Origin of the sequence: Phytoactinopolyspora mesophila (assembly GCF_010122465.1) — a bacterium.
GTDB classification, from domain to species: domain Bacteria; phylum Actinomycetota; class Actinomycetes; order Jiangellales; family Jiangellaceae; genus Phytoactinopolyspora; species Phytoactinopolyspora mesophila.
In genome coordinates this window covers 115,343-173,013 of the sequence record NZ_WLZY01000001.1, presented here as the reverse complement: position 1 = coordinate 173,013, position 57,671 = coordinate 115,343, and the positions used below count along the sequence as shown (strand labels likewise).

51 protein-coding genes (2 of these 51 running past the window's edge) are annotated in these 57,671 nt (G+C 67.1%); 23 read left to right on the top strand and 28 right to left on the bottom strand.

The genetic code is table 11. The features are described 5' to 3' along the window. Window positions 1-518: the 3' portion of a DUF3137 domain-containing protein gene (locus F7O44_RS00710; RefSeq protein ID WP_162448285.1), read on the top strand. 172 nt of this gene lie to the left of the window's left edge; only the last 518 of its 690 coding nucleotides appear in the window; its start codon lies beyond the left edge, outside the window; its stop codon occupies window positions 516-518. On the opposite strand, the gene F7O44_RS00705 is transcribed toward F7O44_RS00710, so the two are convergent. After that, window positions 515-2,002: an outer membrane protein assembly factor BamB family protein gene (locus tag F7O44_RS00705; RefSeq protein ID WP_162448284.1), complete on the bottom strand. Its 1,488-nt coding sequence runs from the start codon at window positions 2,000-2,002 to the stop codon at window positions 515-517. The genes F7O44_RS00710 and F7O44_RS00705 overlap by 4 nt on opposite strands. 107 nt (window positions 2,003-2,109) lie before the next feature. Here F7O44_RS00705 and F7O44_RS00700 point away from each other — a divergent pair, with 107 nt between their 5' ends. The 11 genes from F7O44_RS00700 (at window position 2,110) to F7O44_RS00650 (ending at window position 12,410) form a co-directional block, all read left to right on the top strand. Next, on the top strand, window positions 2,110-3,036 hold the full coding sequence (locus F7O44_RS00700; RefSeq protein ID WP_162448283.1) for an ATP-binding cassette domain-containing protein: 927 nt from the start codon (window positions 2,110-2,112) through the stop codon (window positions 3,034-3,036). Window positions 3,037-3,077: 41 nt separating this feature from the next. After that, window positions 3,078-3,794: an ABC transporter permease gene (locus tag F7O44_RS00695; RefSeq protein ID WP_162449242.1), complete on the top strand. Its 717-nt coding sequence runs from the start codon at window positions 3,078-3,080 to the stop codon at window positions 3,792-3,794. A gap of 51 nt (window positions 3,795-3,845) precedes the next feature. Beyond that, entirely contained in the window at window positions 3,846-4,838 is a 993-nt protein-coding gene (locus F7O44_RS00690) for a COX15/CtaA family protein (RefSeq protein WP_162448282.1), read from the top strand. 31 nt (window positions 4,839-4,869) lie between these two features. Beyond that, complete coding sequence (locus F7O44_RS00685; RefSeq protein WP_222850925.1) at window positions 4,870-5,118, top strand: DUF6458 family protein; 249 nt, start codon at window positions 4,870-4,872, stop codon at window positions 5,116-5,118. A gap of 332 nt (window positions 5,119-5,450) precedes the next feature. Then, window positions 5,451-6,587, top strand: a complete 1,137-nt coding sequence (locus F7O44_RS00680; protein ID WP_162448280.1) for a TRAP transporter substrate-binding protein — start codon at window positions 5,451-5,453, stop codon at window positions 6,585-6,587. A gap of 32 nt (window positions 6,588-6,619) precedes the next feature. Next, on the top strand, window positions 6,620-7,201 hold the full coding sequence (locus tag F7O44_RS00675) for a TRAP transporter small permease subunit (RefSeq protein WP_162448279.1): 582 nt from the start codon (window positions 6,620-6,622) through the stop codon (window positions 7,199-7,201). Window position 7,202: 1 nt separating this feature from the next. Beyond that, a complete protein-coding gene (locus tag F7O44_RS00670; protein ID WP_162448278.1) occupies window positions 7,203-8,501 on the top strand; it encodes a TRAP transporter large permease in 1,299 nt (432 codons plus the stop codon). 40 nt (window positions 8,502-8,541) lie between these two features. After that, complete coding sequence (locus F7O44_RS00665) at window positions 8,542-9,423, top strand: SDR family NAD(P)-dependent oxidoreductase (protein WP_162448277.1); 882 nt, start codon at window positions 8,542-8,544, stop codon at window positions 9,421-9,423. A 43-nt stretch (window positions 9,424-9,466) separates the two neighbouring features. Beyond that, window positions 9,467-9,928: a MaoC family dehydratase gene (locus F7O44_RS00660; RefSeq protein WP_162448276.1), complete on the top strand. Its 462-nt coding sequence runs from the start codon at window positions 9,467-9,469 to the stop codon at window positions 9,926-9,928. Then, window positions 9,925-10,842, top strand: a complete 918-nt coding sequence (locus F7O44_RS00655) for an amidohydrolase family protein (protein WP_425501314.1) — start codon at window positions 9,925-9,927, stop codon at window positions 10,840-10,842. Before F7O44_RS00660 ends, F7O44_RS00655 begins: the two co-directional genes overlap by 4 nt. Window positions 10,843-10,886: 44 nt before the next feature. Continuing rightward, a complete protein-coding gene (locus F7O44_RS00650) occupies window positions 10,887-12,410 on the top strand; it encodes an acyl-CoA synthetase (RefSeq protein ID WP_187360992.1) in 1,524 nt (507 codons plus the stop codon). Window positions 12,411-12,484: 74 nt separating this feature from the next. Here the strand turns inward: F7O44_RS00650 and F7O44_RS00645 are convergent, their stop codons facing one another. Next, a complete protein-coding gene (locus F7O44_RS00645; RefSeq protein WP_162448275.1) occupies window positions 12,485-14,392 on the bottom strand; it encodes an HNH endonuclease signature motif containing protein in 1,908 nt (635 codons plus the stop codon). A gap of 169 nt (window positions 14,393-14,561) precedes the next feature. On the opposite strand from F7O44_RS00645, the gene F7O44_RS00640 reads away from it, so the two are divergent. After that, window positions 14,562-15,971, top strand: a complete 1,410-nt coding sequence (locus F7O44_RS00640; RefSeq protein WP_162448274.1) for a GNAT family N-acetyltransferase — start codon at window positions 14,562-14,564, stop codon at window positions 15,969-15,971. Between the two features lie 221 nt (window positions 15,972-16,192). Here F7O44_RS00640 and F7O44_RS00635 read toward each other — a convergent pair whose 3' ends face one another. The 6 genes from F7O44_RS00635 to F7O44_RS00610 all read right to left on the bottom strand — a co-directional run bounded on the left by F7O44_RS00635 (window position 16,193) and on the right by F7O44_RS00610 (window position 23,529). Further along, window positions 16,193-17,086 (bottom strand): PaaX family transcriptional regulator, encoded by an 894-nt coding sequence (locus F7O44_RS00635; protein WP_162448273.1) that lies wholly within the window; start codon window positions 17,084-17,086, stop codon window positions 16,193-16,195. 110 nt (window positions 17,087-17,196) lie between these two features. Next, window positions 17,197-19,398: a DUF6351 family protein gene (locus F7O44_RS00630; RefSeq protein ID WP_162448272.1), complete on the bottom strand. Its 2,202-nt coding sequence runs from the start codon at window positions 19,396-19,398 to the stop codon at window positions 17,197-17,199. 171 nt (window positions 19,399-19,569) lie between these two features. After that, complete coding sequence (locus F7O44_RS00625) at window positions 19,570-20,322, bottom strand: hypothetical protein (RefSeq protein WP_162448271.1); 753 nt, start codon at window positions 20,320-20,322, stop codon at window positions 19,570-19,572. Window positions 20,323-20,416: 94 nt separating this feature from the next. Continuing rightward, the gene (locus F7O44_RS31445; protein WP_162449239.1) at window positions 20,417-20,860 is read right to left on the bottom strand and encodes a hypothetical protein; all 444 of its coding nucleotides are present in this window, start codon (window positions 20,858-20,860) and stop codon (window positions 20,417-20,419) included. A gap of 359 nt (window positions 20,861-21,219) precedes the next feature. Further along, complete coding sequence (locus F7O44_RS00615; RefSeq protein ID WP_222850923.1) at window positions 21,220-22,338, bottom strand: RNA polymerase subunit sigma-70; 1,119 nt, start codon at window positions 22,336-22,338, stop codon at window positions 21,220-21,222. Window positions 22,339-22,383: 45 nt separating this feature from the next. Beyond that, window positions 22,384-23,529, bottom strand: a complete 1,146-nt coding sequence (locus F7O44_RS00610; protein ID WP_162448269.1) for an FAD-dependent oxidoreductase — start codon at window positions 23,527-23,529, stop codon at window positions 22,384-22,386. 100 nt (window positions 23,530-23,629) lie between these two features. Between F7O44_RS00610 and F7O44_RS00605 the strand changes: the two genes are divergently transcribed. Together F7O44_RS00605 and F7O44_RS00600 are read left to right on the top strand one after the other, a co-directional pair. Continuing rightward, window positions 23,630-24,805: an ROK family protein gene (locus F7O44_RS00605; RefSeq protein ID WP_162448268.1), complete on the top strand. Its 1,176-nt coding sequence runs from the start codon at window positions 23,630-23,632 to the stop codon at window positions 24,803-24,805. A gap of 38 nt (window positions 24,806-24,843) precedes the next feature. Then, entirely contained in the window at window positions 24,844-26,088 is a 1,245-nt protein-coding gene (locus F7O44_RS00600) for a Gfo/Idh/MocA family protein (protein ID WP_162448267.1), read from the top strand. Window positions 26,089-26,190: 102 nt separating this feature from the next. Here the strand turns inward: F7O44_RS00600 and F7O44_RS00595 are convergent, their stop codons facing one another. Further along, window positions 26,191-27,132, bottom strand: coding sequence for a heme o synthase (locus F7O44_RS00595; protein ID WP_162448266.1), 942 nt, complete (start codon window positions 27,130-27,132; stop codon window positions 26,191-26,193). A gap of 273 nt (window positions 27,133-27,405) precedes the next feature. On the opposite strand from F7O44_RS00595, the gene tkt reads away from it, so the two are divergent. The 7 genes from tkt to F7O44_RS29285 all read left to right on the top strand — a co-directional run bounded on the left by tkt (window position 27,406) and on the right by F7O44_RS29285 (window position 35,952). After that, the gene (gene tkt / locus F7O44_RS00590) at window positions 27,406-29,505 is read left to right on the top strand and encodes a transketolase (RefSeq protein WP_343073798.1); all 2,100 of its coding nucleotides are present in this window, start codon (window positions 27,406-27,408) and stop codon (window positions 29,503-29,505) included. An 83-nt stretch (window positions 29,506-29,588) separates the two neighbouring features. Then, on the top strand, window positions 29,589-30,707 hold the full coding sequence (gene tal, locus F7O44_RS00585; protein ID WP_162448264.1) for a transaldolase: 1,119 nt from the start codon (window positions 29,589-29,591) through the stop codon (window positions 30,705-30,707). Between the two features lie 91 nt (window positions 30,708-30,798). Further along, window positions 30,799-32,400 (top strand): glucose-6-phosphate isomerase, encoded by a 1,602-nt coding sequence (locus F7O44_RS00580; protein ID WP_162448263.1) that lies wholly within the window; start codon window positions 30,799-30,801, stop codon window positions 32,398-32,400. After that, entirely contained in the window at window positions 32,397-33,926 is a 1,530-nt protein-coding gene (zwf, locus tag F7O44_RS00575) for a glucose-6-phosphate dehydrogenase (protein WP_162448262.1), read from the top strand. Before F7O44_RS00580 ends, zwf begins: the two co-directional genes overlap by 4 nt. Beyond that, complete coding sequence (gene opcA / locus F7O44_RS00570; RefSeq protein WP_162448261.1) at window positions 33,923-34,873, top strand: glucose-6-phosphate dehydrogenase assembly protein OpcA; 951 nt, start codon at window positions 33,923-33,925, stop codon at window positions 34,871-34,873. Before zwf ends, opcA begins: the two co-directional genes overlap by 4 nt. Then, a complete protein-coding gene (gene pgl, locus F7O44_RS00565) occupies window positions 34,870-35,649 on the top strand; it encodes a 6-phosphogluconolactonase (protein ID WP_162448260.1) in 780 nt (259 codons plus the stop codon). The genes opcA and pgl overlap by 4 nt, the downstream gene beginning before the upstream one ends. 135 nt (window positions 35,650-35,784) lie before the next feature. Continuing rightward, entirely contained in the window at window positions 35,785-35,952 is a 168-nt protein-coding gene (locus F7O44_RS29285; protein WP_174255862.1) for a hypothetical protein, read from the top strand. A 56-nt stretch (window positions 35,953-36,008) separates the two neighbouring features. Here the strand turns inward: F7O44_RS29285 and F7O44_RS00560 are convergent, their stop codons facing one another. The 14 genes from F7O44_RS00560 to F7O44_RS00495 all read right to left on the bottom strand — a co-directional run bounded on the left by F7O44_RS00560 (window position 36,009) and on the right by F7O44_RS00495 (window position 52,562). Continuing rightward, window positions 36,009-38,249, bottom strand: a complete 2,241-nt coding sequence (locus F7O44_RS00560; RefSeq protein ID WP_162448259.1) for a phosphodiester glycosidase family protein — start codon at window positions 38,247-38,249, stop codon at window positions 36,009-36,011. A gap of 23 nt (window positions 38,250-38,272) precedes the next feature. After that, a complete protein-coding gene (locus F7O44_RS00555) occupies window positions 38,273-39,079 on the bottom strand; it encodes a phosphatase (protein WP_162448258.1) in 807 nt (268 codons plus the stop codon). An 11-nt stretch (window positions 39,080-39,090) separates the two neighbouring features. Further along, the gene (locus tag F7O44_RS00550) at window positions 39,091-40,236 is read right to left on the bottom strand and encodes an ABC transporter ATP-binding protein (RefSeq protein ID WP_162448257.1); all 1,146 of its coding nucleotides are present in this window, start codon (window positions 40,234-40,236) and stop codon (window positions 39,091-39,093) included. Between the two features lie 71 nt (window positions 40,237-40,307). Next, window positions 40,308-42,014, bottom strand: a complete 1,707-nt coding sequence (locus F7O44_RS00545) for an ABC transporter permease (protein WP_162448256.1) — start codon at window positions 42,012-42,014, stop codon at window positions 40,308-40,310. A gap of 5 nt (window positions 42,015-42,019) precedes the next feature. Then, a complete protein-coding gene (locus tag F7O44_RS00540) occupies window positions 42,020-43,066 on the bottom strand; it encodes an extracellular solute-binding protein (protein ID WP_162448255.1) in 1,047 nt (348 codons plus the stop codon). A 232-nt stretch (window positions 43,067-43,298) separates the two neighbouring features. Further along, a complete protein-coding gene (locus F7O44_RS00535) occupies window positions 43,299-44,042 on the bottom strand; it encodes a GntR family transcriptional regulator (RefSeq protein WP_162448254.1) in 744 nt (247 codons plus the stop codon). A gap of 195 nt (window positions 44,043-44,237) precedes the next feature. Next, window positions 44,238-45,257: an endonuclease/exonuclease/phosphatase family protein gene (locus tag F7O44_RS00530; protein ID WP_162448253.1), complete on the bottom strand. Its 1,020-nt coding sequence runs from the start codon at window positions 45,255-45,257 to the stop codon at window positions 44,238-44,240. Between the two features lie 113 nt (window positions 45,258-45,370). Continuing rightward, entirely contained in the window at window positions 45,371-46,312 is a 942-nt protein-coding gene (locus F7O44_RS00525) for an endonuclease/exonuclease/phosphatase family protein (protein ID WP_162448252.1), read from the bottom strand. A gap of 174 nt (window positions 46,313-46,486) precedes the next feature. Next, window positions 46,487-47,437, bottom strand: coding sequence for an endonuclease/exonuclease/phosphatase family protein (locus tag F7O44_RS00520; RefSeq protein ID WP_162448251.1), 951 nt, complete (start codon window positions 47,435-47,437; stop codon window positions 46,487-46,489). 70 nt (window positions 47,438-47,507) lie between these two features. Then, window positions 47,508-48,323, bottom strand: coding sequence for an HAD-IA family hydrolase (locus F7O44_RS00515; RefSeq protein WP_162448250.1), 816 nt, complete (start codon window positions 48,321-48,323; stop codon window positions 47,508-47,510). Beyond that, window positions 48,320-49,210, bottom strand: a complete 891-nt coding sequence (locus F7O44_RS00510) for a carbohydrate ABC transporter permease (protein WP_222850922.1) — start codon at window positions 49,208-49,210, stop codon at window positions 48,320-48,322. The genes F7O44_RS00515 and F7O44_RS00510 overlap by 4 nt, the downstream gene beginning before the upstream one ends. 7 nt (window positions 49,211-49,217) lie before the next feature. Then, window positions 49,218-50,198 carry a carbohydrate ABC transporter permease gene (locus tag F7O44_RS00505; RefSeq protein WP_222850921.1) on the bottom strand — a complete coding sequence of 327 codons (981 nt, stop codon included), beginning with the start codon at window positions 50,196-50,198 and terminating at the stop codon, window positions 49,218-49,220. A 9-nt stretch (window positions 50,199-50,207) separates the two neighbouring features. Beyond that, window positions 50,208-51,518, bottom strand: coding sequence for an ABC transporter substrate-binding protein (locus tag F7O44_RS00500; protein WP_162448249.1), 1,311 nt, complete (start codon window positions 51,516-51,518; stop codon window positions 50,208-50,210). A gap of 162 nt (window positions 51,519-51,680) precedes the next feature. Next, window positions 51,681-52,562, bottom strand: a complete 882-nt coding sequence (locus F7O44_RS00495) for a MurR/RpiR family transcriptional regulator (protein WP_162448248.1) — start codon at window positions 52,560-52,562, stop codon at window positions 51,681-51,683. 189 nt (window positions 52,563-52,751) lie between these two features. Between F7O44_RS00495 and F7O44_RS00490 the strand changes: the two genes are divergently transcribed. Beyond that, the gene (locus F7O44_RS00490; RefSeq protein ID WP_162448247.1) at window positions 52,752-54,311 is read left to right on the top strand and encodes a SulP family inorganic anion transporter; all 1,560 of its coding nucleotides are present in this window, start codon (window positions 52,752-52,754) and stop codon (window positions 54,309-54,311) included. A 207-nt stretch (window positions 54,312-54,518) separates the two neighbouring features. Here F7O44_RS00490 and F7O44_RS00485 read toward each other — a convergent pair whose 3' ends face one another. The 5 genes from F7O44_RS00485 to gap all read right to left on the bottom strand — a co-directional run. Next, complete coding sequence (locus F7O44_RS00485; protein ID WP_162448246.1) at window positions 54,519-54,860, bottom strand: RNA polymerase-binding protein RbpA; 342 nt, start codon at window positions 54,858-54,860, stop codon at window positions 54,519-54,521. Between the two features lie 73 nt (window positions 54,861-54,933). After that, entirely contained in the window at window positions 54,934-55,158 is a 225-nt protein-coding gene (gene secG / locus F7O44_RS00480; protein ID WP_162448245.1) for a preprotein translocase subunit SecG, read from the bottom strand. A gap of 64 nt (window positions 55,159-55,222) precedes the next feature. Then, the gene (gene tpiA / locus F7O44_RS00475) at window positions 55,223-55,978 is read right to left on the bottom strand and encodes a triose-phosphate isomerase (protein WP_162449236.1); all 756 of its coding nucleotides are present in this window, start codon (window positions 55,976-55,978) and stop codon (window positions 55,223-55,225) included. 30 nt (window positions 55,979-56,008) lie between these two features. Beyond that, complete coding sequence (locus F7O44_RS00470; RefSeq protein ID WP_162449235.1) at window positions 56,009-57,199, bottom strand: phosphoglycerate kinase; 1,191 nt, start codon at window positions 57,197-57,199, stop codon at window positions 56,009-56,011. A 21-nt stretch (window positions 57,200-57,220) separates the two neighbouring features. Next, window positions 57,221-57,671, bottom strand: partial view of a type I glyceraldehyde-3-phosphate dehydrogenase gene (gene gap / locus F7O44_RS00465; protein WP_162448244.1) — the 3' portion only. The gene runs 551 nt beyond the window's last position; only the last 451 of its 1,002 coding nucleotides appear in the window; the start codon falls outside the window, past its right edge; it ends in the stop codon at window positions 57,221-57,223.

Here is a 57,671-nt window from a genome sequence, read left to right as displayed (position 1 = left end):
GCCCACCGTTTCGCGGGCACCCTCGCCGCTCACGTGGCCGCAATGCTGTAGCGGGCTCGCACCAGGGCCGCGACTTCGTAGCCTTCGAGTACTCCTACACGACCACCACGAGCACCGGCCAGACCACCAGCACCACGACGCATCACTACAGCGTGTGGGTGATCGACCTGCCTGCCGCGGTGCCGTCGATCTCGCTGGGCGCCGAGGGCGCACTGGGCGGCAAGGTGGCCCGCGCCTTCGGTTTCGCCGGCCTGGAGATCGGCGACCCGGAGTTCGACCGCCGTTACAAGGTGAAGTGCGACGATGCCGACTTCGGCCGTCGAGTACTGCACCACGCCATGGTGCATGAGCTCATGAGCACCGACGTCTGGGCCTGGCGGTTCGAGGGCGACGCGATGATCTCCTACCGGAAGGGCCGCTTACAGGCCGGATCCGTGGTGCCCCGCCTGGATGCCATGTGCGCGGTACTGGATCGCGTGCCACCCGAACTCTGGGACCGTTACGGCCACAGACACTAACCGAGGGCCGCCACGCTGTCTGTCCCGGACGCTGCCACGAGGACACCGCGGCTTGTCCACAGCCGGCTCACGCACAGCCGCCGGACTTCGTCACCCTCCACGCGATAGTCCTGGTCCGGATCACCGATCACCTCACCGTCTATTGCGGAGACCGCCCGGAAACCGCATCTGTCTCCGGTCGTGTACACCGTGTGCTCATCGACGGCGAGGTCCTCGCTCACTGTCGTGGCCCACTCGCCGACCTCGGCCAGCCAGATCACACTGAGATCGTCAGGATCGAGTCGGCGTATCTCCTGCGTTGTCGCCCCCGGCGTGCCCGGCTCCGGATCCGGGCAGGTGCGCACCGCGACCACGCCGGAATTCACCCTGAGGTTCAGGCAATCGGTTGTCTCCGTCGCGGATACCCGGGTCGACCGGCGGTCGGCTCCGGTATCCGCCTGGTACGAGAACACGGCCGGGCCGTCGTCGCAGAACGCCGCCACGAATATTCGATCACCGCCGATGCCGATCTTGCCGTCGGGCCACAGTTGTCCGGTATCGCACCCACCGGGAAGCTCGGCATCCCACTGTCGATCACCGTTGTCGCCGAAAACCTCGAGACTGGTCCGGTCTCGACCCACGACGACGAGCTGCCCGTCTCCAGCTGCCACCGGAACGGGCAGGTCGAGCCATTCCTCGATCCGGCCGGTCAACGCGTCGAACACCACGAGCCCGCCGGTGGCCTCCCAATAGACCCTCGTTCCGTCCGGATCCGCCGTGACCCGTGACGGCCCTGCGGGGTCGCCGGCCGCATCGGAGTAGCTCCACCGGCGCTCGCCGGTCACGGGGTCGTAGGCCACCAATTCCCGCGTCGAGCCGATGAACACGCCCGCATCGGAACTGGCGACGTTCGAGCGCCCATCAACGTTCCAGAGCACCTCGGGCGGCCACGAGACCTCGTGCGGCTCGCTGAGCACGACCTCGGTGGTGACCGAGTCGATGTTGATGGCATCTCGCCAAGCGCCTGCCGGCACGAGCACGGCCACCGTGGCGGCCGCCGCCATAGCCATCACAAGAACGGGGCGCCGTCTCGGAACCACGCCGGCGCGAGCGGCGGACCACCGCAGGAGGCCGGCGCCGAGCACCCCCGCGGCCACAGATCCGACGACGATCGGCCAGCGAATACCAGCCGGGAGCGGCGTGTTTCCGGTCAGCGCGGCCCACCCGCACAGCACGCCGATCACGGCTGGGACCGCGCCCACCATGAACGCATCGGACTGGGGACGACGCCCCGGCCGGTCAACGAGCATGGCGAGAACGAGCAACCCGTGCACACCGGTCAGCAGCACCAGCCAGCCCGTGTTTTCGAGCCAGCGTGCGTCAGCACTGCGTCCCCAGTCGTGAAACCACGACACCACCAGCCCGATGAGCCCCGCCAAGACCAGCCCGACAGCTACCTCGGCGCGCCGGGATCTGGACGCCGTTCTGGAGTCTTCACGTGTCACGAGGCGCAATCCTATGGAAGCGCTCTGGCCGGCGGCCGCTGAATCGGCGTCTCCTGGCGATGACGGTCGTGCGTCTCCATCTGGCCGGGCCGTGCGAGACTCGGCAAGTGAGTTCCTCCGCCGCCGTCGAGATCGCCTCGCTCGTCAAACACTACGGCCGCACCACCGCCGTCGACGGCATCTCACTGACCGTCCGCACCGGCACCATCACCTCCGTGCTGGGGCCGAACGGCGCCGGCAAGACCACCACGATCGAATGCTGCGAAGGCTTCCGCACCCCTGACTCCGGAACCGTCCGGGTACTGGGGCTCGACCCCCGCCGCGACGGCGCTCAGCTCAGGCCGCGCATCGGGGTGATGCTCCAGGAGGGCGCCGGCCTGTACCCGGGTGCCCGCGCCCCCGAACTATTGACGCATCTGGCCCGGTTGCACGCACACCCACTTGCGGTTGCGCCCTTGATCGAACGCCTCGAACTCGGTGAGTCCGGACGAACGCCGGTCCGGCGCCTGTCAGGCGGGCAACGCCAACGAGTCGCGCTCGCCGCGGCCTTGGTGGGACGCCCCGAAGTGGTGTTCCTCGATGAGCCCACCGCCGGCGTCGACCCACGAATGCGCCGATCGGTATGGGATCTGCTGACTCAATTGCGCGACGACGGCGTCACCGTGGTGCTGACGACACACCTGATCGACGAGGCAGAGCGGCTGTCCGATCACGTGATCATCATCGACGACGGCGGCCTGGTCACCGAGGGCAGTCCGCAAGAACTCACCCGCGACGCCGATTCCTCGATCCGTTTCACCGGCCCACCTCGCCTCGACCTTTCCGGGCTGGTCGACGCCCTACCCGAAGGCGCCGCGGCCGACGAGGCGGCACCCGGCCGGTACGTCATCCGGGCAACGGTCAATCCGCAACTGCTGGCTACGGTGACCTCGTGGTGCGCCACCCACGACATCATGCCCGAAGGTTTGCAAGTGGGGCGGAAGACACTCGAGGACGTGGTGCTCGAGCGCACAGGACGGAAGCTGACGCCGTGACGACTTACCAGCCGGCGCCCGGCGCGGCTCCGGTCACCAGGATGCTGCTCACCCAGACCGCTTTCGAGACGCGTCTGCTTTTGCGCAACGGTGAACAGCTGCTCCTGACCGCCGTGATCCCGGTCCTGCTGCTCGCGCTCCTGGTGGCGGTGCCGGTCTTCGACACGGCCGGGTACGAGCGCGTCGATTTCCTCGTACCGGGCATTCTCGCGCTGTCGGTTATGTCGACGGCGTTCACCTCGCTGGCGATCGCGACGGGTTACGAACGACGCTACGGCGTCCTCAAGCGCCTTGCCGTGTCGCCGCTTCCGCGCTGGGCGCTACTGCTGGCCAAAGCGCTGACCGTGTTCATCGTCCAGGTGTTCCAGGTGGTTCTGGTTGGTGGACTCGGGCTTGCCCTCGGCTGGCGGCCTGCTGGCTCGGCACTGGCCATGGTGGTGCTGTTCGTCGCCGGGACCCTGGCATTCGCCGGCCTCGGCCTGCTCATGGCCGGAACTCTGCGTGCCGAGGCAACGCTGGCGGCGGCGAACCTGGTGTACCTGCTGCTCCTGGTTCTGGGCGGCATCGTCATCCCGATCGAGCAGTTTCCCGATGCGGTTCAGCCGATCCTGACCGCCACTCCCGCGGGCGCCCTCGCCGAAGGGCTGCGGTCCGTGCTCGCCGACGGCGCAACACTTCCGTGGAGCAACGTCGCTGTCCTGGCCGGCTGGAGCGTCGCCGGCTTCGCCGCCGCTGCCCGCTGGTTCCGGTGGGAATGACCACACAGAGGTGTCTCATGCCGCGCGAAGCGCCCCACGTACGATGACATGGTGACGACGACGCAGCGTCGGCCGGCGGCGCCGCCTGCACGGCTTCGGGGCGTGCAGCGGCTGCCCTTGGCGTCCGAAGCCACCCTCCGCAAGCTCGCCTACGCCTCACTGGCCACCCAGGCCGGGATCATCGTGACCGGAGGCGCGGTCCGGCTCACCGATTCCGGTCTCGGCTGCCCCGAGTGGCCGAGATGTACCGCCCAGTCCTGGACGTCCACCCCCGAGATGGGCATTCACGGCGCGGTCGAGTTCGGCAACCGGCTGCTCACCTTCGTCCTCGGGTTCGTGGCCCTGGCCATGCTGCTGGCCGTCATCCGGACCTTCACTTCCGACCGCCCGCGTCGCGACCTGCTGTATCCCTCGATCTTCCTGTTCGGCGTCATCCCCGCTCAGGCGTTCATCGGCGGAATCACCGTGTGGACCAACCTGAATCCCTGGGTGGTGATGTTCCATTTCCTGGTGTCGGCCGTGCTGGTGGGTGTCGCCACCGTCCTGGTACGACGCGCCCAGCGTCCCGCGCTCGCGGTCCCGCGACGCATCGGCGTCCCGTGGCTGGAGCGCCTGGGTGTGGTCACGCTCGTCGCCACGGCGATCACGATCTATCTCGGTACTGTCGTCACCGGGAGCGGGCCGCACGCGGGCGATCCAGACGCCCCTCGCACCGGTTTCGACCTCGGGCTCGTCGCCGGATTCCATGCCCATGCCGCCGCTGTGATGCTCGGGCTGACCATCGGGTTGTATTTCGCGGCCCGGGTGGCCGGCTCGCCCGGGCGCACGGCACGCACCGCCGCTTTCCTGCTCGGCGCACTGCTGGCGCAGGGAATCGTCGGCGCGGTGCAGTACCGGTTGGAGCTACCGGAACTGCTGGTCGCCATCCACCTGGCCGGCGCGGCTGTGATGGTCTTCGCCGCGGTCGATGCCTGGTACGCGACACGCTGGCACCCGGTCCGGGTCACCGGCGGTGCCCGCTCGGAGGCGGTTCGCGCGGCATAACCGTTTGCCGGGTGAGCATCGGGGTACTCAGTTGTCGAACCCCGACCGGGACGGAGGCATCGAGATGAGCATCGGCCTCGGAGTGTTCTTGATCGCCGTAGGGCTGATCTTGTCCTTCGGCGTGCGTGACCGGCTAACCGACTTCGACTTGAGCGCGATCGGATGGATTCTCACCGGAGTCGGCGCCTTGGCCATCATTTTGTCCATGATCGTCGCCAGTATGCGTGGACGGCGAACCCGGGAGATCATCGACCGGCCGGACGACATCGACCGGCCGTAACGGCAGCCTGAACTCGGCCCACGGCGGCCGATCTTCCCGCCGAGCACACCGACCACGGCGCCCACGGTGACGTCGCTCACCAGGCGATCCTGACGCCCACCACTGGGCACCGCCTGCTCAGTGGCGTCCCCGGCTGCCTTCATTTCACGCGTCCTACGAGCTGTGAACCGGCTCGCCCGTTGTTGCGCGCATCCAACGCCAGCGCCCAGCCGGGCAACAATAGATGACAAACTATTGACACGTAGACGTGATACTGCATTGAATTGAGTCTGCCGAGGGCGGAGATCATCCGCCGTCGACGCCACTTGCGTCGAGCGAAAGGGAGAACTCACATGGGAGGCGCTACCAGGACGTGGGTGCCGCGCGCCCTCGCCGCCCCGCTAACACTCGGCCTCGTCTTGGCCGGCTGTGCGGCAGACGACACCAACGAACCAACCACCGATCAGCAAGCCGGGGCCGACGTCGACGCGGAACCCGGCGACGAGCCCGCCGACGATGCCCCTGATCAGCCAGAAGACTTCGGCCCCGAGGTCACGTTGACGTTCGGGCACCCGTTCCCGCCCACCGATCCGATTCAGACGACAGTGTGGGAGCCCTGGGTGGAAGAAGTCCGGGATGCCACCGGTGGAACCGTCAACATCGAGATCCACGCCGGTGGAGCGCTGGCCCCGGCGCCGCAGGTGTACGAGAACACTGCCGTCGGCGCGCAGGACCTGGGATGGACTATGCCCGGCTACACGCCTGGACGGTTCCCGATCTCCCAGATCATCGAGGCCCCGTTCATGTTCCCGGACGCGCAGGTGGCCACCGAGGCCGCGTGGGAACTGTGGGAGGAGTTTCCCGCCTTCCAGGAAGAGTTCAGCGACGTCCACGTGCTGTCGATGTGGGCCATGGACACCGGAGACCTGTTCACCCGGGACCAACCGGTGCAAACCCTTGAAGACCTCGCTGGCCTGACCATCCGGAGTCCAGCTCCGTTGCAGAGCCAGGCCCTGGAGGCCATGGGCGCCTCGGCGGTCAGCCAGCCCGGCCCGGAGATCCACGACGCGGTCGAACGAGGCGTGATCGACGGCTACAAGCTCGCCAACTCCGCCACCCGGGTGTTCGACCTGGGGCCCAGCACCGGCTACCGGACGGCATGCAACTGCTACACCGGTGCGTTCGTGTTCGTGATGAGCCAACTCGCGTGGGACTCCTTGTCGCCGGCACAACAAGAGGCGCTGGCCGAGCTTTCCGGTCCTGACCTGGGAATGCGCCTGGCCGAACGCCACCAGTCCGCCGCGGACGAGGTCGAGGCCGAGTACTGGCCGGAGCACGGTGTCGAGACCATCGAGTTGCCGGACGAGGAGTTCACTCGCTGGCGCGACGCGGTCGGCCCGGTCTTCGACCAATGGATCGACGAGCGGGAGGCCGAAGGGGTGCCCGGGCAGCAGATGGCTGACTTGCTCTTCGACCTTGCCGGGTTCTGAGCTGCCGGCGGCAGCGGAAGAGCGAGTCAACCGTGACTGAGCCGACACCTGGGTATCCGGGCGACGAGGAGCCGGCCGAGCCGGTCAGAGCAGTAACCGCCGAGCAGCTCCGCGAGCGGCACGGTGGTCCGCTGACCCGAGCGCTGGTCCGGGTGAATACGGTGCTTCACCTGGTCGCGGGCGTCGTGATGGTGGCCTTGCTGCTCTGGACCGTCGGCGACATCGTTGGCCGGGCCGTCTTCTCGCACCCGCTGCGCGGGACCATCGAGATGACCGAACTCGCCGTGGTTGTCCTGGTCTACCTGGGGCTCGCCCTGACCGAGGACCGGGACCGGCACATCACCGTCGACCTGCTCTATGTCCGTCTCGGCGCGACCGGACAGCTCGTGTTGCGGGTGTTCGCCGGGGTCGTCGCGTTCGTCGTCGTATCGGTGATGACGTGGCGGCTCTGGCAGTACGCGGAGCAGCTGGACGCTGGCGGTTTCACCACCGGCATCCTCCGGATCCCGCTCTATCCGGTCGCCCTGCTGGCGGTCCTGGGTAGCAGCGCGTTCGCGCTGGCGATCCTGTCGAAGACGATCCTCGCCGTCAAGGCGCTGGCGGAGAGGAACTGATATGGCATTCGAGCTGGTCGGCCTCCTCGGCATCGCCGTCATGCTGCTCCTGATCGCGTTGCGCGTTCCGGTCGCGATAGCCATGATCGTTGTCGCGGTATGCGGCTACAGCTTCATCGTCACCCCCGACGCGGCTTTGGCGCGCCTCGGCGCCGACGCGTTCCGCGGCGCGTCGATGTACAGCTTGTCGGTGATCCCGTTCTTCATCTTCATGGGGATGCTGCTCGCGAACGCGGGGCTGGGCCGCGACGCGTACTTGTCGCTGGACCGGTTCCTGTGGCGGGTCAAGGGCGGGCTCGCCGTCGCCACCATCGGGGCGTCGACCATGTTCGCCGCCGTCAGCGGCTCGAGTGTCGCCTCGGCCTCGACCATGTCACGGGTCGCGGTTCCGCAGATGCGACGGCACGGCTACGACGACGGGCTGTCCGCGGCCTCCGCTGCCGTCGGTGGCACCCTCGGGGCGCTGATCCCCCCGAGTGCGCTGTTGGTCCTCTATGGCGTGTTGACTCAGGAACCCATCGGCCAAGTGCTGATCGCCGGGTTTGTCCCCGGCGTGTTGACCGCGATGCTGCTCATGACCACGGCCTACCTGTTGGTGCGCCGCCGCCCAGGGCTGGCGCCCGCGAACACCGAGCGGCCGGGTGTCACCGTGATTGGGGCGATCCGCCGGGTCTGGCCGGTTCCCGTCATCTTCGCGATCAGTATGGGCGGGCTCTACTTCGGCTTCTTCACCCCGACCGAGTCAGGTGTGGCCGGCGCGTTTCTCGCGCTGATGTACGGGCTGCTCACCCGCCGGCTCAACCGGTCCGCCCTGGGCGCCAGCGTGAACGAGACGATCACCGTCACCGCGCAGATCTTCCTGCTGATGATCGCCGGCCAGATGTTCGGATTCTTCCTGGCCGTCACCCGCATCCCCATGTGGCTCGGCCAGACCGTCGGCGAGATCGATCTGACACCCTGGCTGATCGTCGGCATCATCTTCCTGATCTACCTCGCGCTCGGCGCCATCATGGACGAGATCGCGATTCTGGTGATCATGACTCCGATGATGTATCCGATCATCATCGACCTCGGCTACGACGGCGTGTGGTTCGGCGTGGTCACCATCATGATGCTGCTGACCGGCCTGCTCACCCCGCCGATCGGCCTGATCACCTTCGTCGTCTCCGGGCTGACCGGCATTTCGCTGGGCAAGGTCTTTCGTGGGCTGGTGCCCTTCTGGCTGACGTTGTGCGTGGCCATTGCCGTAGTGATTGCCTTTCCCGCCCTCGCCACCTGGCTTCCGAGCGCGATGCGGTGACCCATCCGTGTCGGCATACCACTCATCAAGGAGGACCTCTGTGCCAGAAATAGGACTCGCCGGCCGCGTCGTCATCGTCACCGGCGCTGGAGGCGCCCTGGGCCGCAGCTACGCGATGCTGCTGGCGCGGCGCGGCGCCAGCGTGGTTGTCAACGACGTCGGCACTGGTGACAACGGTCCCTCGGCGGACGTCGTCGCCGCCGAGATCACCGCTGCCGGTGGGAGGGCCGTCGCCAACCGGTCTTCGGTGGACAATCCGGCGGACGCAGCTGCCATCGTGGCCTCAGCGCTGGACGCATTCGGCCAGGTCGACGCCGTCGTCAACAACGCCGGCATCCTCCGGGACCGGTCATTCGCGAAGATGACCGAGCAGGAGGTCCGCGACGTACTCGAGGTACACGTGCTCGGGGCCTTCCACGTCACGATGGCGGCGTGGCCGCACCTGAAGGAGCAGGGATACGGCCGCGTCGTGAACACCACGTCGCCGGCCGGTCTCTACGGCAACTTCGGCCAGGCCAACTATGCGGCGGCCAAGATGGCGCTGGTCGGTCTGACTCGGACCCTGGCCATCGAAGGCCGTAAAGCCGGCATCGCGGTCAACGCCGTCGCACCGGTGGCGGCGTCGCCGATGACCGAGACCATCCTGCCGCCGGAAGCGCTGGCCAAGATCGACCCCGACCTCGTCGCGCCGGTGGTCGCGCTCTTGTGCTCGGCCGCCTGCCCCACCAGCGGCTCGATCCTCGCCGCCGGCGGAGGGCACGTCGCCCGGGTCGCAGTGACACAAGGGCCCGGGGTGCATTTCGGGGCCTCGATCAGCCCGGAAACCCTGGCGAAACGCTGGGACGACGTCGCCAGCTTGAACGGCGGACTCGAGTTCGACGGCGCCGCTGCTCACGGCGACTGGCTGCTGTCGCAGCTGTGAGCGCGGCCGATTTCAGGTAACGAAACACACGAGAGGAAGAACGATGAGCACACCACGGGTGGTCGACGGTGTCGACGGTCTCAAGGCACTGGTCGGCCAGCACCTCGGCCCTACTGACTGGCTGCCGGTGCCCCAGGAGCAGGTCGACCAATTCGCCGCGGCGACCGGAGACAACCAGTGGATCCACGTCGACGCCGAGCGCGCCGCCGGCGGCCCGTTCGGCGGCACCATCGCCCACGGCTTCCTCACGCTGGCCTCGATCCCGGTGGTGCTGACCGAACTACTGCAGGTCAAGGGCTTCTCGATGGGGGTGAACTACGGCCTCGACAAGGTACGGTTCCCGGCGCCGGTCCCGGTCGGCAGTAAGGTCCGCGCCAGTGTCGTCGTCGACGACGTCAGCGAGGTCAGCGGCGGGGTGCAGACCGCCTACACCATCACCTTCGAGGTGGAAGGCGGCACCAAGCCGGCCTGCGTGGCCCGCTTCCTCGAACGTTGGTTCATGTGAGCGCGCCCGATTCGGGCCGAGCAGGGACGTCGCCGGCACCATCCATCGATGTCTCCGGGCTCGTCGCCATCGATGTGCACGTCCACGCGGAGATCTCCGCGTGCGGGCACCCCTCGCTGCCGCCCGCACTGGAAGCTGGGAAGGCGGCCTACTTCAAAGCCGGTGCGCCGCAGGCCGCGATTGGGGACATCGCCGCGTACTACCGGGAACGGCGGATCGCGGCCGTGGTGTTCACCGTCGACGCTGAGTCGGCCACCGGACACCCGCCGATCAGCAATGAGGAGATAGCCGCCGACTGCGCCCAGCACGCGGACATCCTGCTCCCGTTCGCCAGTATCGACCCACATCGTGGACGGGCCGCCGCGCGCGATGCCCGGCGCCTGGTCGAGGACTACGGTGTGCGGGGGTTCAAGTTCCATCCGTCCCTGCAGGCGTTCTTCCCGAGCGATCGGCTGGCCTACCCCCTGTATGACGCCATCCAAGAACTGGGGGTCCCGGCCCTGTTCCACTCCGGCCAGACCGGCATCGGTGCCGGCCTGCGCGGCGGACGAGGAATCCGGCTGAAGTACTCCAACCCGATGGAACTCGACGATGTCGCCGTGGACTTCCCCGACCTGACGATCATCTGTGCACATCCATCGGTGCCGTGGCAGGATGAGGCCCTGTCGGTGGCGACCCACAAGCCGAACGTGTTCATCGACCTGTCTGGCTGGTCCCCGAAGTACTTTCCCCCGCAGCTCGTGCGCCAGGCGAACTCCTTGCTCAAGCACAAGGTGCTGTTCGGGTCGGACTATCCGGTGATCACCCCGGACCGATGGCTGGCAGACTTCGGCCAGCTCGATCTCAAACCCGAAGTACGACCACTCATTCTCAAGGACAATGCGGTCCGAGCACTCGGACTGGCGTTGAACTGACGTCGATCTGGCCGGGAAGACAACGCCGGCCGGAGGGAGTGCCAATGGTGGAGAACTGGGGTCTCGGATCCTGGCCGCGGCGCCGGGCGCGGATCGCGCCGGGCGATCCGGCCATCGTGTACGAAGGCCAGACGTGGACCTACGGGCAGCTCGACGAGCGAGTGAACCGGCTGGCCAACGCGTTGATCGGCCTGGGGGTCGGAGCACGAGACCGGGTTGGATTCCTCGGTCCGAACCACCCGGCGTTTGTGGAGACCATGTTCGCCACCTGCGCTGCCGGCGGCGTCTTCGTGCCGTTGAACGTGCGGCTGGCCGCGGCCGAACTGGCGGAGGTGGTCGGCGAAGCCGAGGTTGCCGTGCTGGTCGTCACCCCCGGCTTGGCTCCGCTCGCGGCCGACCTCGTCGAGCGCGCGCCGGTGCGGCACGTCGTTGTGGCCGGCAGCGAACCGGTTGGTGATTACGCTCCGCTCGAAAGGCTGGTGGCCGGCGGCTCGGCACATCCCCCGCACGTGCCCATCGGGTTCGACGACATCGCAATGATCATGTATACGTCGGGGACAACCGGGCAACTCAAGGGTGTGACGTTGAGCCATGCGAACCTGGCGTGGAACGTCTATAACGTCATGATCGACGTCGACATCGCACGTGACGAGGTCTCACTCATCAACGCTCCGATGTTTCACACCGCGGCGTTGAACCAGACCTTCCTGCCGACCTTCATCAAAGGCGGCACGGCTGTGCTCATGTCGGCTTTCGATCCACAGCAGACTTTGAAGCTGATCGCCGAATACCGGGTGACGTGGATGTTCGGCGTTCCGACGATGTTCCAGGCGTTGACCCAAGCGCCCGGCTGGGAGAGCGCGGACCTCTCCTCGATCCGAGCGCTCACCGCCGGTGGCGCTCCCGTCCCAGACACGCTGATCCGCACGTATCAAGCCCGCGGGCTGACATTCATGCAGGGTTACGGCATGACCGAGGCCTCCCCCGGGGTGCTTTTCCTGCAGGCACGGGAGAGCCAGCGCAAGGCCGGCACGGCAGGGACCCCTTGTTTCTTCACCGATGCCGAGGTGGTCGACCACACCGGAAAGCCGGTGCCACCCGGTGAACGTGGCGAAATACGCTGCCGCGGGCCACACGTCATGCAGGGTTACTGGAACAAACCTGACTTGACTCGTTCGGTCCTCGGCGAGGACGGCTGGCTGCGCTCCGGGGACGTCGCCATCCAGGATGAGGACGGCTTCTTCACCATCGTCGACCGGGTCAAAGACATGTTTATCTCAGGCGGAGAGAACGTGTACCCGGCTGAGATCGAGAACGCGCTGTCGGGACATCCGGCCGTCGCCGACTGCGCCGTCATCGGCGTACCTGACCAGCGGTGGGGCGAGGTCGGCCAGGTGTTCGTCGTCCTGCTGCCGGGCCGGTCGCTGACGTTCGACGATATGGTCCAGTACCTGCAGGACCGGCTGGCCCGGTACAAGATCCCGAAGTCGCTCACACTCGTCGACGGACTGCCGCGAAGCGCCGCCGGAAAACTCCTGAAGAAGCAGCTCAAGAACCCGCGCGTGTGAGCCTGTCGAGGCTGTGTGCGCTCGTCGAAGCACGTGTGTTCCGACGTTCCGCGATGGTCACCTACCGGTGTCGGTCAGAAAGGCGGATCATCTGGCTGCCGCGTCGTGGCCCGCCGCGACGGATGTCGGTCACCGCCTGTGGGGGTGTTCGATCTAGGCGCGTCTGGTGCGATTCGGGGGATGGTGACGATGCAGGCGTGTCCGGTGGGGCTGGTCCAGCGTTGGCGGCCGTCGCCGAGATGCTCGACTATCCACCCGGCGCGGTGTTTTTGCACGTGACAGGGTTTGCATAGGGCGGAGCAGTTGCAGGCTGAGGTGGGGCCATAGGGCCACGGGCGGCGGTGGTCGATTTCGCAGCGTTGGGCTGGTTGGTGGCAGCCGGGCATGAGGCATTCGCGGTCGCGCAGCAGGACGAAGTCGACGAGTTCTTGTGGTGGGGTGTAGCGGGTGGTGCCGTAGTCGAGGGCGTGTCCGCCGGCGGGTGCGGTGCCGACCCACGTCCAGAATCCAGCCGCGGCGAGTGTGCGGGCGGCGTCGGCGTCGATGGGGCCGTAGCCGTCCAGGTGGGCGGGGTGTTCATCGAGGCCCAGCAATGTGGACATGGGCACGGTAACGTTCACGGTGACTGCCCGGCCATGTGCCTGGGACAGCCGGGTGCCGGCTGGTGCGCCACAACTGGCGCATTCGCGGCCGCCTAGGTGCCCGGTGCTCAGCGACATCCACCCGAACGACGCCAGCGCATCCGCGCGCCGCTGCCCCCGGGTACGCGGATCACGTGTCGGCGGCCGCCGCCCGGCGTCGCCCGATCCGGCAGCACCCGGCGTCGCGTCTCCCGACCCAGCATCACCCGGCGTCGCGTCGCTCGGGGTGGCGTCTCCCGGCCCAGCGTCGCCCGGGCTGCTGGCTGCCGAAGTGGCGGCTCCGGCGTCGCTGGTGGCTCGGGTGTCGGCGGCGGCGTTGAGGGCGGCCATGACTGCGGTGGCTTCTTCTGCGGGGAGGTAGGCGATGAGCCAGGACATGCCGTCTTCGCCGGGTTGCAGCCACACGTCACGGCGATCACGAGCCTCACGGCGGCGGCGCTTCGACCCGGCGGCGTCGAGTTCATGCAGCATCTCGTTGACCACGCGGGACAGCTTCACCTCGGTCCAGTCGTGCACGAACGGCAACACGGCCTTCTCAATCAGCGCGGCCACCTCGGCATCACACTTGTCCAACGCGCGGGTCAGGATCCGCGCCTTGGACACATCCAAGCAGCCCTCAGCCAACGCCTGATGGACCTTCGGGTAGGTCTGCACCAGGGTGACGGCGTGGTCGACGAGTTTCTCCGCTTGTGGTTTCGTCCACGGCCGCACAGCGCACAACGCCGACGCCGTGACCGGCACCGGATGCAGCGCGGCGAACTGCCCGCCCCCATCATCGGGGCGTAGCTCCGGGCGACGGGTCAACTCGGTGGCGGCTTCGGCCTGCTTGGCCGCGCACCAAGCGATCAACCGTTCCCACGCGGCCACCGCGTCGGCGAGCTCATGAACCCCCGCCGCCGAGGTCTCAACCGAGTCCAGCACGGCCGCCAGCGGCACACCCGGGAGCATCTGCGCGATCGGCGACTGCTCCACACCGGGCACATCCCGCAAAGCCGCACCACTGGGCGGCACGTCACCCGCAGCCCCACCACTGGGCGGTGTGTCCCCTGCAGTCACACCATGAGGCGGGACCTCCCCCGCAGCCCCACTGCTGGGCGCTGGTGAATGCGGTATAGCGGCGAACGACGCTTCGATGGTGGCATCCACCTCGGGCGGGTGCCATCCCCACAGATCACCCCAGGCCGGGTCCGGCGCATCGGAAAACGGCCCAGGTGTGGGCTCGTATCCGGCCAGCTCGGCCTCGATCAGCCGTGCCCATTCCGCGTCGACATCACCCACACCAGCGCCTTCTCCGGGCACGTCCTGCCCCGAAGCGGTGGGGGTGCTGCTCCTCGCGTCCATCCTTTAAGGTTAATCGAACACGCGTTCCCACTCAACTGGTTTACCAGAATTGACGTTGAGACTCCGTGGACCTTCCAGTCCCCGGCCACCGACCTGCTTTGATCTCAGTGGGCTAAGACGGACCCGGCCGGTGGCCACCTTCGGCCGTGCCGGTGGCCACCTTCGGCCCATGCTGCCGCCTTCGGTCCGCAGGGGCGACGTCGACGACCACCTCAGCTCCCGCATCGGCACCGGCGCCGAAATTACGTCGCCGGACTCCCCAAGCATCTATAAAGTCGTCGGCGTGGCTACCGAGATACGCGCGTTCAAAAGGTCCGAGGCCATTGACTACCTCAAGGTGTTGCCCTACGCGAACGGTTTGCCGCATTGGGAACCCGCGCCCGCGGCCTGGTACGGCGGCTCTGCCGCGTGGCCGCCGCGGCAGCCGATGACTCAAGACCAACTGGAGGCTGCCGCCGAGAAGCTCATGGCGAGCGAGAGGTTTCACCCGCAGGCCGCCTTTGTCGACGGCCGGCTGGTGGGCGCCTCCGCCATGTTGTCGTTCGAAATCACTGTGCCCGGGCTCAATCAGCTACCGATGGGCGGTGTGACGGCCACCGGCGTGGTCGCTACCCACCGTCGCCGCGGACTGTTACGGGGCATGATCCAGGCGATGTTCGACGAAGCCCTCGATCGTGGGGAGCCCGTCGCCGCCCTCAGCGCGAGTGAAGGCAGCATCTACGGGCGCTTTGGCTTCTCTCCGGCTACCGTGCGCACTCGCTGGGAGATCGAGCGGCCCGAGGCCACGCTACGAGAAGCCGAACAGCCCCCTGGCTCCCTCGAGCTCGTCGACGCAGCAATGGCTCGCGAGGCATGGCCGGCGGTCCATGACATCGCCCGCAAGGACCGGGTTGGCGAGTTGTCAGCACGGGCAGGTCAATGGGCCGGTCTTTCCGACGAAGCCGACGGTACTGACGACGGTCCGCTGCGATACCTCATCCACCGGACCCCGGAGGGCGACATCGACGGTATCGCCAACTTCCGGTTGCCATGGTCACCACGGCTCGAGGACACCGGCACGCTGATCGTCGAGGCGCTGCAGGCCACCAACAACAACGCCTATCGTGCCCTGTGGCAGTTACTGCTCGACTTCGATCTGACCAAGCGGATCGTCGCTGCCCCACGACCAGCTGATGAACCCCTGCGCTGGATGCTCCACAATCCGCGCGCGCTGCGCGTCACGAGGCAATCCGACAACCTGTGGGTCCGGCTGCTCGAGGTGCCGACAGCACTCGAGTCCCGCTCCTACGACGTCGCCGGCGGCATCACGCTGACCATCGACGACGACGCCATGTGTCCGGCCAACACCGGCACCTGGCGGCTCGACGCCGGCCCGGACGGAGCCACGTGCGCACGAACGAACGCGCAGCCGGATCTCACCCTGGACATCCAGGCCCTCAGTTCCCTCTACCTCGGCGGGGTCTCGGCTGCGCTGCTCGCCTCAGCGGACCGCATCCGCCCGCACCGCCCCGAAGCCGTGACGACCCTTTCCCGGCTGTTCCGCGTTGACCCGGAACCATTCAACTCGTTCGCCTTCTAACGAGGCTTCGCCTGGGAACGCCTAGCTGATAGCCCACCCGGGATAAACGTTCCCCCAAGTCCGGTGATCGTCAGTGCGTTGTGGTCGCTATCCCGCGACCACGGCGTACTGATGATCACCCCACAGTGACCACAACGCACTGACGATCACCGGACTTGGGGGAAGTGGATGCATCGCAAGGTGCCGGAGGAGGCCGATGTGGCTGCTCCACACAAGGCAGCTCAAGCCTCGCGTGTGAGTTCGTCGAATCGGGCGCGTGCCGGGCGCTCCAGGGCCCGGTAGGTAGTGAGAAACAGATCGCGAGCCCGCGCCCGGGGGAAACCGGCTGGGAGGAAAACATCAGGAAGATCGGGGTCGTCGCGGACCAGCCGCCGCCACTCGTCCACCAGCTCTCCCCGGCCGACCAGGGCCTCCGTTGGCGTCACCGCCCGCGCGGCCACGAGCTCGGCCAATGGTTCGAAGCGATTGAGGTAGTCGCGGTAGGCATCGGCAAGATGACCGAGCTGCCAAGCGTCTTCGAGGCGAGCCCGCCCCTGGGCCAGCAACCGGACGTCCGTGGTCCGCAGGACGACGGCATCGGTGATATTCAACTCGGCCAGCTGCTCACAGGCCGCGTCGAGCCGATCGTGCGGGGTAACCCAGGTGGCGTCGTAGATGGGCCAGAACGTCAGCCAGCGAAGACGTGCACGTAACAGGCGGCGAAGGTCGCCGGCCTCAAGCGGCAGCGAAAAGGCGATCAGGGTCCAGGTCCCGTCCCATTCCGCCCCGTTGCCACTCGCGAAGATGCGATGCGCGCCCCTCTCCAGCTGCCTCAGCGTGGACTCAGTGGGTGCGTAGCTGGTCCGCCGCCCGTCCTTGGTGCGTGCCAGCGCTCCCCGCTGGGTCATCCGGCTCAACGCCGCACGCGCGTTGGCCGGAGCGATGCCGAACTCCTCGAGAACACGCACCAGTCCAGCCGACGGGATGGGACCACGCGCGCGGTCCCAGTAGTCGCCGAACAAAGTGACCAGCAACCGCTGAGACCGGGCGCGCGCCAGCGGTTTGGACATGTGCTCCGCGGTGCCGGTGCTCGGCTGCGCCACCGGCACCGGCGCCGCAGTCGAGGTCTTCGGCATACATCACGCTCCCACAGATATTCTTACCGTCCTCGGCGCCTGATCATCGTCGCGAGCCCTAGCAGAAGCATGACAGATCGAACACGGCATCTTCGACAAGGTTCATGTGATCAGAACCGGGTCCACGTACCGCTCAACTCAACCTGTCCAGCACCAGGAAGCGACCAGTCACAAACTCCGTCCGGGAAGACCGCGTTCAGCCGCTGCCACTCGCTGCCGGTGAACACCGCGCCGTAGCCGGACCGATCCAGCGGCTCAAGCTGGCAGGCCAGCACATCGGCGGCCAGCGGGCCACCGGCTGCCGCGCGTGGCGTGGCGTGGAACGGGAACAGCTGATTGCACCGCGCCGACGGATCGAGGGTCAACTCCTCGTCGATCCGTTGGCCGTCCTCGTCGACACAGCCGTCAGTGAGATCCCCCGGCTTGGCCCGACGGGTCAGTTCGACCGGATCGAGGTCTGGCTCCTGGGCAGCCAGCTCCATGCGGGTCGTCAGCCAGTCGTCCATGGCGGCCAGTGCCTCTTCTCGATCCCGGGTGTCCAGCGGCCCCTCCGGGCTAGTCCAGCTGACATGGTTGTCGGCATGTCCGTTGGCCGACAACAGGCGCTCCCGCATCGACCACGACCGGATCCGGTCGTGGAAATCCGCCCGAAGGTCCGCATATCCGCGGGTCTCGATGATGGGAGTCCACCGCAGGCCGCCATCGAACTGATTGATCCGGCCGGTGGCGTAGGCCACCTCCAACGCCTCCGGATCTGCGGCCGACCGCTGGGTGATCCGTTGACCGTCACGGTCGACCCCGCCGATCCGCTCGTTGAGGTCGACGAACTGCTCGGCGCTGATCATCCCCGCCTCCAGAGCCTCCAGACCATACTGGACACCTACGGTGTCCGGGACGATCGGCCGCCCGAAACCTGTCCCCGGATCGGTTCCGTAGACGGTCGAGACGAAGTCCGCGATGGCGCACCTGATCCCGTCCGGATTGGTCACCGGGTGGTACCGGTCGGCAGGTGGGATGTGGCCAGGACAGTCTGCCGGATAGTCCACCCCGGGGAAGAACATGTATCCGGCACACGTGCTGGTCCCGAATTCACCGGATAGTGAGAAGCGGGCGAAGCCGGTCACCGCTTTTCCTTGCTCGGCAGTCCAGTCGAGTTCGCTGGATGAGATTGCCTCCGTCACAAAACGGCACTCATGGCCACTGATGGTGGTGGAACGCTCGTCGGGATAACCGATGTGCCCGATGACCCCGTCCAGGATCCCGGGGTAGGCGTTGGAAATCAGCAGTTGTTGCATCGTGCCGGCAGACGAACCCCATCCCATCGTGAAGTCCGGGACGCCGTAGGTTTCGGTGAACCGCTCCTTGACCATCATGGCTGTCTCCGCCGACGTCACGTCGTTGCAGTTCTGCTGGTAGACGTTGAACGTCGAACTGGCTGTGGCATATCCGGCGCCGAGCAGGGTGTCGTCGAGGACACCTCCGGTCTCCGTCGCCTGGGTGTGCCCGATTCCGCAGCCTCCGCCGAAGGTGTAGACGAGCCGGCCGTTCCATCCGGGTGTTGACGTCCACGGGTCCGGCACGGGTGTTCCTGGCTCGTGCAAGATCGCGGTCTCGTACACGGATCGGTTGATGGTCCCCTGCTCGACCCGCACGACGTAAGGCACGGTCTCACCAGTGCTGGTGACGGTTGTTGCCACGTCCTCCGGCATCTCGTCGTCGGGCAGAGCGGCCCATGACCCCGCCGTCGTCCGGTATTGGTAAGTGACCACCGGCGCCTCGACATGGCAATGCTCGTCCACCAGGCCGAGATTCCACGGCGACGCATCCGCGGTGCAGTACAGCGGGATGTGCGGCCCGGAGAACACCGGACCGTGCAGTGGATGGTTGACCAGCGTCAGCGACTCGGCCGGCCGGGATTTCCCCCGCCCGTTAGCCCGGACCTCCAGCGTGTTCGCGCCCTCCGTGAGCCCGTCGACATGGCCGAGCAGCACCCGCTCGCTCCCGTACGGCTGGAAGGCATCGCGCACATCACGGCCGTTGAGCGTGATCCGGACCTGGTGGGCCGGGACCGACCGCGGCACATCGATCCGGACCAGGGCACTTCCCCCGGTGACCAAGTCGGCAGGGCCTGACACGGTATCCACCTGGAAGCTACGCAACATGTGGTTGTCCGGCGGCGACGCCACGCTGTTCGGCGCGCCACCCGCGCCGGCCAGCGATCCTGGAATGGCAAGCGTTCCGGCGACGGCGAACGCCAACCCAGCGTGTAGCCCGTGCCGCAACACCCGCGCATGTGCCCGATGAGATCGCATCCCGTTCACCTCTCCTGCCGCCGACAGACCATGGCAAACCGATCTTCGGAAACGTAATGCATTTCTCGAACACATGTCAATGACATTGCAATATATTTGCCGCAACGGGTACGTGAGCAGCCAAGATGGCCAGAGTCATCTGCCGGCCAGAGACATCGACCGACCTTGTACCTAGAGAAGCAGTCCCTTGTGGACCCGGTTCACGGCCTCGGCGCCGGCCAATTCACGACGGTCCGCCGGATTCTCCAGGTAATACCGGAGCGTGTGGTAGGCGACCAGCGGGCTCATGATCATGCGGTTGTCGGCGACGGCGACCACGCTCTTGCCTTTCAGCCTGCGGGCCAGCCGCGCCGCGGCCTCGTGTCCGGCCGAGGCCAGCACCGCGTGCGGGTCGCGGGCATCGATGCTCAGCCAGTTGTGCCATGGCATCGGAAACAGGACACGGAAGCCGTATCTGATCATGTACAGGCGGAAGCCCGCGACGTCGTTCCAGGACATCGCCAGCCGGTCGACACTGCCGTCGAAGATCAAGCGGCTCGGCGAGAGCAGCAGACCAGCGACGGCTTCTTTGCGGCTCCTGAGTCCGGCGAGCCCACCAAGGCCGAAGACGGTCCCGGCACCGCCGATGACCAGCACGCCCACGATCCCGGTCCACGTCTGAGTCGCCACGGAGACGACGCCGATCAAGACGGCCGTGGCGAGCAAACCAACGCCGGCTACGGTGAAGACAATGCCTTGCCAGCGCGGCACCGAGCGCATCGGCAGCAGCAGCGCCGGCTCCCGCGCCCCCTCGAACTCCACCTCCACCGTCCGGACACCCGTGGCGGCCTTGGCCTGGTAATCCCGATCCCGGCGCGGTGTCCAGCGCCAGCCGTCGGGCCAGGGCAGCGTCGAGAGATCGCCATGGGTGTTCTGCTCGCTCACGCCGCACATCGTGCCACACCCCACACGCGCCGACCGTGTGCTCGGCTCGGGGCCGTGCACACGGTCGGCGCAGGGGTGGCCTGGCGACTGAGGACTACTCGACGCGGGTGGCGGTTGAGGTGTACCCACCACCCGGCCATACCCACCCGCCGGTCAGCGTGTTGCCGTCCGCGCTGAACTCACCCTTGAAATACGCCGCCGAGCCCTTCTCCCCGCCCCAGATGGTGAGCGTGTCACCGTCGAGCTCGTATACGTAGTCCAGGGTGTCACCGGTATTGCTGTAGAACCTCGACGTGATCTCCGTGCTGGGTTGCTCCGCCCCGAACGGCTTCTCCCGGCCGATGATCTCGCTTCCCATGACATGCATGCCGAACTGTTCGAGGTCGACATCCTGCTTCAGGAAGAACCCGCCAGGGAGCCAGCCGAAACTGATGGTCCCCTCCGCCTCACCCGAGACCTTCCACGTCCCCACCAGACGGTCGAGAGCTCGCACGTCCGCGTCGGGGGTCGGCTGCTGGTTGTCAGCGTCTGCGTTCATCTCTTGTGTTCCTTTCCGGTCGTTGTACCCGTATGACGCCGGCCGCGCCGGAAAGGAATCGGTCGCGCCGGACCCGCGTCGGCGCGTGACAGCGACGACGACGGCCGCCGTGCCTCCAACGTTGCGCAACCGGCTCGCCGACGCGTCGTCGAGCCAGAGAACGCCGCCACGACGGAAGCCGCACACCTGCCCGTTGCCTGTTTCAAGCTCGATCTCGCCACGTTCCACGACGACGATCACCCCTCGCGAGCGAAGCCGGTCGAAGCGCCGCACACTTCCCGGGGCGACCACGAGCACGGTCCGTTCGAATGACGGCGGCAAGCGCGTCCGCAGAAGCGACACGCGGTCGTCGTCGGCACTCATGCCAGGACCAGCGGCAGGCCGAACGCCGCGAAACGGCGCGGCTCGAACGACGTGATCCCAGTGATCGCGCCGTTCTCGATCCGTAGCACGTCGAGCACCTGTGCCCGGTACTCCCCGGCCAGACTCCTGGTCTCCGCTGCCGATGGGCGCTGGACGTACTGGGCGACGGCCGGCTGCCGGTTCGCCCAGGTGAGCACCGAACGCCAGCGCCCGTGGTAGGCGGCGGAGCCGGGGTCGAACACGTCGGCCGCGAACGTCAGCGCCGCCTCACATCCGACAAGCCAGGCCGGATATGGTGGCATCGTCTGCACCACGTCGTCGGCCAGCAGTTGAGCGAGCAAGGCGACATCTGCCCGCTCGTGAGCATCGATGTAGCGCTCCAAGACCCTGCGTTCGTCCTCCGTGCGAGAGACACTGCGGTCCCACTCCTCCCGCCGTGGTGGCCGCCGTTGCTGAACGGTGGCCCGCGCTCGCTGCAACGCGCTCTTGACCGATGCGACGCTGGTCTCCAGGAGCGCTGCGGTCTCCGCGGCCGACCACCCCAGCACGTCGCGCATGATCAGCACGGCCCGCTGCCGCGGTGGAAGCTGCTGGATGATCATCAGGTACGCGAGCTCGATCGTCTCCTTCGCGACCACGACGGCGTCCGGTTCCTCGGCGCCCGGTGCGGCCGCGTCGAGCTGGCTGTCCGGATACGGCTGTAACCAGGACACGTCGATGGGCGGCTGCACGGCGGCTCGGGGCACGGCCAGCGGTGGCTCCTGATACGGCCGGGCACGCCGGGAAGAGCTGCGTAAGAAGTCCAGGCACGCGTTGGTGGCGATCTGATAGAGCCACGCCCGCACGGTGGAACGCCCGGCGTAGCTGTGCCGCTTGTTCCACGCCCGCAGGAACGTCTCCTGGACGATGTCCTCGGCGTCGTCGTACGACGCGAGCATCCGGTAACAATGCACGTGCAGCTCACGCCGGTGGCGTTCGACGAGTTGACCGAACGCCGCCTCATCGCCGGCCAGTGCCGCGGCTGCCACGACGTCGTTGCCTATCCGTTCCGTGCCCTCGTCGTGTGCCATCTGCGCCTCCCGCGGATCGTCAGGCAGGGTCGCCAGACCCAGCATCTCCTGCCGTCAAGACGAACGGCAGGCGGGAAAGGAATCGAAATCTCAGGCAGCGGCGAGGCGTGCGGCCGACAGGATCTCCGGGATCTCCGTCTTCTCCCCCATGATCGCCTCGGCCAGCAGGCGGCCCGAGTAGGGCGCCAAGGTCAGGCCCTGCGGCCCGAATCCGGTGGCCAGCCAGAGGCCGTCGATCCCCGGTGCCGGGCCCAGAAGCGGCTCGCCGTCTCTGCTCGCGGGCCGGATCCCGACCCTGACCTCGAGCCATTCCGCGCGCTGGAGACTCGGCACGACACCGAGCGCCTTCCTGATGAGCATGTCGACGCCACCGGCCGTGGCGTGGGTCGCGAAGCCGCTGTCGTCCTCACGGGTGGCGCCGATCACGACACGATCTCCCGGAAAGGACAGCAGGTAGATCCCACGGAAGACGCTGATGACCGGGAGCGTGGACCCGCCCGGGATCCGCAGATGGAGGATCTGCCCACGCTGCGGATACACCGGCAGGTCGAGCCCGGTGGTCTCGACGAGCGCCTCGGACCACGCCCCCGCGGCCAGGACCACGTGATCGCCCTCGAGGAACTCGCCCGGGACACGCACACCGCTCACCCGGGAGCCGTCGAACACGAGCTCGGCCCGGCCCTGGAGCACCTGAGCGCCCAGTTGAGCGGCCAGCGTCATCAGATGGTCGCGGATGATCCGCCCGTCTACTCGTGCCACGTCCGGCAGCCACACCCCACCGAGCACGCCCGGCAGCAGCGGGAACCGCTCATGGACGTCCTGGCGGCTGAACAGCTTCGGCACGCCGACGCCCGCTGTGCCGTACCTTCCCGTCCTGGCCTCGGCTCGCTCCGCAACCTCGGACAGGCGGCGCAGCTCGTCGTTGTCGAACGCGGCGATCAGCTCACCGGTCACGCCGTACGAGTGGTCGCTCAGGCCGCTTTCCTCGAAACGCCGCACCAGGTCGAGGTAGTGCTCCACCGCGGCGAACATGATCCGGCTCTTCGCCTCACCTACCGGCCGGGCACTGACCGGGGTGATGATCCCGGCTCCGGCCGAGGTGGCCCGCCCAGGCTGCGCGTCATCCACGACGACGACGTCCGCACCCGCCGCGGCCAGCGGGTAGGCGACGCTCGCGCCGGCGATACCGGCCCCGATGACGATCACTCGCACTACGACGGTCCGCCTTTCACTCACGTGCCGTGGACCATCCTGGCAGAGCGGCACAGCGAGCAGGCAGGGGCCACCCCTCGCCATATTTCTTGACTCGATTAACAAATAGCGGCAGGCTGTGCTCGTGCAGCACGCGGGTGACGTCTCCCTCCGATCGCTCGGGCCGTCCGCCCGGGCGGTCGTTCGCGAGCTGCTGGTAGCCGGGCCGCTGCCACGCGCAGAGCTCGCGCGCCGACTACATCTCTCTCCGGCCAGCCTGACCAAGACCACCAGACCCCTACTGGAATCCGGGGTGATTCTGCAGGCCGACGCGCCACAAACGGAGGCCCGCGGGCGCCCTGGAACACCCTTGGGGGTCAATGCGGAGCGGCACCAGTTCATCGGACTAAAGGTGACGTCCGACGAACTGTTCGGCGTCCGTACCGACGCACTGGGGCAGGTGCGGCAGACCGGGCATCGAACCATGTCCGGCAACGACGTCGAGTCGGCCGTCGATTCAATTGTTGATCTCGTTAATGAACTGGCCTCACACCGTCCCATCCAGGCTGTCGGCGTGGGCCTGGCCGGGCTCATGCACCGATTCGACGACACCGTGCGGCACAACGCCTTCCTCGGCTGGAACGATGTCCCGCTGGCGGCCATGCTGCGACGCAGGATTGGTGCACCCACCGTCATCAGCGGCGACGTCCGTGCGCTTGCCGCTGGTGTCCAATGGTCAGGTCCCGGCCGTGGGCTCGACCATTTCGCCGTCGTGACGGTCGGCGTCGGCATCGGGCTCGGCGCCGTGCTCGAGGGGCGGATCCTGACCGGTGCGGCCGGCAACGCCGGTCTGATCGGTCACCTGCGCATCAGCGACTCCGGACCGCTCTGCCAGCTCGGACATCGAGGCTGCGCCTCGAGTTTCCTGACCACCAGCGCGATCACCCGTGGCATCGGCGTCCCGCTCGGCATCGCCGACCTCGACCTCACCGCCGCCTGCGCACTCGCCGCCCAGGGCAACGACGTCGCGCGGAGAGTGTTCGACGACGCCGGCCGCGCCCTTGGTGTCCTGATCGCCGAGGTGGTCAATATGTACGGAGTGCCGACGGTAGTCCTCGCCGGCGATGGTCTCGGCATGCTGGAGCACGCCGACCCGGCCATGAACGAGTCCTTGGCCGGACACCTCAACCACTGGGCCACACCGCCCAAGGTCGAGGTCTTCTCATCCGATTTCGACGAGTGGGCCCGCGGAGCCGCCGTGGTGGCCTGTCAGTGGCTGCTCGTCGACCCACCCCGAAACAGTCCGAGCAACGCGGGCTGAGCCGCACCTGTCAGAAGAAGCCGCACCGAGAGGAACCGATGTCTGCTATGCCCCTCGACCCCACCAGCCCACTCGACCCCGCAGCTGGAGCTTTCAGTATCGGCATTGTCGGCGCCGGTCAGTTCTCGAAGAGCTTCGCCACACTGTGGGACCTGCACCCGAACGTCAGCCGGCTCGTCGTGACCGATCTCAAGCCGGAGCGCGCCGAGCAACTCGCCGGCCACTACGAGAACGCAGCCACCTCACCCAGCTTCGAGGATCTGCTTGAATCCGACGTCGACGCGGTGGCGATCTTCACTCAACGCTGGACCCACGCACCGCTCGTGCTCGCCGCGCTGGAGGCCGGCAAACACGTGTACTCGGCGGTGCCGATGGCCACTGAGCTGACCGACATCGAAGCGATCATCGCCGCGGTCGAGCGGACCGGCCTGACCTACATGATGGGAGAGACGAGCTACTACAACCCGGCCACGGTGTTCATGCGAGACAAGATCCGCGAAGGCGCGCTCGGTCAGGTCTTCTACTCCGAGGGCGACTACGTCCACGACATGGATCTCGGCTTCTACGCTGCCTATCAGTACAGCGGCGGCGAGAACTGGAAGGCCACCGCCAGCTATCCGCCGATGCTCTACCCCACCCACGCCATCGGCGGTGTCTTGGGTGCGGTCCCGGCCCGCGCGGTCAGCGTCAGCTGCCTGGGCGTCGAAGACCAGCGGGGCGACGGAGTGTTCGACCGGGAGATCAGCCAATTCGGGAACAGCTTCTCCAACGCCACGGCGCTGTTCGAACTCTCCGACGGCGGGGCGATGCGGACCAACGAGATGCGCCGCGTGGGCTACCCCTCGTTTATCCGGGAGTCGCGTTTCCGGTTTTTCGGCACCGAGGCCAGCTTCGAGCAACTCGCCCATCAGAGCGTGTGGAACGACAAATCCGAGTCCCACGACATCTCCGACAAGTTCGTGCCGATCCGGCACACGGTCGACGAATCGGAGCTGGCCAACGTCGATCCCGCCCTGCGGGAGGCCTTCACCTCCGGCTCGGCGCCCGTCCACGACCGCTCCCGTCTCCCCCACGAATACGCCGAGGCGCCGAACGGCCACGAGGGCTCCCACCATTTCCTGGCCGACGACTTCGTCCGCGCCGTGGTCACTGGCGAGCAGCCTCCGGTGAACGCCTGGCGCTCGGCGATATTCACCGCGCCGGGGATCGTCGCGCACGCCTCCGCGCTGGCCGGAGGGGAGCGTATGCCAATCCCCGACTTCGGAAGCGGGCCGCGGGCGTAACGGCGAGAGGCGGCCTTCGATACCAAGAACTGCACGCAGCCAACGATTGAACCGGTTCACGTGACGTTCTTGGTATCGAAGTGGCCACGGCCCGTCCGTGGCTCAGCCCAGGATGAGCACGTCGGCCATCACAGCCACGAACACCACTGTCAGATAGGTGATCGAGCCGTGGAAAAGGCGCATCGCCTTCAGGCCCGCGCCGGTGGAATCCCGCCCGGCCAGCACATGTAACCGGTGCGCCTCACTGAGGAACCACGCCCCGCCCAGCACAGCGCCGAGCCCGTAGATCCAGCTCAGCGACGCAACCGGCCACAACACCAGCGACGTGAGAACCATGGCCCACGAATACGCGAGGATCTGGGTGGCCACGGTTCTCGCGGACGCGACCACCGGCAGCATCGGCACGCCCGCGCGCTCGTAGTCCTCCCGGTAGCGCATCGCCAGCGGCCAGTAGTGCGGCGGCGTCCAGAAGAACACGATCAGGAAAAGCAGCACCGGCGGCCAGTCGAGACTGCCCGTCACCGCCGACCAGCCGATCAGGGTCGGCAGGCATCCTGCGACTCCGCCCCACACGATGTTCTGCGTGGTACGCCGCTTCAGCAGCACCGTATACACGAGAACGTAGAACAGATTCGCCGCGGCGGTCAGCCCGGCCGCCAGCGGATTGACCCAGATCACCATGATGGTCACCGCCACCACCAGCAGCACGGCGGCGAACGTGAAGCCGGCCTGCGCCGAGACCCTCGCCATCGCCATGGGCCGGCGCCTGGTCCGGTGCATGACGGCGTCGATGTCGCGTTCGAGGACCTGATTGAACGCGTGTGCGCTGCCGGCCGCGAGCGTGCCGCCGAGCAAGGTCACCAATGCGAGCCACAGCGGTGGAAGACCACGCTGCGCCAGCACCATGGCCGGCACGGTGGTCACCAGCAGGAGCTCGACAACCCGCAGCTTCATCAGCGAGATGTAGGCCCGGACGGTGTCCCATCTGCGGATCGGCAGTTCCGTCCCGCGCGCGGAATCGACGCGTTGTTCGACGGCCGTCACGGATCATCCTCAATGTGGTCAGGCATACAGGCGGTGCGGGAAACAACCGCCACCATTGGCCTGTTGAGTCTACCGGGATGCGCGATTCGGGCGATCGGCCGGTCGCCCGTGTCGCTTCGCACTCCTGCCGACACGCCGCTACAGGTGTCGCGCGCCACACCCGTGTCCTGTTCCGGTACCCGAATACAGGACACTAAGCTCGTAATCACGGCCCGCGCCGACAGCCGGCGAGCTGACGTGACTGATCGCATCTGCGAAAGGGGCAAGCCGCTAGTGAACACGACACCTGCCCAGAACAGCGACCTCCAGTGGTCCGAACTCGACGACCGCGCGGTCGACACGGTCAGGCTCCTGGCGATGGACGCGGTGGAGAAGACCGGCAACGGGCATCCGGGAACCGCGATGAGCCTTGCGCCCGTCGCCTACACGCTCTACCAGCGTGTGCTCCGCCACGACCCGTCCGATCCGGCCTGGCTCGGACGGGACCGATTCGTTCTCTCCGCCGGGCACAGCAGCCTCACTCAGTACATCCAGCTCTACCTCGCGGGTTACAACGTGACCCTGGACGACCTCAAGTCGTTCCGGACGTGGGGCTCCAACACCCCCGGTCACCCTGAGTACGGCCACACGGATGGGGTCGAGGTCACCACCGGCCCCCTCGGCTCCGGCTTCGGCACCGCCGTCGGCATGGCCTTCGCCGCCCGCCGCGTGCGTGGATTGCTTGATCCTGACGCCGCACCCGGCGAGAGCGTCTTCGATCACCATGTGTACGTCATCGCCTCCGACGGCGACCTCCAGGAGGGGGTCTCCAGTGAGGCCAGTTCCGTCGCGGGCACCCAGGAGCTCGGCAATTTGATCGTCCTCTGGGACGACAACAAGATCTCGATCGAAGACGACACCAACATCGCCTTCACCGAAGACACCGTCGCGCGCTACGAGGCCTACGGCTGGCACACCCAGGTGGTGGACTTCACCGCCGGAGCGGAGTACCAGGAAAACCCGAAAGCGATCTTCGAGGCGCTGCAGGAGGCCAGGGCGGTCACCGACCGGCCGTCGTTCATCGCCGTACGCACCACCATCGGCTGGCCCGCGCCGAACAAGAAGAACACCGGCGCGATCCACGGCTCCGCGCTAGGCGCCGACGAGGTCGCCGCCACCAAACGCGTCCTGGGAGCCGACCCGGAGAAGCAGTTCGACGTGGCCCCCGAGGTCGTGGCTCACACCCAGCAGGCACTCGAGCGTGGCAAGCGGCTGCGCGCGGAGTGGGAGGAGCGCTTCCGCGGCTGGCGGGCAGCCAATCCGCAGCGAGCCGAGCTGCTGGACCGGCTGAGCAAGCGCGAACTCCCCGCCGGCTGGGCCGACGCCCTGCCCGAGTTCGAGCCTTCAGAGAAAGGACTGGCCACCCGGGCGGCGTCGGGCAAGGTCATCAATGCCGTGGCGCCGGTGCTGCCGGAGCTGTGGGGTGGCTCGGCGGATCTCGCCGGGTCGAACAACACCACCATCACCAGCGAGCCGAGTTTCCTGCCGGAGAAGCGTTCCAGCGCGATGTTCCCCGGAACCCCGTACGGGCGCACCCTGCACTTCGGAGTTCGCGAGTTCGCCGCGGGGCTGATCGCGAACGGCATCGCGCTCAACGGGCTCACCCGCCCCTATGCCGCGACATTCCTCGTGTTCAGCGACTACCAGCGGGCCGCGGTCCGGCTCGCCGCGTTGCAGCAGATCCCCACCACGTTCGTGTGGACACATGACTCCATCGGACTCGGCGAGGACGGTCCCACCCATCAGCCCGTCGAGCATCTCTCGACCCTGCGAGCCATTCCGGGCTTCGACGTGGTCCGGCCGGCTGACGCCAACGAGACCGCAGTCGCCTGGCGGACCATCCTGGAACGCAACCATCGCCCGGCGGGTATCGCGTTGACCCGGCAGGGCATCCCGGTGTTCGACCGTTCGCGGTACGGCTCGGCAGAAGGGGTCGCGCGCGGGGCCTACGTCTTCGCCGAGGCCGACGGCGGCGAGCCCGCGGTTCTGCTGATGGCCAGCGGCTCTGAACTGCAACTGGCCGTCGAAGCTCGCGAGCAACTCCAGGCCGAGGGCATCGCGGCCCGGGTCGTCTCGTTCCCGTCACACGAGTGGTTCGACGAGCAGAGCGACGAGTACAAGGAGTCGGTGCTGCCGTCCGCCGTGCGGGCCCGGGTGTCGGTCGAGGCTGGGATCGCCATGAGCTGGCACCGTTTCCTCGGCGACGCCGGGCGCGCGGTCAGCCTCGAACACTTCGGGGCGTCGGCCGACTACAAGGTGCTCTACCGCGAGTTCGGTATCACCCCCGAAGCCGTGGTCGCGGCTGCCAAGGACTCCCTCGCCGCCGCCGAATAACCGGTTGCGTCCTGCAGCCCGGGTGTCATAGCGCTCGCGCTGCAGGACGCTAGAAAACCCACCCAGCAACGGAGCTGTACACCATGACTGATACCGATAACGCACCTCTGGCCAGGCTCTCCGAGGCTGGCGTGGCCGTGTGGCTGGACGATCTCTCCCGCGACCGGCTGACCACCGGAAACCTCAAGCAGCTGATCGACGAGCGTCATGTGGTCGGAGTCACCACCAACCCGTCGATCTTCCAGGCGGCCATCAGCAAGAGCAGTCTGTACGACGACGACCTGCGTCAGCAGGCCCGGCAGGCGGCCGACGCCGATGCGGCCGTACGGCGCCTCACCACCGACGACGTACGCGCGGCCGCCGATGTCCTGGCGCCCGTCGCCCGTCGTACGGGCGGTCAGGACGGCCGGGTCTCCATCGAAGTGGATCCCCGCCTGGCACACGACACCGACGCCACCACCGCGCAGGCGCGCGAGCTGTGGGCCACCGTCGACCGCCCGAACGTCTTCATCAAGATCCCGGCCACCAAGGCGGGGCTGCCGGCGATCACCGCCACCATCGCCGCGGGTATCAGCGTGAACGTGACGCTGATCTTCTCCATCGAACGCCACCGTGAAGTGATGGACGCCTACCAGGCCGGTCTGGAACAGCGGCTGGAAGCCGGCGAGTCGATCGAGAACATCGCCTCGGTCGCGTCGTTCTTCGTCAGCCGGGTCGACGCCGAGATCGACAAGCGGCTCGAGACCATCGGCACTGACGACGCACTCGCGCTGCGCGGCAAAGCGGCCGTGGCCAATGCCCGGCTCGCCTACGCCGCCTATGAAGAAGTGATCGCGGCTGAGCGCTGGAAGCGACTCGAGGCCGCTGGGGCGAAGCGGCAGCGGCCCCTGTGGGCGTCCACATCGACGAAGAACCCCGAGTACTCCGACACGATGTACGTTGATCAGCTGGTCGCGCCGGACACGGTGAACACCATGCCGGAGTCCACCCTCGAGGCAACCGCCGACCACGGCCGGATCACCGGCGACACCATCCGCCCCAACTACGACGACGCGCGCCAGGTCCTGGCCGCCATCGATGCCGCCGGGGTCGACCTGACAGACGTCACCCAGGTGCTAGAAGACGAAGGCGTCGAGAAATTCGCCGACAGCTGGAACGATCTGCTGCAGTCGGTCACCGCGAAGTTGGAGGCAGCGAAGTGACGAGCGAGCGCAGTGGTCGCGACGAGGGACGAGGAGCGCCCGCGGAGCGAGCGAGGACCGTAGCGCCGACCATCGGACTGGAGGCGGCGAAGTGACGAGCGAACTCTCCGTCACCACCTACCGGGTCGACACGTCGGCAGCGGTGAACACGCTGGTGGAGGCCGAGGTCGCGTCCCGGATCGCGGCCAAGGACCACACCTTGTGGGGTCCGGACGCGGAGTCCGAGGCGTCGATCCGGCTCGGTTGGGTCGACCTGCATGAGACGTCGCGTCCGTTGCTCGCCGAGATCGAGGCGCTGCAGGCGCAGCTGCGCGCCGATGGGCTGGATCGGATCGTGCTCGCCGGAATGGGCGGATCGTCGCTGGCCCCAGAGGTCATCACCGGGACAGCCGGGGTGGAGCTCACCGTGCTCGACACCACCGATCCCACGTCCGTGCGCCGGGCGCTCTCCGACCGCATCGAGCGGACCGTGCTGGTGGTCTCCAGCAAGTCCGGGTCGACGGTCGAGACGGACAGCCAGCGCAGGGTCTACGAGGCGGCCTTCACCGACGCCGGCATCGATCCCGGCTCGCGCATCGTGGCAGTGACTGACCCGGGCTCCGCGCTGGCTGAGCACGCCCAGAGCGCCGGGTATCGCCGGCTGTTCCTGGCCGACCCCAACGTCGGCGGGCGGTACTCCGCGCTGACCGCGTTCGGCCTGGTGCCGAGTGGGCTCGCCGGTGCCGATGTCGCGGCCTTGCTCGACGAGGCGGCGGCGGTCGCGGACGTGTTGTCGTCGGATTCGCCGGACAATCCCGCGCTCGTCCTCGCCGCGGCCATGGCCGGCGACACTGACGGCGCCGGCCCGCGGCAGGACAAGGTGGCGATCGCCGACGCCGGGTCCGGCATCACCGGTTTCGCGGACTGGGCTGAACAGCTCATCGCGGAGTCGACCGGCAAGCTCGGCACCGGCGTGTTGCCCGTCGCCGCGAGCATCGCCGACCCCGAGATCACCAACCCACCGGCCGATGTGCTGCCGGTCCTCATCGGCTCCACCGCGTCGGCCCCTGATCGCGGTGCCGTCGTCTCCGGCTCGCTGGGCGCACAGTTCCTGCTGTGGGAATACGCCACGGCGATCGCCGGCCGGCTCCTCGGCATCAATCCGTTCGACCAGCCCGATGTCGAAAGCGCCAAGGTGGCCGCGCGCGGGCTGCTCGATTCGACACCCGCGCCGGAGGCGGCCGCCTTTACCGCCGACGGCATCGAGGTGCGCGGGTCGGCCGGCCTGCTCGACGGCGTGAGCTCACTGGAGGGCGCCGTCGAGTCACTGCTGAGCCAGCTGGACGACGGCGGCTACCTGGCCGTCATGGCATACCTCGACCGAGAAGGCGCCGACGCCGGCCTGAGTGAGATCCGGGTTCCGCTGGCACGCCGTACCGGCCGGCCGGCCACGTTCGGCTGGGGACCACGCTTCCTGCATTCCACCGGCCAGTACCACAAAGGTGGTCCACCGCAGGGCGTGTTCTTGCAGATCACCGGCGCCATCGCCGACGACGTCGAGATCCCGGACCGCCCGTTCACGTTCGGCCAGCTGATCTCCGCCCAGGCGGCCGGGGACGCCCAGGTGCTGGCTGATCATGGTCGTCCGGTGCTCCGCCTGCATCTGACCGACCGGGCCGCCGGCGTCGCGAAGCTGCGTGAGGTACTCCGTTGACCAGGCCCGCGAATCCGCTTCGCGACAAGCGAGACAAACGGCTACCGCGGATCGCCGGACCGTCCAGCCTGGTCATCTTCGGCGTCACCGGTGATCTCGCCCGCAAGAAGCTGATGCCCGCCGTCTACGACCTCGCCAACCGCGGCCTGTTGCCGCCGGGGTTCTCTCTGGTCGGGTTCGCCCGGCGGGACTGGGCTCATCAGGACTTCGGCAAGCAGGTACACGACGCCGTGCGTGAGCATGCCCGGACTCCGTTCAGCGACGCCACCTGGAAGCAGCTGGCCGAAGGATTCCGGTTCGTCTCCGGCGATTTCTCCGACGACGACGCCTTCGACCAGCTCGAACGCACCGTCCGTGAACTCGACGAAGCTCAGGGTACCGGCGGCAACCATGCTTTCTATCTGTCCATCCCGCCGTCGTTCTTCGACGTCGTCTGCAAGCAGCTGGCCCGATCCGGGCTCGCCGAGCCGGAGACCGAAGACCAATGGCGGCGGGTGATCATCGAGAAGCCGTTCGGACACGACCTCGCCAGCGCGCGTGAACTCAACGCCGTCGTCGAAGACATCTTCCCACCCGATGCGATCTTCCGGATCGACCATTATCTGGGCAAGGAGACCGTTCAGAACATCATGGCGCTGCGTTTCGCCAACCAGCTCTTCGAGCCGATCTGGAACGCGAACTACGTCGACCACGTGCAGATCACCATGGCCGAAGACATCGGCATCGGCGGCCGGGCCGGCTATTACGACGGCATCGGCGCAGCCCGCGACGTCATCCAGAACCACCTGCTGCAGTTGCTGGCGCTGGTCGCGATGGAGGAGCCGGTGTCGTTCGATGCCGGCGACTTGCGCGCGGAGAAGGAGAAGGTCCTCTCTGCGGTCCGGCTTCCGGAGGACCTGAGCCTGCACACTGCCCGCGGGCAGTACGCGGCCGGGTGGGCCGGCGGCAGGGAGGTGCGCGGTTACCTCGAAGAGGACGGCATCGCCAAGGACTCCAAGACTGAGACCTATGCCGCGGTCCGGCTCGACATCGACACCCGCCGCTGGGCCGGGGTGCCGTTCTACCTGCGTACGGGCAAACGCCTGGGCCGCCGGGTCACCGAGGTGGCGATCGTCTTCAAGCGGGCGCCCCATCTACCGTTCGAGTCCACCGCCACCGAGGAGCTCGGGCAGAACGCCCTGGTCATCCGGGTACAGCCGGACGAAGGGGTGACGATCCGCTTCGGCTCCAAGGTTCCGGGTACCGCCATGGAGGTGCGCGACGTCACCATGGACTTCGGCTACGGCTACTCCTTCACCGAGGAGAGCCCGGAAGCCTATGAACGGCTCATTCTCGACGTGTTGCTCGGCGATCCCCCACTCTTCCCGAGACATGAGGAAGTGGAGCTGTCCTGGAAGATCCTCGATCCGATCGAGGAGTACTGGGCCGAGAACGGCGCCCCGGAGCCGTATGCCTCCGGCGGCTGGGGGCCCGCGTCGGCCGACGAGATGCTGGCTCGCGACGGCCGGCACTGGAGGATCCCATGATCATCGATCTGCCTTCGACCAGCTCCAGTGATGTCGCCAAACGGATGGTCGACCTGCGCGAGCGGCACGGCGCGGTCACCCTGGGCCGGGTACTCACGCTCGTCCTCGTGATCGACGAGGAGCACGCGGAGAATGCCATCGCCTCCGCCAACCACGCCAGCCACGAGCATCCGTGCCGGATCATCGCGGTGATCAAGGGCACGTCGCGGGGTTCTACCCGGCTGGATGCCCAGATCCGGGTCGGCGGCGACGCCGGCGCCAGCGAGGTCATCGTGTTGCGGACGTTCGGTCCGCTGACCGCCCATCCGGTCTCCGTCGTCGTTCCGCTGCTATTGCCGGACGCGCCGATCGTGGTCTGGTGGCCGGCGGAGGCCCCGGAGGTCCCGGCCGAAGACCCGGTGGGGACGTTGGCCCAGCGCCGGATCACCGACGCTGCCGCGTGCAAGCGGCCCTCCGCCGCGCTGAAGGACCGGATGGCCACGTATCGCCCAGGCGACACCGACCTGGCCTGGACCCGGCTGACGCTCTGGCGAGCTTTGCTCGCCGCGGCGCTCGACCAGCCGCCGTTCGAAGAGGTCACCGGGGCCCGCGTCGTGGGTGGTCCCGAGAATCCAAGTGCGGACCTGCTGGCCGGCTGGCTGTCCTTGACCCTGCGCTGCCCGGTGACCCGAACCAAGGCCAGCGGCGTCGACGGCATGTTGAGTGTGCGGCTGGAACGCCCGTCGGGCCCCATCGTGATCGAACGGCCGGACGACGACGTCGCGATACTGAGCACCCCTGGGCGGGTGGACCGCAAAGTGGCGCTGCCGCGTCGCTCCCCCGCCGACTGCCTGGCCGAAGAGCTGCGCCGGCTCGATCCGGACGACGTCTACGGCGAGGTCCTGGCCAGCGGCCTGGAGCTACAGCGCGAGACCGGAAAGACAACCCGGACGAAGGTGAAGCGATGAACTCGCCCGACGTCGTCATCCATCACGACGCCGACCTGCTCGCCGAGTCGGCGGCGGCCCGGCTGATCACCCGGCTGGCCGACGCCCAGGCCGCTCGCGGCCACGCTTCGGTGGTGCTCACCGGCGGAGGAGTCGGCATCGCCACCCTGGCCGCTGTGCGGCGCTCCCCCGCCCGGTCCGCCGTGGACTGGTCAGCGTTGGACGTGTGGTGGGGCGACGAGCGTTTCCTGCCGCCGGGCGACGCCGAACGCAACGAGACCCAGGCGCGCGAGGCACTGCTCGACCACGTGCCGGTGGCCCCGGAGCGGGTGCACCCGATGCCCGCCGAGGCTGGTGAGTTCGCCGGCGATCCCGAACGCGCCGCGGACAAGTACGCGGTGGAGCTGAACGCCGCCACCCCGGCCGGAACCGACTCAGACGTGCCCGAGTTCGACGTGCTGATGCTCGGGGTCGGTCCCGACGGACACGTGGCCTCGCTGTTTCCAGAGTTCCCGGCGCTGCACGACGAGCGCGCCGTCGTCAGCGTGCATGGTTCGCCGAAGCCGCCGCCCACCCGGATCAGTCTCACGCTGCCCACCATCCGCTCGGCGGCGGAGGTCTGGCTCCTGGCCGCCGGCGAAGGCAAAGCTCCGGCCGTGCAGATGGCCCTCAGCGGCGCCGGACCTACCCAGATCCCGGCGGCCGGCGCCCACGGCCGGCACCGGACGCTCTGGCTCCTGGACGACGCCGCCGCCAGCAAACTCCCCTCCGGCCTCAACCGCCGCGCCACCCCCTAAATGATCATGTTTGGTGGGTTTTCTCGCGCCTTACCATGGCTCCAGGCCTGTTGACGCACGAGAAGTCCTATCGATGCACGAGCCGGGGCGTTCGTTGCGCAGGGCCAGCCCGACCTATCATTCACTGTGCGGTTGGTGAAGGCGAAGAAGAAGTGCTGCAAGAGCACGCCCCGGTGCAAGACCTGCCCGGTGGTGCTGAAACGTCTCGCCGACGCCGGATTCGCCGAGCGAGAGAGCAAGCGCCGCTTCGTCTTCCCGGCCAAGGTGCCGAAGAAGGCACGGGCCAAGGCCCGTGCCTCCTGATCGCTGCCCATGATCATGAACACTAAGTGACCGTATTGGTCACCAAGTGTTCATGATCATGGGATCAGCGCGGTCAACTCGTCCACGACGATGGAGCCGACGTAGCTCGCCTCCGGATCCAGCTCATTGAAGAAGAACCGGCGCAGACTCACCGGATAGGCGATGCCGTCGGGCACCTCGTAGGTCACCTGCTGCCAGCCCGGTTCCGTGATGAACCCCGGCTCGATCGTGTGCAGCCGGCCGGTACGGTCGAACACTTCCAGCCGGGTCCGGTGCCCCCATCCCTCCGAGTTGACCCACAGTTTGAACGCCGACGGCTCCCCGGCCACCGGGAACCGGTCAGCCGCGGGCCACGCGCCGACACCGCGGATCAGTGTGCTCTCGGTGAAGTCGAAGTCGAGCCGCAGGCCAGGACCGACATATCCGTCCGGGGTGCTCGAGAGCGACCCGCTGGCTCGCAGGCTCCAGAAGTCCCAGTTCGACGTGTCGTCGAAACTGTCGATCACGACCTCCCGCACGCCCACGCTCACCGGCAGCTCCGCACTGACCTGACCCGCGGTGATCGTGATCGATTCCTCGACGTCGTCGAGCAGCGCTGTCACGTGGAACTGGCCTTGATCGTCGATGTCGACGTCGAGTGCCTGTTCGTTGTACTCAACCGTGACGTCAGCGGGCTCGATCGGCGCCGCGTGCTCCTGTGCGTCGTATCCGGTCAGGTCGAAGGTGGTGGTCCGGCCGGGTTCGGTGAGCCCGATCCGGGCGGGTGTGGTCTCCAGCCGGTCCAGCTCCCCCAGCACGGTGACGTCGATCTCGCCAGCGGCCCGGCCAACCCGGGCGGTGACGGTCGTCTCGCCGGTCGAGCGTGCGGTGAAGACACCTTCCCGATTGACCAGGCCGGTCCTCGGGTCAGCGCTGCGCCAATGCAACCGCGCGGAGCCCGGCAGGTCGGCCGGTCCGTACGTCTCGTCGTGCGGGTCGGCGGCCAGTCGCCGGGTCAGGCCGGGGAAGACCCGGTCGGTACGCAGCGGAGGTGTGAACGTCTCCCCGGCGGCCCGCTCTCGCTCCAGCACGGTGCGCACCCAGAACCCGTCGACGTCGCCGCTGCCCTCGGGCACGAACAAGGCCAGCCCAGTGGGGACCCGGCGTTGGCCGGCCGCGTCGGACGGGCGGTTGACCAGGGCCGCGTCGCCCTGGCCCGGGTCGCGCGCGACCAGAGTCGTCGACCCGCCGCCGTCCAGGTTCAGCGCACTGTGCGCTCCGAGTTCAACCATCACCTCGGCCAGCTCGTCCAGCCCGATGCCGTCGGAGAATCCCGGCTGGCGTCCGTCGACGGTCACCAGCCACATCTGGGTTCCGTCCGCGGAGAACCCGACGGCGGTGCGCGGCTCCCGGGTGTTGTTCTCCGGCGGCAGCTGCTGCGCCTCGCCGTCGACGACGAGCACCTGGCGGCCACTCATGGCGGCCTTGACCTGCATGTCGTCAGGAGCGCGAAGCTGATAGTCGACGGCCACCGGATCACCGACCTGCAGCCCCGACAACGCGTCGGCGCCGGCTTCCCGGCCGACGAGGACGAATTCGTCGTCACCGATCGCGCCGGCCCGCGGCACCGGGGCCACCTCGACCACGACACCGTCCCGTACGACAACCTCGATGGTCTGGCTGGTGTCCTCGACCGGGCGGCACCGGCAGTACGTTCCCCACACCGAGGTGAACATGCCGACCTGGTCGGGCAGCAGCTCGGCCTTGTTCATCGCGGCCAGGGGTACGGTCACTTCGCCGGGAAGCTCGACGCGGCCGTCGAACACGATCTCGCCGATCGCCCCGATGTCGTCGGCACCGAACATCACCGCGTTCTGGGTAGTCCGCGCTCGGGTGTTCGGCAGCGGCGATTGGACCAATTCGCCGTCCTGGATACCGACGCCCCACGGCGCACCGGAGCCGGCGATGTCGAAGTAGTCGGCATTCACCGCCGCTACCGCGCGGGCGTCCTGCGCCATGTCGAGCAGCGGCCGGGTGGCGGCCACCTGCCCGGGGAAGAGCCGCCCGACCTCCACTCCCGCGGTCAGATCGACGGACAACTCGTGGGTGCGCCGCCAGCCGACATCACCGGTATAGCCGTCGGGGCCGAAGCGGTCGACGGTGGTCAGCTCGATCCCGGGCCCGACGGGCCGGGTGTCACGGAAGGTCTCGACCGTGTTCTCGTCATATGCGTGTGCCGGCGCCAGCACCGCGAGCGCGAGGCCCCCGGTCAGCACCAGCGACGCGGCTCGTCGGCACGTGGACAAACGATGGGACATGGCACGACTCCTCACCTGAACGATCAGCGTTGGGATTTGCCGGAAGCTTGCGCGAGCATGAACTCGGTCACGGGTATGAACTGAGCGGGCGTGAAGTTGTCCTCGATGCACAACATGTGGTCATGCCGGCCACGGGCATGCGCGAGCGGGAGCGCTACGTCGTTCGCGTCGGCGATCGACAACGTCGGAATCCCCGCCTCGATGGCAGCTCCCGCCATCCCGTGGTCCGCTATGACCAGGTCGATCCGCTGACCGGCGCTCGAAGTCGCGGAGATCATCACCTCCATGTAGTCGGGCAGATGTGTGTGCAGGATGGCTTCGTCGTCGAAGGCACACCCGACACCGGACACGAACCGGATGCCGGATGTGCCCGCCGCGTGGGTCGGCGTGGCGGTCTCCAGCCGGTGGTCGTCGAGCGGGCGTACAACCTGGTTGCCGGCCGCGCGCAGCGCGGACGCAAGTTCGGCGTAGTGCTCGAGCAGCCCGGTCGGATGCCCGGTGGCGAGCAACACGGTGGCTCCGCCGTCGCGAAGGAGCGGCCGCAGCGCCGCGGCGTGCGCGTGGATACCGGCCATCGTGCAGTCCGGCGAGATGTATCCCCGCGCTGGATCGCCGTCGCTGATGTTGTCGCCGATGGCTCCTTTGACCGCGGCCACGACCTCGTCGAGGGTCGCCGTGCGCCAGTCGCCGAGACCGAACGTGTAATCCGGGTTCCCGGTCAATGTGCGCTGCGCGTACAGCAGCGACTGCCGGCGGGTCGTGCGAACCGAGCCCGCGAGCCGCCGCTCAGCGAGCAAGGTCCGCAAGGCCGCCGCCTGTGCCTGACTCATGTACCCGCCCGTCAACGCGCGGCAGCCGTTGCCGGTGTCCGATCACCCGACGGCGGACGCCACTCCTGTTCTCCGCGCGGGTAGGCGCGCGCGTCGTCACTACTGAACAGCAGCCGCACGGAGGCCCCCGCCGCCCAGCCACCATGGGCCGAGTGCACCATCAGCACGTCCTCGCCCACCTGAACGAACGTCCGCACCATCGGGCCGAGGAACTGTTCGTCCCGGACCACACCACGCAAGACCTGATCGCCGGTCGTGTCGCCGGGCCCAGCTCCGTCCGCGCCTCCGTCGGGCGCGAGCCGCACGTCCTCGGGCCGCAACGACACGTCAACGACCCCGGCCGTCACCACCGACCTATCGCGCACACCGGGGGTGGCCCGGAACGACGAGCCGCCGGCGGCGAGTTCCCATCCGCCCGAAGACTCGGCGACGAGCTCGGCCGCCAGCCAGTTCGTCACACCCACGAAGTCGGCCACGTAGCCGGTGCCGGGAGACCGGTAGATGTCGCGGCCGCTGCCCAGTTGTTCCAGCGAGCCGTCTTTCATCACCGCGATCCGGTCGCCCAGCGCGAGCGCCTCCTCCTGGTCGTGAGTGACGTAGACGATGGTGGTCCCGGTGTCGCGCTGAATGTCGCGCAGTTGAGTGCGCAGGTGGATGCGGGTCTTGGCGTCCAGGTTCGACAACGGCTCGTCCATGAGCAGCACGGACGGCCGGATCGCCAACGCCCGGGCGACCGCCACCCGCTGCTGTTGGCCACCGGACAGCTCCCCCGGCCGGCGGGCGCCGAGGCCACCCAGCCCCACCAGATCCAGAACCTCCGGAACCCGGCTTGCGCGCTCGGCCTTCCCGACACGCTGAGCCTTCAGCCCGAACTCGATGTTCTCCGCCACACTCAGATGCGGAAAGATCGCGTAGTCCTGGAAGACCATCGCGGTGGGCCGCGCGTCAGGCCCGTATCCCGAGACGTCGGCGCCGTCGATACGGATCCGGCCGCTGTCCGGCTGGATGAACCCGGCGATCATCCGCAGTGTCGTGCTCTTTCCGCACCCGCTGGGTCCCAGCAGGCAGAGAAACTCACCCCGGTGGATTTCCAGGTTCAGCTCACGGACGGCCTGCACGCCGTCAAACGACTTGTTCAGCGAGTCCAGTTCGATCATCGAGTCTCCATAGGCAGGACGTACATGGGTCTGGGCCGGCGTCGGCGCGGTTCACGGCGGCAACCGCGCGCTCACAGCTCATACATGCGCAGCCTCGATCCGAAGATCACCTTGGCCAGCGCCAGCCCCGCGAAACTGACGACCATCAATCCGGCGGCGACGCCTGTCGCGGCGCCCCACTGGCCGAACTCAGCCAGGTTGACGATGGTGGGAGCACCCAGGCCGATCCCGGGTGAGGTCAGGAAGATCACCGCGCTGAGCGTGTTGATCGCGTGCAGAAAGCCGAACACGAACGACGTCGTGAACGCCCCGCCCAGCAGCGGGAACATGATGCGACCGAGCACCCGTAGCCGGGACGCACCGAGGTCGGTGGCTGCTTCGTCGATCGACGGGCTGATCTGATTGATGGTCGTGACGGCGGTGCGGTACCCGACCGGGATGGCCCGGACCACCATCACCAGGACGAGAATGAGCGCGGTCCCGGTGAGCGCGATCGGCGGCTCGTTGAACGTGACCAGCCACGAGACACCGATCATGGTGCCGGGGATAGCCGCGGGGAGCACGGCCAATCCATCCATCACACCCCGCCCCGGCACCCTGGTGCGGTGCACCACATATGCGGCCACCAGCGTGCTGACTGTTGTGATGACAGCTGCCACGGAGGCGAACAGTGCGGAGTTGCGGATGTCGTCGGCGCGCAGCAGCGCGGTCTCCCAGTGGTCGAGAGTCAGGCTCCAGTCCGCTCCCCACGCCTGAGTGAAGGAGCCGAGCAGGATGCTGCCGTAGATGAGGACCATCAGCACGCTGATCCCGCCGAGGACGGCCAGCAGGACACGGCGAACGGCGGCCGGCAGCGGCATCGTGGGCAGGCTGCCGGTTTTGCCGGACACCGTGACCGTCGTCCGCCGGCGCAGCACACGGCGCTGAATCCAGAACAGGATCAAGGTCGGCACGAACAGGATCACACATAACACCGCCGCCATACCGAAGTCCTGCCGCCCTACTGCCTGCACGTACGCCTCGACCGACAGCACCCGGTAGCCGCCGCCGATCAGCAGCGGGTTCCCGAAGTCGGTGATGACGAACATGGCGACCAGCAGCAGCGCGTTGAGTATCGACGGGAACGCCAGCGGCAGGGTGACCCGCCGGAATGTCTGGAACCACGACCACCCGAGATCGCGGCTGGCCCATTCCAGTGTCGAGCCGATGTTCTTCAACGTCGGCAGGAGGGTGAGCGTCGCCAGCGGAAAGAACGCGAGCGACTGGACCAGCCACAACCCGCCGACGCCCAGCAGGCTGACATCCTGGCCGAACAGCTCGTGGGTGATGAGCCCGCGGCGTCCGAAGAGCAGCAGGACCGCCAGCCCGACGACGAACGGCGGCGAGATCAATGGCAGCAACGCGATGACCCGCAACACGCCGCGGCCAGGCATGTCCGCACGGCTCAACGCGTAAGCGAACAGGAATCCGATGAAAGTGGCGCTCAGGGTGGAGGCGACGCCGATGGTGGCGGTGTTGATGCTTGCCTCGGCGAAGCGCGACTCGGTGAGTCTGCTCCAGTCCGCGGCGTCGGGAACGAACAGCAGATACAGGGTGGGCACCAGGACCAGCAGCCCCAGCAGCCCGCCGACGTAGAGCGCCAGGGTGCCGACGGTGAGCCTGTCGGTCAGTGCCCGGCGACGGCTGCGCCGTTGCCAGTCCGGTGGCAGGGCGCCGGAGCGCCCTGCGGTCGCCGGCTGGCCGTCCGGAGAACCGGGTTGGGTGATCGTGTCCGTCATGGCCTTCAGATGCCGTACCGGTCGGCGTACTCGGCCGACACGTCCTCGCGCATGTCACCCGCGCGGACCGGGTCGTAGTCGACGAGGTCGAGATCGGTCAGGTTCATCGCACCCTCGGGCAGGTCCACGTCGTCGCGCACCGGATAGGAGCGGACCAGGTCGACGATCATCTGCGAGGCGTCGCGGCCTTGCAGCCATTCGATGAACTCCTCACCGCCTTCGGGGTTGGGGGCGTCCTCGACGAGCGCGTTGCCGGCGATCACCAGGCCGGTCGGGCTCGGGTAGACCAATTCGATCGGGAAGCCGGCATCACGCACGTTGAGCAGGTCATGGGCGAACGACACACCGGCCAGATACTCACCGGTGGCGACCAGTTGTGACGGTGCTCCCCCGCTGTCGGTGTACTGGCCCACGAGGTCGTTGAATCCGTCGAGGTAGGCCCAGGCAGCGTCGTCGTCGCCGTCATGGCGGAAGATCTGGGTGGCGACGAACGTATAGCCGGTCCCGGAGAGCGTCGGGTTCGGCATCACGACCTCGCCGCTGAGCTCAGGTATCAGCAGCTCATCCCAGGTCTGCGGGATCGGCGCTCCCCCCGTCTCCTGTTCCCACCTGTCGGCATGGACTCCCATCATGATCAGGATGAGTTCGTTCGCGTGCCAGTACCCGTCCGGGTCGACGAACCGGTCGTCGATGTCGTCGGCAGCGTCGGACTCGTACGAGCGGATCAGGTTCTCCTCGGCCAGTGGCCCGGTATCGCCGCTGGCCAGGCCCACGACGTCCGCCGCCGGATTACCGGCCTCGGCCTTGAGACGGGCCAGCAGTTCCCCGGCACTCTGCCGCAGGACCTTGACCTCGATCCCGGATTCTCGCTCGAAGGCCTCGGCGAGGCGGCGGGCCGGCTCTTCCGGCATCGGTGTGTACCAGGTGACCGACTCTCCCGAACTGCCGGCGCCGCCGGCGCCGTCGTCCGTCCCGCAGGCCACGGCACCGATCGCGGTGAGCGCGATCGTGCCGAGTAGTGCCAGGTTTCTCCCGAGCAGCGTGGTGCGCATGATGACCGCCTTCTGGTGGGTTCGATCGACATCGCGTTCTCGCCGCGGCTCGGCCGAGTGGGAGCGGCGCGCGGCGTCAGCAAAAGGTTATCGACTGTGGTCGAGTTGTCAATACCTTTTGTGTACCACTTATAGACAACTGTCCCATCGGAGCAGCGTACGAAGCTGCTCCCGCACCACAACCGGCCCGCTCGCACCACGGCGAACGGGCTAGACGATGAAGACGATCAGGTCATTCGAGCAGACCCGCACTAGCCAGCCCGTGCGGGTGACCGAGATCCTCGTGCGGCGTGGTCGTCAGGTCCAGCTCGGCGGTGATCATGTAACGGTCGCCGCGAAACAGCGTCTGGGTGAACTCGACCGGAACGCCTTCCCCGGTGCGGGTGATGGTCCGGAACAGAAAAGCCGGTGAGTACGGCGGCACCTGCAATTCGGTGCTCTCCGCGGGACTGACCACCGTCGGCTCGACCGTCTGTGTACCGGCCGATACCTTGAGCCCGTACTGGTCCTCGAGCACCTCGTAGAGGCTGCGAGTTTCAAGTTCGTCGACCTGGAGCCCGGGCACCATTTCGTCCGGAAGATGAGTGGTGGCGATCGCCATCGGCTCACCATCGGCCAGCCGGAGCCGACGGATGACGAGCACCTGGTCGGACGGCGCAATCTGCAGCCGCCAGCCCAGGCGCACTCCGGCATCGGCCCGGTCCGCGCTCAGCACCCGGGTAGCCGGCGTCAGACCTCTGCGGCGCAGGCCGACCGAGAAGGATGAGGCCGTGGGCGACTGCACGACCGTCGGACGGGCCACATAGGTGCCGCTGCCCTGCCGTCGTGTGAGATAGCCGTCGCGGACAAGATCGTCAACGGCGCGGCGCACGGTCAAACGCGACACACCGCAGTCTTCTCCCAGCGCACGCTCCGGCGGGATCGGATCCCCGACGTTCAGATTCTCCAGCAGGCTCATGATCCGGTCACGGACCATGTCATGCTTGTGCCCTCGGGGGGCCGCTGCGGAGCTCATTCCCCTCCAGCGCTCGACTGATCTTCCCTCATGCTGTAGATGACTCTACGGCATAAGTAAGAAATTGGTATTGATGACCCGCTCGACCGGCGAGGTTGCGTCCTGCGGGGAGTGGCCTGGGGCACTCGCCGCGCAGGACGCAACCCGTGGCGACGTTCAGCCGACGCTCACTTCCGCCCGGCCGCGCAGCAGATAGTGATCGGAGTTCGGGCCGACCGGGAGGACTTCCGCTTCCAGATCGAGCACGTGGTCCGCCGAGAAGAAGACATAGTCGATCTTCTTCGGCCCCTCCGTCGGGTGGTCGAACGTGCGCACCCCGGAGCGGCATTCGGTCGCCTGCTGGTTCACGCAGTCCTGCGTGAAGCCGTCCGGATTGGTCATGTCGATCTCGACGAACTCACCGATCCCGTCGAGCGCATAGAAGGGGTCCATCTCCGGGTCACCGGGTTCGGCGTTGAAGTCCCCACCGAGGATGACGAGCTGATCGTTGCCGTAGAGATACCGGTCCACTTCAGCTGCCCACGTGGTCAACTGCTCCCACCTCGCCCTCGCCGCCGGTCCGGTCCGGCCGGATCTGGGATGTGCGACACACGCCCGGATCGCCCCCTGCGCGAACCCGGCAAGCCCGGCGTCCGCGCAAAGAGCCTTGCTCACCGTCGCGGTACCGTAATTGGTCTGGCTCAGCATGATCTCCTCGCGATTCGTCAAGCTGTTCTTGGCGAGCAGCACCTGGCCGAACCGGAGCAGATTCTGGGAGGCAAGCTCGGAGGTGTTCCCACCGGGCGGGGTGCAGGAGTCGACTCTGGGACGGGCGGCGACCCACTTGTAGTCATATCCCTCAGCTGCGAGTTCGTCCCTGATATGGGCGTACTGCAGATAACAGACCTCGGTCAGCATGACGATGTCGGCGTCGTAATCCAGCACCTCGTCGATCAGGTATCCGGTGCGATCGAGGATCTCACCTGGATTGTCACAGTGAGCGGCCGCGCCACACAGGTTGTAGTTGACCACCCTGATGTCGCCGACGGTAGCGGCCGGCACCGGTTCCGCCAGCTGAGCCGCACCGGGTGCGTCCGGCTCGTCTTGCCCCGCGCCGGCATTCGCATACAACACCACTGACATCGTCATTCCGCCCGCGACAACGGGAGCCACGAGCCGATGCAAGACACGAGCCATAACTACTCTCCTTCTTCCGAACGAGCCGCCGAGGGGAGGGCACGGCGGTTGTCAACGGTTTACTCGTGGGCGGTCAAGATCGTCAACGGTCCACCGGCTCCCGATTGCGGCAGTCAGCGCCGAAACGTCAGATCGGCGACAACCGGCAGGTGGTCGGATGCCTCGCTTGCCACCACTTCGGCCGCGTCAACGCCCACATCCGGGCTGGTCAAGACGTAGTCGATCCGGCGATCGGGCTCCGGCAGGTATGCGGTTAGCCCGTCGCCCTCACCGCCCAGCTCCCACGCGTCGGCGAACGTGTCGAACAGCGGCTCGATGGTGCCGAACGGCCAGGAACGGTCTTCGTTGAGATCGCCCATCAGCACCGTCCGGGTGGGGTCGTCGCCGACGATCTCCAGCATCTCAGCCACCTGCGCAGTGCGGATCTCGGCGGCCTCGTCCGTCGCTCCGGATTGCAGGTGGGCACTGAACACCCGCACATGCACACCCTTGACGTTCACCGTGACGTCGGCGAACCCCGGAATCGGCTTGACCTCACCACGATCCGGACCACGCCCCACCCGACGCGTCAGATCATGGTTCTGCGCCGAAACAATCGGATACTCACTCAACACCGCCAACCCGAACGCCCGCTGCTGCGCACCAGGCGGCGCCGGGATGTTGCCCTCACCACCCGGATTCTCCGGATCATAACCCGGCTCAAAACTATAGATCGGCGCAAAGTACACGTGCATATCCAGCAACTCCGCCAGCTCCGCAGCCTGATCCCGCAGATCACTACGCGTACTCCAATGCACATCCACCTCCTGCAACGCCACCACCTCAGCGCCACTCTCAGCAATGCGATGCGCGACACGATGCACACTCACATCATCATCGGCACCGCGCGCATGCTGGATGTTGTAGGACATCACCCGCAGCTCGACGCCTTTCCCGCCGGCAGCCGAAGCCGGCGGCTCCGCTTGCTCAGCACCCGCGCTCGCATACATCACGGCGGACACCGTCATGACTCCAGCAACGGCCGGGATCACCAGCCGACGCAGAACACGATTCATTGCCCTCTCCCTTCGTTGGGTAATACCGAGCCAGTGATCTTCAGCTGACGAGCGCCCAACCCTGCTGTGATCGTTGCCGGATTCTTGCTCCACATAAGCGGCATTCCGGTCAGGAAAACCGGCACTTGACGACAAGAATCCGGCAACGATCACCGATAAGGGCGACGACGACGGCTAACGCCGCCGCAGCGTCAGATCAGCGACGACGGGAAGGTGGTCCGAGGCGTCGATATCGAGCACCTCCGCCGACTCGACCTCGATGTCCGGGGTGGCGAGCACGAAGTCGATACGCCGGTCCGGGTTGTCGGCGCGGAAGGTGTAGCCGGCGCCCTCGCCCTTCTCCCACGCGTCGGTGAACACGTCGAACAGCGGCAGGATCTCCGGGCGGTACACCACGCTGTCCGGTTCGATCGCGGCGTTGAGATCTCCCATCAGCACCGCGTTGGCCGGGTCGTCGCCGACGATGTCCAGCATCTCGGCCACCTGCGCGGTGCGAATGTCGGTGCCCAATTGAGTGGCGCCGGCCTGGAGATGAGTGCTGAACACCCGCACGTGCACACCCTTGACGTTGACGGTGACGTCGGCGAAGCCGTGGATCGGTTTGACCTCACCACGATCCGGACCACGCCCCACCCGACGCGTCAGATCATGGTTCTGCGCCGAGACAATCGGATACTCACTCAACACCGCCAACCCGAACGCCCGCTGCTGCGCACCAGGCGGCGCCGGGATGTTGTCCTCACCACCCGGATTCTCCGGATCATAACCCGGCTCAAAACTATAGATCGGCGCAAAGTACACGTGCATATCCAGCAGATCCGCCAGCTCCGCAGCCTGATCCCGCAGATCACTACGCGTACTCCAATGCACATCCACCTCCTGCAACGCCACCACCTCAGCGCCACTCTCAGCAATACGATGCGCGACACGATGCACGGAAACATCGCCGTCCACGCCACGGGCATGTCCGATGTTGTAGGACATCACCCGCAACGGGATGTCTTTCGGGCCGGCCGCCACGGCCGGATCAGTGGAGGTGGTGCTGGCGCCCGCATAGGCCACCGCGGACGCGGTGATCAACGTGACGGCGGTGGGGACGATGAGCCTTCGCAAGATTCGATTCATCACACACTCCTTCTCCTCTCCGGTGATCATTGGCTTTTGACCACCGGATCCGGTGGTCAAAAGCCAATGATCATGGCTGACGTGCGGTCGTGGCCTCCTTTCCGAGCTCGTCCAGGACGGGCGGCAGCTCGACGATGTCGGCGACGACGGCGTCGGGCATCAGGTCGGCGGGCTCCGTGGCGGCCGGTATGGCCGCCCGCTGGGCGGCCGCCGCCTCAAGCAGGTATCCGCGCATCTCAGCGAGCTGATCGGGGTCCAGCTCAGCCATGCGGCCGACAAACGGCGCGTCTTGACGCATCAGCACACTCGTGACCGCGGCCCCCCTGGCGCCCCGGATGTCGTGATCGATCCGGTCACCGACATGTACGGTCGTCGTCGCGCCGCCGAATGCCGCAGCGAACGCCCGCGGATCGGGTTTCGCCCAGCCGAGGTCGTCGGTGGTCAGAACCTGGTCCACCTCGTCCCACAGGCCGGTGGAACGCAAGACTGGCTCCTGGTAGACCCGGAATCCGTTGGTCAGGATCACCACTCGCCATCCGTCATCGCGCAGGCTTCGCAACACCGGGATGGTCTTCTCGTGCACCAGTCGTACCTTGCTCGGCACGGCATGCCGGCGCACGACGGCGGCGACGTCGACCGCTCCGGCGCCGAGCCCGGCCTCCTCGGCCAGCGCGTCGGTGTGCGCCTGCCAGTCGTAGGCGGCCAGTGCGTCACCGCGTTCCAACGCCTTCCGGTGCCGCTGCTGAAGTGACCGGGCGACGTCCGCCTCAGGATCGCCGTTGGTGATGTGTTCTGCGATCTCCGGTATCACCCAGCTGCCAAACGCGTTGCGTATCAGCGTGTCGTCCAGGTCGAAGGTGATCGCGCGGGTCGATCGACGTGTCACCTGATTCCCTCCGTCAGTCCTTCCATGAACTGGCGCGCCAGAATCACGAAAGCGATGATCATCGGCACCGACGACAGTGTCAGGCCAGCAAACAACAGCGCCCATTCGGTGCTGAACTCCCCGACGATGGTGAGCATCCCGAGTGGGATGGTGCGCAATTCGTCGCTCCGGATGAACACCAGCGGGAAGAAGAACTCGTTCCACATGCTCACGATGCTCACGATCGCGACGGTGGCCAGGGCCGGGCGCATCATGGGCATGACCACCCGCCAATAGACCTGCCAGACATTGGCGCCGTCGACCATCGCGGCTTCTTCGACCTCGCGCGGCATCGTGATGAAGAAGCCGTACAACACGAAGATCGCGAATGACAGCCGCTCGGCCACCAGGACAAGGAGCAAACCGTTGCGGGTGTCGAGCAGATCGAGCGACTGCATGAGCATGAACAACGGCACGACGGCCAGCTTCAGCGGCAAGGTCAGGCCGAGCAGGAAGACCATGAGCAGCGCCTTGTTCCACCGGAAGTCAAAGCGGGCCAGATAGAACGCCGCCATCGAGGAGATCAGCAGCAGGACCAGCAGCCCCACCCCGGTGACATAGACACTGTTCATGAAGTACGACGGAAAATTGCTGCGCTCCCAGATCTCGACATAGTTGCCGAACTGCGGCTGGGTCGGCAGCCCGAGCGGATTCGACAGGATGTCCAGGTCGGATCTCAGCGAGTTCGCCAGCATCAAGAAGATCGGATACATCTCGATGATCGCGAACAGCACCAGTACGGCGTACGAGATCAGGGCAGGGAACCGGCGACGGCGCTCGATGTGCCGTTGCTGCCGCATGCGCCTTTCGGTGTCCCGCTCTGCGCCGGTCACGGATGTGGTTGCCATGCGCCCCTCACAGGTCGACCCGCTTGCGGGTGAAGAAGAACACCATCAGGCCGGAGACGAGCGCCATGCCGACGATCAGCATCAGCGCCAGCGCCGAGCCGAGCCCGATCGCCGCCGCACCACCCTCGCCGCCGAAGGCGAGGCGGTAGAACAGCAGCGCCAGCGTGTCGCTGGAGTAGAACGGGCTGCCGGTCACGCCTTGCATCGCGTAGACCAGATCGAACATCTCGAACGACGAGATGAATGTCAGCACGGTGAGGATCATCCAGGCCGGCCTGGTGAGCGGGAACATGAAGTGCCACAGCACCCGTAGGCCCGACGCTCCGTCCAGCCGGGCGGCCTCGAAAACCTGCCGCGGAATCGCCTGCATCGCGGCCAGGAAGACCAGGATGCTGAACCCGAGCCGATACCAGCCTTCGACGAAGATCACCGAGTACAAGGCGGTCGACGGCGAGCCGAGCCAGTTCTGCGCCAGCCAGCCGAGGCCCATGCCTTCGAGAAGCTGATTCAGCGCGCCCATGTTGGGGCTGAGGATCATCTGCCACAGGAAACCGATCACGATCAGCGACAAGAGCCTCGGCAGGAAATACGCCGCCTTGAAGATCTCGCGTCCGCGCCGGTGCTGGTAGAGCAATGCTGCGACGACGAACCCGACGACGCACTGCAGCACGAAGGAGAAGACGAAGATCTTGATGTTGTTGACGAGTGCGTTGACCACCCGCTCGTCGAGCGGCGGCGTCGTCAGCAGTGCGGTGAAGTTCCCCAGGCCGGTCCACTCGCCTCGCTGCATGCCCTGGAACTCGAAGAAGCTGTTGTACAGCGTCAGAATCACCGGGTAGAGGACAAACAGCGCGTAGACGGCCAGCGCCGGCACCACGAAGAGATGCACCAACCGCCCAGGGCCTACCCCGCTTTTCCGGCCGGTCCCCCGGCGGCCCGGAACCATCCGGCGCCACCGGGGCATCGCATCGGTACTCGTTGTCGACATCCGCGCCCACTACTGCTGGAAGGGTTCGTACCAGGCTTCGGCCGAGCGCTGCACCGTCTCGACGACCTCGTCGAGTTCAAGCGCGTCGACGTACATTCCTTGCAGAGCGTTCTCGAACTCTTCCTTCGTGTCCGGCTGGCCACCGGCCAGGTCGATGTGGAACAGCGTGGGCACGCCGCCTTGTTGGTTCTGCTCGATGAGGCTCTGAATCAGCTCGTCGCCGACCTGCACCCCGGGGACCGGGCTGGTCCGGGTGAAGGCCTCGGCGAATGCCTGACCGAACTCCTGGGTGGTCATGTACTCCAGCAGCACCCGGGCCGCGTCGACGTTCTCCGAGTCGGCCAGGGCCGCGTATGCCCCGTCCACCCACGTGCTCAGCCGACCCTCGTCGCCGGCGTCGTCCGGCAGGGCCGGGATGATTCCCATCTCCAAATCAGGGTTCAACTGGCGAAGCGGCGCGATGCGGTAGTCGCCGTTGATGTACATCGCGGCGTCCCCGATCGCGAACATGCCGCGGGCCTCGTCGTCGGAGATACCGACGAAGTTCGGCGGATAGTACGGCTCGAGATCGACCATGCGCTGGACCGAAGCCCGGAACTCCGGCGCGGTGAAGTCCGTCGCTCCGGAACGAATCTGATCGATGAAGTCCGGTCCGTAAGCCCCCGGCGCGACGGCGGCGTGCGTCAAGGACAGCAGGTAGGCGGCATCACCAGCCTGCGCTACCGGAGTCACACCTTCGTCCTGGAACTGCTCGGCCGCCTCGAGCAGCTCACCCCACGTCGTCGGCACCTCGACGCCGTGCTCTTCGAAGACTCCGACGTTGTACAGCGTGACCGCCGAGTTCAGGGCCAGTGGCACCCCGTAGATCTCTCCGTCACTGCCACGGACCGCCTCGAGGTACTCGTCGTCGAACGCGTCGAGGCCAGCCAGGTCGCCGATCGGTTCCAGGTACCCCTGGTCGGAGATCTGGCGCCCTCGCTCGTACGAACGCATCTGAATGATGTCCGGCCCGCTGCCGGCCTGCAGCGCACTCTGGACGATCTGGTCGTAGTCGGTGGAACTGAACGGCGAGAATTTCACCGTGATACCGGGGTGCTGAGCTTCGAATTCGTCGAAGATGTCACGGTAACCATCGGCGTCCTCCGGCCGCCAGCTGTAGACCTCGATGGTGACGTCGTCGAACTCAGCGGTCTCGCCCTCAGGCGCCGCTTCGGAGTCCTCCGTCGCGGTCCCGCCGGAATCGTCTTGTCCACACGCGGTGACCAACAAGGCGGCCGCACCGATGAGTGCGGCCCAGACTGTTCTCTTTGTTCTACGCATACGAGTCCTCCTCAACTCCGAACATCGATGTCGGCAGTACACCGATGTGACACATCGACCTCTGGCGAGCTCCGCGCGACGACGTCTCGCGGCATACTGATCAGTTGTCGGCACGCACCCGGAACCGGCGCGGCCTTTCGAGTTCGCGTCCGCTTGTGTTGCCTACGACTGTCGTGACGTGCCGTGGCCGCGACGGCCGACGGCTTCGAACGTGATCTCCAGGGCGCGCAGCGTGTCGTCGTACGAACGCTGCGCGACAGCGACGAACAGGATGTCGGCGACGGTCAGCTGTGCGTGGTGACTGGCCATCGCCCCGACCCGGAAGGTCGTTTCGCGTGCCGCCGTCGTGAGCACATAGTCGGCTTGTTCGGTGATGGGCGACCGGGCGAAGTTCGTGACAGCCACTGTGGTGGCCCCACGTTCCCGCGCCTCGGCCAAAGCGTCGACCGTGTCCCCGGTGGCGCCGGTGTAGGACACCCCTATGGCGACGTCCGCATCAGTCATCAGTGCCGCCGTCGACAGCGCTTCACGCACGTCCGACCACGCAAACGCCTGCCGACCGATCCGGCGCAGTTTGAGCCCCAGGTCGGCGATGACCAGACCGGATGTCCCCACACCGAACAGCTCGATCCGCCGCGCGGCGCTCACCGCGTCGACGACCTTGCCGAGGATCTCGCGGTCGAGACCATCGGCTGTCTCGGTGATGGCACGCTCATCCGCGGCGGCGATCTTGCCGATGATCTGTTCGAGATCATCGGATCGTTCCACATCGGTGCCGACCAGCCGCTCGGTGCTCGTTTCACTGCGGCTGACGTCCACGGCCAGTGCCAGGCGCAACTGCGCGTACCCCGAGAACCCCGCGGAACGGCAGAAGCGGACCACGGTCGCCTCGGATGTCCGGGCCGCACGGGCAAGTGCGGTGATGCTGGCGATGGCGACACCGGCCGGATCCTCCAGCACCGCCTCACCCACCCGCTGCTCTGCCGGGTTGAGCGACGGCAGAAGACCGCGGATTCGAACCAGCGTGCCCTTCGGACCAGCCATGCTGACACCTCCTGGCGAAAAGTTACTCCGTCATGGCAGGTTCGTCAAGAAAAAATTCTTCAAGCCATATCAAGACGGTAGGAAGACACGGCTATCCCGCTGTTGACCTGCGCAGACGTTCGACTCGGCCATCGGAGGCCGCAGCCCGGGGTACGTTGAGCACGACCGATTCCCGTCGAGATGGAGACCGTGAAGACACCGAAGCGTCGGCCGAGGGCGATGAGACGACGGATTCCGCCGCCCGCGCGTGGAGATCTCATCGCCGGCATCAGCGTCGCGCTCGTGCTCGTGCCGCAATCACTGGCCTATGCCGAACTCGCCGGCCTGCCGCCGGTCCACGGACTGTATGCAGCGGCCGCGGCCCCGATCGCGGCCGCCCTGATCGGCTCGTCGCCCTACCTGCAAACCGGTCCGGTCGCGCTGACCAGTCTGCTCACCCTGGGCGCGCTCTCGCCGCTCGCCGTGACCGGCTCAGCCACCTTCATCTCGTACGCGGCGGTGCTGGCCATCCTGGTGGGAGCAGCTCGCGTGATGCTCGGCCTGCTGCGCTGGGGCGCACTGGCCTACTTCATGTCGATACCCGTGATCACCGGCTTCACCGTGGCCGCCGCGGTGCTGATCATCGGCTCTCAGATCCCGGACCTGCTGGCTGTCCCAGCTGACTCCGGCAACCCGGCCCGGGCTGCCGCCGACGCGCTGTCCCAGCCCGGCAACTGGAGCATCGCGCCCCTGCTGATCGGCTTCGCCGTGATCGTCATCGTCGCCGCCGGGCGGAAGATATCCGCTGCCGTCCCGTGGGTGCTCATCGCGACCGCTGCCGCACTCGTGGCCAGCCGCACCGGCATCATCGACGTCCCCGAGATCGGGCACATCCCCACCGGCATGCCGCCGGTTTCACTGGACCTGCCGTGGCAGGCGGTACCGCAGTTGATCGTCCCGGCGTTGCTGATCGCGCTCGTCGGCTTCGCCGAACCAGCGTCCATAGCCCGCAAGTACGCTGCCGCCGACCGTCAGGCCTGGAGCCCCAACCGCGAGTTCCTCGGACAGGGTTTGGCGAATCTTGCCGCTGGAGCCGCGGGCGGCTACCCGACCGGCGGTTCGTTCTCCCGCTCCGCGCTGAACCGTCATGCCGGCGCCAAGACCCGCTGGAGTGGCGCGGTGACCGGGGTGACTGTCCTGGCCATGCTGCCCATCGTCGATGTGCTGTCGCAGCTGCCGGTGGCGGTTCTCGCCGGTCTGGTGATCGTCGCCGCGATCTCATTGGTCGACCTCAAACCCTTCGGCGAGTACTGGCGCAACTCACGTCCACAGTTCCTGGTCGCGGTGCCGACATTCGTGGCCACGCTAATCCTCGCTCCGCGGGTGGAGCGTGGCCTACTGATCGGGATCGCACTCGCGTTCGCTGTGCACCTCTGGCGCGAGATGCGCATCGACGTGACGACGCGGCTGGACGATCGTGTGCTGCACGTGCACCCGGAAGGTGTGCTCTACTTCGCCTCGGCTCCGATGCTCGAAACGCACCTGACCGGCCTGCTGGCCGAACATCCCGACCTCACCTCAGTGATCATCGACGTGCACCGGCTCGGGCGGCTGGATCTGACCGGACTGATGGCGTTGCGCAATTTCGCTCAGCAAGCCGGCGACTTCGGCGTCGAGGTAGAAGTCCACAACGTTCCCGAGCATGCCCGCGAACGTGCCCACCGGGTCCTGGAACCGGTCTGCCGCGTCGTCACCACCGAACCCGATTAACGCCCACTTGCTCCGCCCGCCGTTCGCTGCGAGCGCCGTCGCAGGAATGGGCGTGGGACGAGACAGCGGAACAACGAGAGAAGCCGGGAATGATCCTGCGCGCGCTATACGAGGGCGTGTGGCATGCTTCTCCGCCACACGCCCGAGGCGCGAAGGGTCATTCCCGGCTTCTCTCGTTGTGGCGGCCTCACCATCCCGCCACCATGACTAGAGCCGACGGCGCTGCCGCAGCGCGGCCAATGCTTCCTCGAGGATGGCAGCGCCGTCCTCGTCGCTGCGCCGTTCTTTGACATAGGCCAGATGTGTCTTGTACGGCTCAGCACGCGGCGACGGCGGCGGGTTCGCCTGATCCTGGCTAGCCGGCGAACCACAGCGAAGGCAGTCCCACGACTCCGGCACATCGGCTTCCATCGAGAAGAACGGCGCACTGACGTGGCCTTGAGTGCAGTAGTACGTCACCTGACGGCGGGGCGCGGAATCGCCACGCTCGTCCTCCCCCATCGGGCCAGCTCCCACCCGGCTTCCCCGGATCGCATTTCCACCGGCCACCTTATTGGTCCCTCCACGTCGAGTTCTTGGTGACTATCTGCGCAGGATCCCCGTCAGGTCCTCGAACGTGACCTCATGCCATCAGCCCGAGCGCGACGATGCACGAAACCCAGACCAGCGCGACCGCGATGGTCAAGCGGTCCAGGTTTCGCTCAGCGACCGACGAGCCACCAACAGAGGCCGACATACCGCCGCCGAACATATCGGACAGGCCACCGCCTTTGCCCTTGTGCATCAAGATCAACACGAGCATCAGCAGGCTCGTGAGCACTAGCAGGATCGCAAACACGACATCCACGGTGGTGAGCCTCATCCTCTTCGAACAAGTGGCGGTCAAGCAGCCAGTAAGTCTACCTCTACGATCAACGACGGTCGAAGCGGCAGATCGCGGCGAACTCGTCGGCGTCGAGACTGGCCCCGCCCACGAGCGTGCCGTCGACATCCGGCTGGTCCATGATCGGCCCGACGTTGGCTGCCTTCACCGAGCCACCGTACAGCACCCGGACCGCGGCAGCCACCTCGGCGTTGTAAAGCTCACTGAGGCGAGTCCGGATCTCCGCGGCCATCTCCTGAGCATCATCCGGCGTCGCCACCTCACCTGTGCCGATGGCCCACACCGGCTCGTAGGCCACGACAACGGTTGACGCCTGGGCCGCGGAAACACCGTCCAGTCCGCCGGCCAGCTGTGCCAGCGTATGCGCGACGTGCTCACCGGCCTGGCGCACGTCCAGCCCCTCACCGATGCAGAGAATGGGCGTGAGCTCATGGCGCAGCGCGGCCTTGACCTTGGCGTTCACCAGCTCGTCGGACTCGCTGTGGTGCTGGCGCCGCTCGGAATGCCCGACAGCCACATAACTGCATCCGAGCTTTGCCAGGAAGGCCCCGGAGATCTCGCCGGTGTACGCACCTGAATCGTGCGCCGACAGGTCCTGACCACCGTAGGTGATGCCGAGCTTGTCACCGTCGATCAGCGTCTGCACCGAGCGGATGTCCGTGTACGGCGGCAGCACCGCGACATCGATCTTCTCGAAGGTCTCCGGGTCGAGAGAGAACGCCAGCTTCTGAACGAGGGCGATCGCTTCGAGATGGTTGAAGTTCATCTTCCAGTTGCCGGCCATCAGCGGCCGGCGAACGGGCGTTGCCAATATTCAGTCCTCCAGAACCGCAAGACCCGGCAGGGTCTTACCTTCGAGCAATTCGAGTGACGCCCCGCCACCGGTCGAGATGTGAGTGAACGCCGACGCGTCGAGGCCCAGCTTGTGGACAGCGGCGGCGGAGTCGCCACCCCCGACCACGCTCGTACCGTCGATCTCGGAGACGGCCCGGCCTACCTGCGCAGTTCCGGCGGCAAACGGCGCGAGCTCGAACACACCCATCGGGCCGTTCCACACGACGGTCTTGGCATCGGCGAGCTTACCGCTGAACAATTCGATCGAAGCCGGCCCGATGTCGAGGCCCTTTTGGTCGTCGGGAATTGCCGAAGCGCTGACCACCGATGTCTCGGCGTCGGCCGCGATGTCGGCGGCGACGACGACGTCCACCGGCAAGACGATCTCGACTCCGCGCTGCGCAGCCTGCTCGAGGTACTTGCGCACCGTGTCCACCTGGTCGGCCTCGAGGAGCGAGCCTCCAACGCCATAGCCCCGCGCGGCGAGGAACGTGAACGCCATACCGCCACCGATGAGCAGCCGGTCCACCTTGCCGATCAGATTGTCGATGACGCCGAGCTTGTCCGACACCTTCGACCCGCCGAGAACGACGACGTAGGGCCGCTCCGGCGAGACCAGCACCTTGCGAAACGCCTCGACCTCGGCTTCGACCAGCCGGCCGGCCGCGCGCGGCAGCCGCTGAGCGACGTCGTACACGCTGGCCTGTTTGCGGTGGACCACTCCGAATCCGTCGGATACGAAGTAGTCCCCCAGGGCGGCGAGCTCGTCGGCCATCGCCCCGCGCTCGGCGTCGTCCTTGCTGGTCTCACGCGGATCGAACCGGACATTCTCAAGCACGGCGACGCCGCCGTCACCGAGACCGGCGACGGTTTTCTGAGCGCTCTCGCCCACGGTGTCCGTGGCGAAGGCGACGTCGGCGCCGAGCAGCTCGGAGAGCCGTTCAGCTACCGGCGCGAGGGAATACTTGGGCTCCGGCGTCCCCTTCGGCCGACCCAGGTGCGCGGTGACCACCACGCGGGCACCAGCCTCGGCCAGTTCCTTGATGGTGGTCACCGAAGCCCGCACCCGGTTGTCGTCGGTGATGGTGGAGCCGTCGAGAGGAACGTTGAGGTCGGAGCGCACAAGGACACGCCTGCCTCGCAGCTCACCCAATCGTTCGATCGTCTTCAAGGCCATGACATCCCGTCCGGGTCAGAGGGACTCGCCCACATAGCGAGTGAAGTCGACAAGACGGTTGGAGTAACCCCACTCGTTGTCGTACCAGCCGACGATCTTCACCTGGTCACCGATCACGCGGGTGAGACCGGAGTCGAAGATGCAGGAGGCCGGGTCGGTGACGATGTCGGAGGAAACCAGCGGCTCCTCGGTGTAGCGCAGGTAGCCCTTGAGCTCGCCGTCGGCGGCGGCCTTGAAGGCGGAGTTGACCTCGTCGACCGACGCCTCGCGGCTCACCGTGACCGTGAGGTCGGTGGCCGAGCCGGTGGGCGTGGGAACCCGGACAGCGAAGCCGTCCAGCTTGCCCTTGAGCTCGGGCAGCACCAGACCGATGGCCTTGGCCGCACCGGTGCTGGTGGGAACCATGTTGATGGCGGCGGCACGCGCCCGGCGCAGGTCCTTGTGCGGGCCGTCCTGCAGGTTCTGG

Bases quoted from the DNA above. Each gene is read 5' to 3' on its own strand.
- F7O44_RS00670 (WP_162448278.1), top strand. From the start codon at position 7,203: ATGGCATTCGAGCTGGTCGGCCTCCTCGGCATCGCCGTCATGCTGCTC.
- F7O44_RS00540 (WP_162448255.1), bottom strand. From the start codon at position 43,066: ATGCGCACCACGCTGCTCGGGAGAAACCTGGCACTACTCGGCACGATC.
- F7O44_RS00695 (WP_162449242.1), top strand. From the start codon at position 3,078: ATGCTGCTCACCCAGACCGCTTTCGAGACGCGTCTGCTTTTGCGCAAC.
- F7O44_RS00630 (WP_162448272.1), bottom strand. From the start codon at position 19,398: ATGCGATCTCATCGGGCACATGCGCGGGTGTTGCGGCACGGGCTACAC.
- F7O44_RS00520 (WP_162448251.1), bottom strand. From the start codon at position 47,437: ATGAATCGAATCTTGCGAAGGCTCATCGTCCCCACCGCCGTCACGTTG.
- F7O44_RS00545 (WP_162448256.1), bottom strand. From the start codon at position 42,014: ATGACGGACACGATCACCCAACCCGGTTCTCCGGACGGCCAGCCGGCG.
- F7O44_RS00505 (WP_222850921.1), bottom strand. From the start codon at position 50,198: ATGTCGACAACGAGTACCGATGCGATGCCCCGGTGGCGCCGGATGGTT.
- F7O44_RS00535 (WP_162448254.1), bottom strand. From the start codon at position 44,042: ATGGTCCGTGACCGGATCATGAGCCTGCTGGAGAATCTGAACGTCGGG.
- F7O44_RS00640 (WP_162448274.1), top strand. From the start codon at position 14,562: ATGCTGCCGCCTTCGGTCCGCAGGGGCGACGTCGACGACCACCTCAGC.
- F7O44_RS00600 (WP_162448267.1), top strand. From the start codon at position 24,844: ATGTCTGCTATGCCCCTCGACCCCACCAGCCCACTCGACCCCGCAGCT.
- F7O44_RS00615 (WP_222850923.1), bottom strand. From the start codon at position 22,338: ATGCTGGGTCTGGCGACCCTGCCTGACGATCCGCGGGAGGCGCAGATG.
- F7O44_RS00650 (WP_187360992.1), top strand. From the start codon at position 10,887: ATGGTGGAGAACTGGGGTCTCGGATCCTGGCCGCGGCGCCGGGCGCGG.
- pgl (WP_162448260.1), top strand. From the start codon at position 34,870: ATGAACTCGCCCGACGTCGTCATCCATCACGACGCCGACCTGCTCGCC.
- tpiA (WP_162449236.1), bottom strand. From the start codon at position 55,978: ATGGCCGGCAACTGGAAGATGAACTTCAACCATCTCGAAGCGATCGCC.
- F7O44_RS00510 (WP_222850922.1), bottom strand. From the start codon at position 49,210: ATGGCAACCACATCCGTGACCGGCGCAGAGCGGGACACCGAAAGGCGC.
- F7O44_RS00530 (WP_162448253.1), bottom strand. From the start codon at position 45,257: ATGGCTCGTGTCTTGCATCGGCTCGTGGCTCCCGTTGTCGCGGGCGGA.
- F7O44_RS00660 (WP_162448276.1), top strand. From the start codon at position 9,467: ATGAGCACACCACGGGTGGTCGACGGTGTCGACGGTCTCAAGGCACTG.
- F7O44_RS00495 (WP_162448248.1), bottom strand. From the start codon at position 52,562: ATGGCTGGTCCGAAGGGCACGCTGGTTCGAATCCGCGGTCTTCTGCCG.
- F7O44_RS00500 (WP_162448249.1), bottom strand. From the start codon at position 51,518: ATGCGTAGAACAAAGAGAACAGTCTGGGCCGCACTCATCGGTGCGGCC.
- F7O44_RS00555 (WP_162448258.1), bottom strand. From the start codon at position 39,079: ATGAGTCAGGCACAGGCGGCGGCCTTGCGGACCTTGCTCGCTGAGCGG.
- F7O44_RS00550 (WP_162448257.1), bottom strand. From the start codon at position 40,236: ATGATCGAACTGGACTCGCTGAACAAGTCGTTTGACGGCGTGCAGGCC.
- F7O44_RS00560 (WP_162448259.1), bottom strand. From the start codon at position 38,249: ATGTCCCATCGTTTGTCCACGTGCCGACGAGCCGCGTCGCTGGTGCTG.
- tal (WP_162448264.1), top strand. From the start codon at position 29,589: ATGACTGATACCGATAACGCACCTCTGGCCAGGCTCTCCGAGGCTGGC.
- F7O44_RS00645 (WP_162448275.1), bottom strand. From the start codon at position 14,392: ATGGACGCGAGGAGCAGCACCCCCACCGCTTCGGGGCAGGACGTGCCC.
- F7O44_RS00525 (WP_162448252.1), bottom strand. From the start codon at position 46,312: ATGAATCGTGTTCTGCGTCGGCTGGTGATCCCGGCCGTTGCTGGAGTC.
- opcA (WP_162448261.1), top strand. From the start codon at position 33,923: ATGATCATCGATCTGCCTTCGACCAGCTCCAGTGATGTCGCCAAACGG.
- F7O44_RS31445 (WP_162449239.1), bottom strand. From the start codon at position 20,860: ATGAACGCAGACGCTGACAACCAGCAGCCGACCCCCGACGCGGACGTG.
- F7O44_RS00680 (WP_162448280.1), top strand. From the start codon at position 5,451: ATGGGAGGCGCTACCAGGACGTGGGTGCCGCGCGCCCTCGCCGCCCCG.
- F7O44_RS00635 (WP_162448273.1), bottom strand. From the start codon at position 17,086: ATGCCGAAGACCTCGACTGCGGCGCCGGTGCCGGTGGCGCAGCCGAGC.